Genomic DNA, 57,157 nt, shown 5'->3' on the forward strand with positions numbered 1-57,157 from the left:
GATTCAAGCTCGGCGACTGCAGCGACATCGTCCAGCCTCTTGATCTGCCATTGAAGGGATCAGGTTGTCTGGACTTTATCGGCGCCGGTCGCCAGGACGAGCATTATAGCCACAAGGTTGGCGGTCTCGACTGGAACGGTTTCTATCAACGTTTCGACGGTGAGCCGTTTATCAATGCCATTCTGAAGTGGGCTCGAAACCGCTACACCCATGTTCTAATCGACAGTCGAACGGGTGTTGCCGATACCGCCGGTATTTGCACCTCACAGCTCCCCGACGCTCTCGTCCTTTGCCTTGTCTACAACCGTCAAAGTATCGAGGGGACGGCTGCGATCGCGCGTTCGATCAAGGAGGCGCGCAAAAGTCAGAAGAAACCGGCGCTTAAAATGGAGTTTGTACCCAGCCGGGTCGAGGAACGTTCGACTGTCGAGGCGGCGCGACGTCACACCGCGCAGCGGTTCATCGACCTTATCGAGGGCGGACCGCGCAAGGTCGAGCAAAGTCTCCGGCGGGCGGAAGTGCGCAATTATCCGTGGTGCGCTTTCGAAGAGAAGCTTGCTGTCTTTGAAGAGTACCCAGATGAAAGAGGGTCTCTCCTAGATGCCATGCACGACCTGGCCCGCCGGATTACCGGCTCTACTAAAATAGGCATTCGGCCAGTCGATGCAGACGTTCTATCATCATACTGGCGCCGCGCCGCATTCGACGATCCCCGGCTGTTTGACCTGCGAGCCATCAGCGACCAACCGACTTTGGACGCCTGGAGCCAGGTCCAGTTCTGGTTGGACAATGCGGTCGCAGACGATGGTGAAAGGCCCGAATGGCTGATGTCGCTTGCCGAAGCCGCATTGAGTTTCGTCCTGCGGCGCGACAACCGGCTTTCGTTCCGAACCGGAGCAACCTTCGCCGAAACAGCGGAACAACTTGCCCGCCGCGCCTACAACGAGGAACCAACCACGTATGCGACGCGATATGCACTGATCCTTGACGATATCGCCGGCTTGCTGCAGCGCAATGGCGAGTTCGAGAAAGCCCTCGGCTTGAGCCGCAATGCTGAGCGCCTGTGGCGGGCAGAAAAATCGCCGATCGCAAAATGGCGTCACGCGCGACTGCTCGACCGTCAGGCCGCAATTCTCGACACTTTGGGCCGCGCCGACGAGGTCATCGAGACGTACAAGGAGATAGCCGAGATCTATCGCGCAATTGGGAGACGCGCTCTACCCGTTGGCAACGAGATCGAACCGGCGAGAACCCAGCGTCTGCTGGCCAGCAAGCTTCTCGAAAGAGGTGACGGAAGTGGCGCCGAGCGCGCGATCGTCGCAGCGGTCAAACTTCTTTCGCAAACCTCCACCGCCCGCGACAGGGATCTCGGCGAGATCATAGAGATCCTTATCACGCGCCTCAAGGTCGCGATGGAGATCGGGGATGAGCGTTTTGAAAAAGTTTCAGGTCAGGTATTACTGCACGCCGACCGACTTCTGCCGGCAGATGGCGGACGGGACCGCGTCCAGGATGAGCTGTTCCTGTGCCAGTCGGAATTGTATCGGCGTCGCGGCCAATTCGACGAAGCGCTTTTCCGTATTAAAAGCACCTCAGCCGATTTCCAGTCGCTCCCGAGAGTGGCGCTCCAAGAAGCAGAGATCCTTCTCGATGCCGGCCGGGAACACGAGGCAATGGAGACACTGCTGTCGAATATCCGCAGCGGCGCACCGCTGACGGAGCAAGCGCTCGGTCTTTTTCAACGGGCGATCGCAAGCTCGGAGCATGGCGATCTGTATTTCAATGAACTGTTGTCAACGCTGACCAGGAGTGATGAACAAGGCGCCTCAACCTTCGTTCCGGCCATGCGAGCGCTGACCGACAAGATGCGACATGACGGAACGGACTTCTCGCAACTTGTCCCCCTGCTGCAAACCTTCATCCGCAAGCCGATCTGACGTCATGAAACCGGGACAACTATTCGCGGAATTGTGGCAAATCGTCGAACCCTATGAGGCTGAGGCGACGCTTGCCCCATGGTCCGGACGGCACGCAGCTGAATTCGGGCGGCTCGTCGAGCTCTTGGAGGGAGCGTCAACTGCAGACGTTCCAGCATGGTAACCGACTATCTTGGCCGCCGGTTGGTGGCGTTCAGCTGTGAGGTCGACACGCCCCATGAACGTGCCTTTGTGGTGATGTGCGCCCTCGACCAGGTAGCGATGCGCATCCATCCCTCTATCAAGACGCGGCTCCCTGGCCGCTCATCGGCAGGTGGACAGATGTTGGCGGCGATGCGGGCGGAGCGGACGATGACAGGCGCCTATGCCGAGTTGTCTGGCAAAGGCTTCGTCCTTCCCAAAGGCCTGTTGATGCCGGGCAAGGAGCGGACAAAGGGATTAGAACAAAGTGGGGTTGCGCTCGCTCATCAGTTTTCCTTTCTGAGCTTCGTTCCTGACCTGCAGAAAAGTTTCAAATTGCGGCCGATGGCGCCGCCGCCAAGTCAAATCTATGTTTCGCACGACGCGGCTCAAAAAGTGGGCCTTGCGCCAATTGCCGAGGATCGTGACGACTTCGAATTTTCGGTGTCGGACCGACGCCATAAAGCGTTTCTGGACACGGTGCCGCGTTCGTCGATTACGGACGTCAGGATCGAAAACGAAGTCTCGGCTCTGTTGGATAAGGGAGCGGGCCTCGTTGTCTTGCCTGAACTCGTCGCCACCAGCTCAGCGGTTATGGGCCTTGCCGAAACGTTGCGCCGGGCGGCCCGCTTAGGTCACTCGTTGGTACTGACGGGAAGCGGCCCTTCCGAAGAGAGGTCAAAAGGGCTCGACAGGCCGTTCAATGAGGCCGTTGTCATGACGGGTGCCGGCGAAGTCCTGTTTCGTCAACGCAAGCTGAATGCGTTCAACATGGCCGCGCCCCGTATGAAGCAGTGCGCCCTACCCCGCGCAGACGGTCACGACGATGACTCGCACATGGAAGATTGCGCCACCGGAAGCGAATTGGTGCTTTGCGACATCCTCGGACTTGGGCGGGTGATGGTGCTGATTTGCGAAGATCTTGAGCAACAGACGCCGGGCGGAGACGCTGCGCTGCATGCACAACCCGACTGGATCTTGACGCCGGTCCTGGATGTGGGCCTCGTATTCGGTCGGTGGGAATACCGTCGCGCCGTTGAAATTGGTCGCAAGACCGGCTCGCGTGTTGTCGTCAGCTGTTCTGCCACCCTCGAGGTTCGCAGTCTCGGTAAGCAGAACCTCACTGAAACCGGACCGAACGCCGTCCGCACCGGCTTCTGCTTCGATGGATCGGTCGAGATGCGTGCTCTGCACCTTGAAACGGGCGGGCCAGCCTTAGGCCATCATATGCTGGTCGAATGGAACCCGAGAACCTGGAAAAAACACAAGCTGGTCGAGGAAAGCTGAACCCGCGAACGCGACGGCCTCGCTTTGGTAATGTCGTTTTGCATTTAATCGCAAGACTCCGCATCCAATAATTCAACAAGATAGCGCGGCACTTAAATTGAGATCAGGCACTTAATCTGAGATTCGCCGGTTCGATTTGGCACTTAGTGTGAGATTCACCACCTGGAAAAAGATGACCACCGATGGCCAAGCTTCATCGGAAAATGCGAAATATTACAGAACGCTATTTCGGAATCGGAGAGCGTCAAGCGCCGAAAAACCAACTGGCGAATCTCAGATTAAGTGCCATGAGCTGCCGGAACGGGCGCATTCTTACAGTTAAATGCCAAACGACAGCGGCTTGTTCGAAGATCTCAAAAGCCGCTTGAATCCCCGCGTTGGAACGACTGTCCTGAGACGCGCAGTCGCTGCGTATGTCCATTCAAAGCGGTACTATTTCGCGAGCGCCCAGCCAAACGCCATGCGTTATGATTTAGAAGGTGAGTGGTTGAGCCGGTCTCTGCAGCTGACCGAATGCTGGCGCAGGAGCGCTTTATGACCTTGAAGCGGGACAAAGGACCACCCTCGCCTGCTATCGTTGATGACAATGTCGCGGCTATAATACCAAGCAAAAATGGAATACTCCGCGCCGCCCTGCTTTCACGAAAAAGAACTCCCGGTCCGGCACCCCACTAGATTTTTCGCACCGCTGCGCGCGTCGACACGTTTGAAGTTAGGCGCGCCTAACTCGTAGCCACCCATCATGTGTACGCTTCAAGGTCGCCCGTTAGCCTGCCCCAAATCTCGCACCCTGTCTTGGTGCCCTAGCTGGCAATGATCGAGCCATGTTAAAGGATGACCGGCGAGCAGAGGTCGAATCCATGTTGCGCGCGCCACTGACACAGGCAAGTTAGGCGCGCCTAACTTCACACCGCAGAAGTGGGCCTGCCCTCACCTCTTTACGCTGCCCAGGTGCCTCTCCGATCGGTGGCGTCGAACCCCTATTCTGGCGGCGATCGGGAGTTCCAATGATCGTCGCGCATGCACCAATATGTTCAAGGCTCAGATGTCTGCATACGCCTTGTTAGACTCCCACCGAACAACCTCGACACCTCGTGTCTACGCCCATCTTGAAACACCGACCAATTCCGCATTTCTATATCACCGCCCGGATCCGGCTCGACACCGAATGCCCTGCACCCTTGAGGGACAATCACCCCGAGACGAATTTGGCGAGGCCACTCCCGGAACGGCGGGAACACGCATCAAACGGCTTAAAATTGACGCGAGATAAAAGAGGCGCGACTAAAACTCCGGGCAGCAGCTAGGCGCGTCTAACTGCTGCCCCACTGTTCACCTTCAGCTGCGCCATGACCATCGGGCCGAGCGAAAACTCTCCTCGTTCCCAGCGCCCGGTCAAATCGCGCAAGTAGCCACCAGGCGAGGTGATAAAGTTCGCCCTCTCGAGAATACAGGCGATCGCGATTGCCGCATTTTCCGGCCCCATCACATCGCAAGCATCTTGATAAGCCGATGGGCTCACACCCAACATCGATCTGACAACAACGGCAGCCAACATCAGATCACGCCAGCCTCCCACCACACCGCCTTGTCCATAGTCGCAAATCTGCGGGCACGCCTTTAGCACAACGCTCAACGGAAAGGATGTGGTCGCCAGACGCGAGGGCAAATCAACTCCACCAGACCTCGCCCCCTGCTCTTTTTCAGAGCGAGGTTCAAGTTCACGGATGGATTCGGGTTTTGAATTCTGTATGTGGCGCTCATTATGAGCATCATTGGTGCTATTAATTTCGATTTCCTCGTGAATATTCAGACGCCTAAGCACTTCAGCATAAAGCAACTGCATTTCGCTGAGCACGTTACCGACGTCTGCCTGCGACGGTGTGCGGGGGAGGCGAGCTATTAGATTGAGATAAATGTCCTCGATTGCTTGCCAATCGCCCTCCGCGCCTTCCTCGATAGCCGCGCTGATCAGTTTACGAACGTCCCTTCGGCATATTGTTAGTGTCTCCTTTGCCCTTCTGAACGCAACACGGGCAGCCACGACCTCCTGCGCCATCAAAGCAAGTTCATCAGCCCGCGCCAGAAGCGGAGACAGGTCGAAGCCGAAGGCCGTTTCGATATCGCCGTCACGATCCTTCCGCGCAAATCTCTTTCCGTTGGCGCTGTCTTTTCGCACAATCAGACCGGCGTCGACGAGGATTGCGAGATGGCGCCGAAGCGTGGCCCCAGCAATGCCGTGGGCGCGCAGTGTCAGCTGAGCATTCGAAGGAAAGACAATCATCTGTCCGTCCTGGCGCAGTTCATTGGTCGGAAGGAACGTTAGAAGCGCATCCAGGATGGCGACGCTGCGATCCTGAAGGCCAAGCGTTTCCCGGGCCTCAGCAACATCTCGGAACACTTTCCACTTTTCGACAGACTTACCAGGCTTGATCTCGTTCGCAGCCAGTTGCCGCTTCACGAGGGCAAGCGTCATCGACCGCCGCCCAAACGGCGTCGTCACATTTCCCGTATGCATCGTCTTTCACCTTTCAGAAGGCAAAAAAAATGAGCTCACCAAAATGGCGCCGAGACTCTTGACGAAGATTCATGGAAATGCGATTCTCTGTCTTGCTACAGAACAGATAAGGGCTTCCACGACGGCGACGTTGAGGGGGCTCTTTTCTTTTGCGGTTTTGACTCCGTGGCTTGTTGATCCAGCGTGCTATTTCGCTGAGCGGTGCTCGCGATACAGTTTTTCAAGCTTCTCCAGGACGAGCGCGGCAAACTCAGGCGCTTCTTTCCTGTCGATGGCGATTTCCAGTTTCCCGTCCGTGTTCAGCACTCTCGCAAGGCGCTTTCCGTCGTCGGCGGTCCACACGTCAACAGCCGCTCGAGCTGGCCGCGGTTTCAAGTGCGCGACAACAGCCTTGAAGCGTGCCTCAGAGGGGAGGGCCTTAGTTTCCGCCGATTCGAGAAACAGCTTGGCCGAATCGAGCGATCCGTCCTTGGCAAGCAGGTCTGCGAGCTCAACCCAGCTTCGGCGCCCCACACCCGGGGCGGCACCGATTGCATTGATTAGATCCCGGGGGATCCTGACCACGACAGACAGCATGTAAGATAGATCGCTCTTATAGACAGACAGGGCCGACATGATGACGTCCCTGGAAAAGCGCTGCTGCAAATTGTCGGCAAAGAGGGCTTTCTCGATATAAGTGAGATCCTCGCGCTCGTTGTTCTCCTGTCCCTGCGCCACAACGAGTTGCTCATCCGTCAAATCGCGAACGATTGCCTTGACCGGGCGTTTAAGCGCCTGAACGGCGCGAAGCCGACGGTGACCAAACGCCACTTGATAGCGGCCGGCCTGGTCCGGGTGCGGGCGGACAAGAATAGGCACCTGCTGGCCTTGCTCCTTAATCGAACTAATCAGCCCGTCGATATCGCCGGGCATGCGGTCTTGCACAAAGGAAGGCTCGACCTCGCCGGGGTCGATCTCGATCACAGTCTGGCCCTCTGCAAGTCGCCGCTCGATCTCATCTGCACGGGCCTGACGGGCCTTCTCCTCACGGATCGTGGACCCGACCTGCTTGACAAGCTTGTTGTCCGCCGAGGATTCGTCAGACTGCACAGACGTTGAAAGCAGCGGGCGGCCCTGTGTCTTTGCCGGACGCGCAGCATCGACCTGTACGAGGTTTAGAAGGTTCTTCCGGCTCATGCGGCTCTCCCCCAGGATTTCTTGATCAGGGTTTCGATTTCCTCATTGACGTTGTTCATCGCCTCGAGGGCACGGTCGTATGTGCTGCGCGTAAACTGACCTCTCTCGACCTCGTAAAGGGTCTGGTTGGTCAGTCCGGCATCAGAAACGGCCGTCGTCTTGAGCATTGGGAAATTTAAGACGTGGGAACCAAAGATCGACCGCAAATAGCCCACCATCTGGTTCTGCGGCCCATCGGCAGGCTCAAAGCGCGTAATCAGGTAGCGCATCCACGAAAAGTCGACGTTTCCCCCCGCTGTGGCCACCTCCCGAAGGAGCTCAGCCACCATCGCCAGGAACTGGTTCATCGACATAACGTCCAGCATCTGGGGATGAACCGTCACTATCACCGACGTCGCCGCGGTGAGGGCGGACAGCGTGAGATAGCCAAGCTGCGGCGGGCAGTCGATGACAACCACATCGTAGTTGCTTTCAACCTCGTCCAAAACCTGGCGAACCCGGTCGAAGAACATCACATCGCCTACTTGGCGCTTCATCAGCGCGCGCGGGGTATCGTGCTCAAATTCCATAAGCTCCAGATTTCCCGGGATCAGGTGGAGATCGGGAATGTATGTCGAACGGATGATCTCCTGGACGGGCCGGCGCTCGTCATCATATCGGATCGCGCCGTACATGGTTTCGTTGGAACCGACATCCAGTTCGGGCTGGTTGCCGAAGAGCGCCGACAGGCTCGCCTGCGGATCCAGATCGAGAGCAAGAACCCGGTACCCCCGCAATCCCAGATACTGCGCCAGGTGCGCCGCCGTTGTGGTTTTGCCGGAGCCACCCTTGAAGTTCATGACTGATATAACTTGTAGCGCTTCGCCATCGCGTCGGTGCGGAAGATACCGCCTGTCAGCGCGGCCGACACGATCGAGATGCCTGCGGATCTTGTCGATGTCTTCGACCGAATACGAACGGCGGCCGCCCGCCGTCGTGCTCACCTCAAGATCTTCGATATCGTTCGATACCTGACGAAGGTAGACCTCCTTGACACCCACGAGCTTGGCAGCTTCTGATGGCTGGAAATGCCGAATCCCTTTCTCGGCAACCGGTGGGAAAGTGCTCAGGTGATGAGCTTGAAGCTGCGCTGCAAGCGCAGAGGAGTGCCGTTCGATGAGTTCGACCAACGTCTCCTGTGCCGCCAATTTTTTCTCAGCCGTTCGCTTCATTTTTCAGCCCGATATTTCACAACAGCGCTTTGGGGCGGCCAAAACCGATTTACACCGCTGTTGCAATAAGCCCCGATTCTGGCGTGCGGGCAAGCTATTTATGGTAAACGAATTCTTAACGAACCTGCTGGTCTTAAAGGAAAATCGGCTCTCTTCACCCGCAAATTCCAAGCGAAACAAGCGTTTGACGTATTTAGGCGCACATCCGAAAGTCCTCGCAAAAAGCAGTTGAGAATACAGGCGCATGCCTCGTTTTCCTGCGTCGGAGCTTGCTTTCGGGTGGAGAACCGAGCGACTCAGTGCGGTGGCGTGTCCAGCCCACAACCTTATTCGACTTCAAAGGCGCCGCGGATAGCAATACCGACAAAACAAATGACTACGAGAACAATCGGGCCGCGCGCCCGGTCCGTCGGGTAGCGCTGTTGTAATAACTCGACGCCTGCTGCACCGAACGATGACGAGATTGCTCCATCGCCTCCGGAAGAGAAATGCCCCGATTGGCGGCTTCGGTCAAATATCCAGACCGCAATCCGTGTGCGGAAAACTCCCCACGCTCTGTCCGTCGTCGAATGATTTGAGACTTTTTGGTCTTTGGAAGAGTGGAGTTTCCGGCTCGGTTTGCGGGTTGATTTAAGCCGCTTTGGCGTGGTGGTTCAAGCGGCGCTGTTTGATGGTGTCTCGTTTGATCCTTTCGCGTTCGAGCAGGATGGTCGCGCCGCGCCCGAAGTAGACGTCGGCTGGGGCAAGATTGTCGAGGCTCTCATGGTATCGGCGATGATTGTAATGCTCGACGAAGGCTGCGATCTGGGCTTCGAGGTCCTCCTGGAAGAAGTAGTTTTCCAGCAGGATGCGGTTCTTCAACGTCTGGTGCCAGCGTTCGATCTTGCCCTGGGTCTGCGGATGGCCGGGAGCGCCGTGGACCTGCTCGATCTTGTATTTCTCCAGCCATTCGCCGAGATCGGAAGCGACGTAACACGGGCCGTTGTCGGACAGCAGGCGCGGCCGGTGTTCGACCTTGACCCTGTCGCAGCCTGAGGCGGCCAGTGCCAGGTCGAGCGTGTCGGTGACGTCGTCCACCTTCATGCTGGTGCACAGCTTCCAGGCGATGATGTAGCGGGAATAATCGTCGAGGATGGTCGACAGGTAGAACCATCCCCAGCCGATGACCTTCAGGTAGGTGAAGTCGGTTTGCCACATCTCGTTTGGGCGAGTGGTCTTGTCCTTGAACTCGTCGTTGGCCTTGATGACGATATAGGCAGGCGAGGTGATCAGGTCGTGAGCCTTGAGCAGGCGGTAGACTGAAGCCTCTGATACGAAATAGCTTTCCGTATCGGTGAACTTCACCGCCAGCTCGCGTGGCGACAGATCGGCATGATCGAGCGCCATGGTGACGATGCGATCCCGGATATCGTCGGGGATACGGTTCCAGACCCGTGACGGCGCGGATGTCCGGTCTTCCAGACCCTCGACGCCGTGGGTCTGGAAGCGGTCATACCAACGGTAGAAAGTCGGCCTTGAAATGCCGAGCTTTTCGAGGGTCTGCCTTGCGGACAAATGCGACTGTTCCACGATCCGGATGATCTCAAGCTTCTCGGTGGCGGGATATCTCATTCTTCGTCGCCCCCATCCGCGATCATGCTTTTTTTGAGCAGGCGGTTTTCCAGGGTGAGGTCAGCCAGCGCCTCCTTCAGGTCACGGCTTTCACGACGCAGCGCTTTCACCTCGTCGCTGGTGGCCGAACGGGCGGTGTCTCCGGCAAGACGCTTCTTACCAGCTTCGAGGAATTCCTTCGACCAGCTATAATACAGGCTCTCGGCGATCCCCTCGCGGCGGCAGATCGCGGCAATGCTGTCCTCGCCACGCAGCCCTTCCAGCACAATGCGGATTTTGTCCTCCGCGGAATGGTGCTTGCGCGTGGCCCGGCGGATGTCCTTGATCGTCTTCTCGGCCGTCGATGTCTGCGGCCCGGATTTCTGTCTCATCTTCGCTTCCTTTGATAGAGCTACGATGAGCCGAAAATCCTCTCTTCTCAATTAAGTCGGTTCTGTCTCATGGGCGTTGATCCGGGACAGCTTGAGGATCTGCTCTCCTATCCGCCGCGGGACCGAATGCCCTGTCTGCTTCTCTACGGCGATACCGGCATGGGAAAGACAAAAATCATCAGAAAGTTTCTTCGCAATCATCAGCCCGTCTTCGATCGTGGAACCGGGGTGACGAACATGCCGGTCGTGGCAATGCAGATGCCAGCCGAACCCGTCGAACGCGATGTCTACGGTGAGCTCCTCAATGCACTGAGTGCACCGGGCCCAAGTGGAGACGCAACTTACCGACTGAAGACTACGTGCCGAACCCTGATGCGGAGGATGGGTGTACGGATGCTGATCATCGATGAGATCCATGCCATGTTGACGGGGACATATCGGCAGCAACGAGTCTTCCTCAACGTCATTCGCTTTCTGGCGAATGATCTGAAAGTCCCGTTGATCTGCGCCGGGACCGATCTTGCCCGACAGGCGCTGTTGACGGATCCGCAGCTTGCCGAAAGGTTTGAAGCCCTTCACCTGAAGCGCTGGTCCAATACGCAGCAGCTTGCCCAATTGCTCGCAAGTCTCGGGAGCATACTGCCTCTGCGTGAGCCATCACAGCTCGGGACCGCAGCAGTGCGCCGCAAGGTGCTCGATATGACCGACGGCGTTACGGTGCGAATTTTTCGCCTCATCGAGACTGTTGCGGTCGAAGCGGTCCGGAATGGGAACGAGAGGATTATCTTGGAGAGCTTCGACGCCGACAACCTTGTCCTACCTTTGGTCGCGATGGCGCGGCGCAGTGAAACGCGCCTGCAGCGCCGTGCAATCCCGTGAGACCGGTGCGGCTGCTGGCGATCGCCCCACGGCCCTATGAGGATGAACTTCTCAGCTGTTGGCGTTGGCGTGTAGCGAGCCATTACTCCAGCTCGCCCCGGCAGATCGAGAACTGGATACGTGGTGCTTGGGACGTCTCCAAGCCGCATCTCCTCAGCGATGACATCCCGACCGAACCATCGGCGGCCCGTTTATGGGCGTTAGCCTGTCGCCTGAAGCAAGCAGATGTAGAGCGACTGTCTCTGCAGAATACCCGGCGCAGCAGGGCGTCATTTGTCAGCGAACCCGCGCACCGAGGCGTTTGTCCGACATGCCTTGACGAGGATGCCGAGGAGGGGAGGGACCACTATTGCCGACGGTCCTGGGCATGTGTCGAGGCCGTGGTCTGCCCCCGGCACAAGACTGGGCTCGAGATCAACTGCGGCGGATGTTTCCGCAGCGGGCTGTTTCAGTTTCGGTCTACGCCTGCCGGCCTCGCCAGACTGTTTTGCCGTGAATGCGATGCTGTTATCTCGGCGAGGAGGTTCCAGCGCCGCGATCAAACAGACTTGCTGCAGGTCGCCTCGCTTATCGGCGAGGCCATCGGCAAGGGCGGACCGCGGTTTGAGCGTATCGAGACGGCAAGCCGATTCCTCTGGTCGCCTCAGCCGGAAGGGATGCCCTTTATCACCGCGCTGGGCTTACCGCTGCCATATGGCCAGCGACCGTCAGTTACAGCAGGGGCGGCGGCGCTCGCCAGCCTTCCACCAGCATGGCGGGCCGTGACCATTACGGCCATAGCCGACCTCCTCTTTGAGGAGACCGCCACGGATCCTCTACTCTCTGCCTCTCTCCGTGAAGCCTTCCGCCAATTCGAGCGCGGGCCGGTCCGAGCGTATCATCAGGCGCCTCCTCAAAGGCTGGCCGCGTCTGTCCTAAATCTCCGTGCGGAAACCGAATACCGGCAGCTCGCTCGCGGCATTGTTGAAAGCGAAGGCTGGAAATCTCTGCCGTCCAAAGCGGGGCGCGCAAGAAACCGGGCAATCGGCAGGCTGATGCTCCGCGCCCTCAATGACGAATGAGGCCAAATCGATGTGCTTCGTCCAGCAGGTGGCGAACAGAGGAAGGCTGCCATTTGCGCCCACCGCGCGCCGGCCGCTCTCCCATCTGATCAAGCTGGGCGGCAATATCGCGCAGCGGCGGGCCGGGATCAGCAATGGCAATCGCCGCAACGAGCTTAATCAGGTGATCTTACGGGGCGCGACGGAGCGAGCGCGCCAAAAGCTTGGGGTCGGCCCGCTTCTCGCGGACCATCCGATGCACCGCATAGCGCAGGCGTTCCTTCATCCAGTCATGGCGGCTAGCTACGCCACGCCGTATTGTTGATCGCGACGATGGACGCGGGGAGGCGAGGGGCCTTTTTTGGTCCTGAGCCCGCTGCAACGGCGGGATCACAGGGCGCGCTTGAAACATTCACAATATACGTTATATTAGAATGTATAATGTTTCATCTGACTTCGGAGCCAGCCATGTCTATCATTAAGATTTCTGAGAAGCTGTCGGTCTCGCCGCAGCCGAGCGTCGACGACATCAGGTCCCTGAGGGACAGGGGATTTGCTATGCTCATCAACAACCGCCCGGACGCTGAGGACGCGACACAGCCGGGATCGGAGGCCGAACGCCAAGCAGCCGAACATTGCGGCCTCTCCTACTCCTTCGTTCCGGTCACGCTCGGCACTGTCACCGAAGCGGACGTGCGCGCGTTCCAGAAGGCGCTTGATGCCTCCGAAGGACCGGTTTTCGCGCACTGCAAGTCGGGCACGAGATCTCTCAGCCTGTACTTGATCGGTGAGGTTCTGGACGGGCGGATGGCTGCCGAAGAGGTCGCTGCATTCGGACGTGCCCACGGCTTTGACGTCAGTTCCGCTGCGGCTTGGCTCAAGCAGAACGCGGCAAGCCGACCGCATGTGAAGGGCTTCTTCGACAAGCGCACCTGGAGCGTCCAGTATGTGGTGTCCGATCCCGCAACCGGCAGCTGCGCCATCATCGATCCCGTTCTCGATTTCGATGAGAAGGCGGGAGCCACTGGCACCATCAATGCCGACGCGATCCTCGACTACGTCAAGGAGAATGACCTGACGGTCGAGTGGATCCTCGACACCCATCCTCACGCCGATCATTTCTCCGCAGCCCAGTATCTCAAGGAGAAGACCGGTGCCAGAACCGCAATAGGCGAACGTGTTGTCGATGTTCAGAAGCTCTGGAAGGGCATCTACAACTGGCCCGAGCTCGCCACCGACGGCGCGCAATGGGATCGGCTGTTCGCGCATGGAGAGATGTTCAAGATCGGAACCATCGACGCCAAGGTGATGTTCTCGCCAGGCCATACGCTCGCTTCGATCACCTATGTGGTCGGAGACGCAGCTTTCGTCCACGACACCCTGTTCATGCCTGACAGCGGCACGGCGCGCGCCGACTTCCCCGGTGGCGACGCCCGCATCCTTTGGAAGTCGATCCAGGACATCCTTGCTCTTCCGGACGAGACCCGCATCTTCACCGGACACGACTACCAGCCGGAAGGTCGCGCTCCGCGCTGGGAGAGTACGGTGGCCGAGCAGAAGAAGTCCAACCCGCATCTTGCCGGCGTGACCGAAGAGCAGTTCGTGGCGCTCCGGACGAAGCGCGACAAGACGCTGCCCATGCCGAAGCTTATCCTGCATGCCCTGCAGGTGAACATCCAGGGCGGTCGTCTGCCTGAACCGGAAGCGAATGGCATGCGCTACCTCAAGTTTCCGCTCGACGCATTGCAGGGAGCCGCATGGGAATGAGCACCAACTCAGAGAACGTGATGAAGGTGCAGCTCTCTCCCGCCCAGATGGCCGGCCGGGCCGGCGAGGTTGCCGATCTCCTGAAGACGTTGTCTCACCAGGCCCGGCTGTTGATCGTGTGCACGCTGGTCGAGGGCGAGTTCTCGGTCGGCGTGCTTGAGGAAAAGCTCGACATCCATCAGCCGCATCTTTCGCAGCATCTGACCGTGCTGCGAAACTCCGGCATTGTCGACACCCGGCGGGACGGAAAGCAGATCTACTACCGACTGACCGAGGAGAAGGCCGCGCAACTGGTCTCCGCCCTCTATGACATCTTCTGTGTAAAGGAAGCGACATGACCATCTATCTCCAGTCGCTGAGCGGCGGCATGCTGATCGGCGCCTCCGCGGTCATGCTCCTGCTTCTGAACGGCCGGATCGCCGGCATCAGCGGCATCGTCGGCCGCCTTGCCCAAGGTATCGGCCTGATCACCAATCTTGCGTTCGTGCTTGGCCTCGTGCTCGGGCCGCTCGTCTACCTGCTGCTCGCCGGTGGATGGCCGACCGTCGAGATTACAGCGGGCTGGCCGCTGATAATCGTCGCCGGACTGCTGGTCGGCTTTGGCTCGCGCATGGGATCCGGCTGCACTAGCGGCCACGGCGTGCTGGGGCTTGCCCGCCTTTCTCCGCGATCGATGGTTGCTGTCGCCACCTTCCTATCGACCGGGATTATCGCAGTCACCGTTCTACGAGGTATCGGATTATGAACAGAAACATCTTTCAGTTCGGCGCCGCCCTCGCCTCTGGCATCGTCTTTGGTTTCGGACTGTCGCTTTCGGGCATGCTCAATCCGGTTCGCGTCCAGGGCTTCCTCGACGTCTTCGGAAACTGGGATCCAAGCCTTGCCTTCGTCCTAGGCGGCGCCGTCGCCGTGGCCTTCATCGGAGTAAAAGTGATGAAGCGATTGCGCCGTCCCGTCTTCGACGACACCTTCCACGTGCCCACGAACCGGAAGATTGACGTGCCGCTGGTCATCGGCTCGGCCCTGTTCGGTCTCGGCTGGGGGATCGGCGGCTTCTGTCCCGGCCCGGCCGTCGCCTCTATGTCGGTCGGTATTCCACAGACGCTGCTGTTCGTGGTCGCCATGCTAATCGGCATGACATTCTACGACCGGGTTTGGAGCAGAAGGACATGAGTGACTCCATTCTACTGGCCGTCGGTTCCGGCGGGATCGTCGGCTTCATGCTCGGCCTTCTCGGTGGCGGCGGCTCGATCCTGGCGACCCCGCTCCTTCTTTACGTCGTCGGCGTCGCGCAGCCGCACGTGGCCATCGGAACCGGCGCGCTTGCAGTCTCCGTCAACGCCTTCGCCAACTTCGCGAGCCACGCCATGAAGGGGCACGTGTGGTGGCGCTGCGCCGCGGTTTTTTCGGCGCTCGGCGTCCTTGGCGCGCTGGCGGGCTCAAGCCTCGGTAAGGCGATGGACGGAGACCGGCTGATCTTCCTGTTTGGAATTCTGATGGTCGTCGTCGGCGTCCTGATGCTCAAGCCCAGGAAGCCGACGTCGGCCGAAAACCGGCCGGTCGACCTTAGGATGTGCTTTATCACAGCCGCCGTAGCGCTGGCCGCCGGAGCGGCGTCAGGCTTCTTCGGGATCGGCGGAGGCTTCCTGATCGTGCCGGCTCTGATGCTGGCGACCGGCATGCCGATGATCAACGCGATCGGCACTTCGCTCCTATCCGTCGGCGCCTTCGGATTGGCAACCGCGCTGAACTATGCCGCGTCCGGACTGGTGGACTGGTGGCTTGCCGCAGAGTTCATCGGTGGCGGCATCGCAGGCGGCCTCCTCGGCTTGACACTGGCAACGCGTCTGAGCGCCTACAAGAACATACTCAACCGACTGTTTGCGGTGCTCATCTTTGTCGTCGCAGGTTACATCTTCTACCGGAGCGTGGCATCCAGGACTGCAGGGTGATGCTGCGCCTACAATGACGCGTTCGTGCGGCGTTGCGGAGCCCAACGCGGTGACGTAGCACCATCAAGGATCCGTCAGTCCCGAAGAAGCCCGAAGCGAAATGCCTCGTCCATGAGCGCTTTTACTGACGAGGGCTGCCATTTCCGGCCGCCGCGAACCGGACGCTCTCCCATCTGATCCAACTGTCCGGCAATGTCGCGCAGTGACAAGCTCGGATCCGCGATAGCGATTGCCGCAACGAGCTTCATCTGGTGATCGTCGACCGGCCGACGGGGAGAGCGGGCCAACAATTCGGGGTCCGCGAGCTTTTCGCGAACCATCCGATGAACCGCGCGGCGCAGGCGTTCCACCGTCCAGTCATGGCCGCGGCGATTGAGAACCCGTACAACGTTGTCCCAGCTATGTTGCGGGCGGAGCTGTCGCACCATCGGCAGCCAGGTCTGCGCGGACGAGATCAGCTCGTCGAGATAGAGTTTTTCTCGTGCCTTCGACACCGCCTTGATTGCCTCTGGCCGCCGCTCTCGCAGTCCGGGGTTGCCCGGCAACTTGCCACGTGCTTTCGCGGCCTTGATACCTGCCTTGGTCCGTTCGGCGATCAGCGCCCGTTCAAGCTGTGCGACGGCGCCGAGAACCTGGAGGGAGAACATGCCCTGCGGTGTGGACGTGTCGATCGGATCGCGGATCGATCGGAAATGGACGCCGCGCTCTTCAAGATCCTCGATCACTTGCAAGAGATGACTGACCGAACGAGCGAGGCGATCCAGCCGGACGACGACGAGCACGTCGCCAGCGGCGAGCTCGCCGAGCAGTCTGGTCAGAACCGGCCGGGCCCGTGATGCGCCGGATCCGTGCTCCTGAAATATCCGCTCGCAGCCGGCCGCGCGCAACTCGTCCATCTGTGCGTCATGGACCTGATCGTCGGTGGAGACGCGTGCATAACCGATAAGACGTCTGGTGGCCGGCGACGGTTTGGCGGCTTGCCGTTTTGCCATGGTTTCTCGCCCAATTTTCCGGTGCTCTGTACAGATAATGAATGCGTGAGAAAATGAACAGTTGCAAGCGTGTTTTATCGGGCAAATGCAGCCCCGCCAGACACGAAATCCAATGTCGAACGGGCATCCGGCAGCAATCGGCGTGAAACGCACCCTGGCGGCCATCCTTGGCGGAAATGCCGGAAACTAGGGCGTTCGGGGGAGGGGAGGGGTAAGAAGCGCTGACCGAGGGAGGGATTGCAGAGAAATCCGCGCTGGCCTGAGAGAAGAGTGCCCCTCGCCGAGGCTCTTGTATCCACCGCTATTCCGCCGATCCTCGCCGAAAGCTGCCTGAAAGGCCGGAAAACCAAGCGTTTCCGCTCATTCAGGCCGACCGACATCTGATTTGCGCCGCGAAATCAATCTACCATCGATAAGGGGTACTTATCGATGGTTAGAGCCGCACCTAACAATCATACCATGTGAGGAACAGTAATATTGTACTAGAGTTCCTTTAGCAAATCATTTACCATGATTTCAATGGCTTACGATCTCGCGAGAATCAGCATGACAGCCCTGATGCCGCCGGCTTTCGACGCCGGTGTCGCGCTTACCCGTCTCGACGAGCGCATCGCCCGTTCACCGGTCGGCGCCGGCTTCCTCGAACGCCAGAATTTCGCCGACGCCTGCGCCTCGCTGTGGATCGACGGCGAGCTCGTCCATCTCGAAGACCTCGTCCTCCACGATGCCACCCGCGATATCCGCACCCCAACCCACGAACTCACCATTGCCCGCGACGTGCTGCGCACCCGCCGGCGCATTGTTGCGCAGTCGCCAGATTGGGCGTTATCGCCAGAGGGTATCAGAATTCTGCGACAAACGTCGGACATCACTGCGACCGGCGCCGAGGCGATGGAAGCGGCCGGCGTCATTCCGCCGCGGCCGCGGTGAAGTATCCGGAGGGGGAGGATGTCGAAGACGTCGAAAATGTTCCCGGTGTTGATCTTGCCGCCATCGATGCAGTGCTCGCCCGATCGGAGGCGGCGATCGAAAACGCGACGCGTCCCGGCCGCGCCGGTGGCCAAGACAAAGATCCGATGATCTATGATCTCGACTGGGACGAGGATGCCCGGCTCGACGAATGGCGCGGCGTGCTGCGGCAGGCTCAAGATATGCCAACAGTGCTGCAGGCGATCGTCGCCTCGATGCCTGGAACGAGATTTCGGTCCTTCAGCACGCACCATGGCTCGGCCGGCTGTTTGCGGCCTCGATCCTTCGCCAGGCCGACGTCACGACCGGCGCGCATCTCGCCGCCATCAATCTCGGCCTCAAAACCATTCCCGTCAATCGGCGCCGCCACCGCGACCGGGAAACCCGACTGCTCGCCATTGCCCACGGTCTTTTGGCGGCCGCCGAGATTGGCCTGAAAGAGCACGATCGGCTGACGCTCGCGCGAAAATTGTTCGAGCGGAAACTGGAAGGGCGACGGACGTCATCGAGATTGCCGGAACTGGTGGAGCTCGTCATGGCAAAGCCGCTTGTTTCAGCCGGGATGGTGGCGAAAACGCTCGAGGTCACGCCGCAGGCGGCGCGGCGGATCGTCTCGGAGCTTGGCCTGCGCGAGATGACCGGGCGGGGGAGGTTTCGGGCGTGGGGGATACTCTGAGCGCTGAAAAAGCTGCGTCCTCCGCGGATCCGCGTCCCAGGCTCGCAGGGTTCAATCCCAATATTTCAGCCGAGATGGTCGTTCACCGAGGCTTCGCAAGGCTTCTCGGGCAGTCCTCTTTCCTCTATGAAAGGGAGGGAAGGCGGAAATCCTGACCAGCCTCCGAAACCTTGATTACATATTGGCCAACTTTCGCTGCGACGTCGAAGCTGATCCGGCCACGACCTAATTTCTCTGTTATGTCCTGCCGCATCACTGCGAATACAGAATGCCGTCCGCCCAAGGTTGATCGTAGGAATCGGCGCTAGAACGGGATATCGTCGTCCAGATCTCTCGAAAAGTTTCCGCCCGTGGATCCGATCGTCGTGACGGTAACTTCGCCCTCAATGATCGCGAACGGCGATGCGCTTCCGACGACATGGTGACGTCGTGCCAGGCGCTGTGCCGTCTCCGTGAAGGGAGTGGTTCCCTCGTTACCATTGGCGATCATCAGTCCGGCCTCTGTGTAATAGGAGATCAAACGTTCAAGTGTGCTCCGCGAGATTTTGAAGCAGCCAGTCGTGTCGACTGTCGCCAACTCTCCCGCGATTGCCGACGCGATCATTATGCATGAGTCGTCGTGATCGATGTTGAAATAATACTCCCCATTCCAGTCGTTCGTGGAGACGTCGAGATTGGAGAAGAATAAGGGAAAGAAGGATATCCAGGACCCCTGGATTTTGGCGGAGCTCCCGCGCTTCTTGTCATTGCTCGAGGTCAACGGAAGTAGCGTCAGAGTAATTAGCTCATCGGCGTTCGGTAACTTGGGAAGCGGTATCTCTACGCTGAGATTTCCCAGCGCAACACGGAATTTTTCATTTTCTTTGCGGACCTCATTCAATTCCTCAAGCGTGTCGATACTTGCGACAGCGTCTCCTCGAATCCAGCCTACACGCGGCTTGGTCGCCTTCGCGTGATCTAGGGCCTCACGAACAGCCAACTTAAGATCGCCGAGTGTCGTCCAAGTCTTCCGCAGGCGCTTGTGCTCAGCCTCCTTGATGAAATCTTTCAGAAATTGCCGTCCCGCATCAGCTGGCTCGAGCTTCTCGGCCGGGATCTTTCCCGGTTCTCCGTGAAGCATCACCAGAACAGGGACACCTTTCTCCACGGCATATCGAAACTCTTTGTGGGTATAGCTGATGCCGTCTTCGGCCGGGCTGCCGTAACGTCCCGCGATGATAAGGACGTAGTAGTCACACTTGTCGATCAGGGACTTGATAAACTCGAACTGATCTTCGTCGGCGGCTGGAAAGGACTCCATTTGCACAGGAAAGTCCCCCATGCTTATGATTACATCCTGTACCGCGCGGCGCTCTTCGCGGAGATCCTGAAATGTCGAACTGATGAAGACCTGATACCGCTTGTCGTGCACGTTTGGTTCCTCTGAGGCCAACGGGGTAAAACATTAGTTGTGTCCGTCGAAAAGGTCCATGACTGCAGGTAAAGGTGGCTACGCGGCACGCAGTACTCCACAGCTTCCCCGGTGCGCTGGTCCGAACCGAACTGGAGCGAGTCGGCGGGTATCTTCAGGAAATATATCGAAGTCCCATGTTTATCAGCCCCGATACGGCGCTCGCTCTGAAAAAAATGTATCTGGCTATGACAGAATCCTGCATGTTCGGGCCATCGAAACAGCACACGATGATCGATCAGTCCTGAAGGAGAGCGGCCAAAAGTGACATGGAAACAGGTCGATATGGAATCCATGGTAGCCGGACCAATCGCGCAACCGCTCGTCGGTAAAAGTGCGTCATATCCGTTCCAAGTCTCCATCGCATGTTGGATTGATCTGCTGGGTTATGGTGGCATGATTGCAGCTGCGGATTTCAATCCGCTTCACGCCAAATCAAAGGAGGCGTTGCGGCGGCTCCGCGGTTTTCATAAAATCGTCGCAAGCCACAGTGCGCGCCATTTTCCGACGCTGGTCATGAACGATGGAGCGGTCGCCTACCGCGATCTTTCGCTGAGATCGCCTTCGGTAACGTACGATTTCCTGGTACGCTCCTGGGGCCTGTTCAGCGAAATCAAAGACTTCGAAACCGCCGCTGGACATCCTGGCGCCCGCATGGTGTTGGCTTGCGGATTTCGCATGCGCGGGAGGCGGGCGGGCATGGATGCCTCGGCTAGCCAGTTACGATCCATACTCGCCCGATTGGAGGAGGGTCGGATCAACTCGGAGCAGGCCGTTCGTGAAGCGGCATCAGTGCGACCTACCTTTGACATCATCCCACAACTCCAGGCGAACTTTGCCTTCACCAAGGCCTATGTCGCCGAGTCGTCGGGAAAGGCAGGCGGGATTGCGGGTGCAAATTTCTACGTCGATCTGGCGATTTTCGATCGACTAGATTTGGACTGGATTACGCTTGGCGAAGCGATCAATTGGTCGCATCCAAGGCTTGGACTATCTGCAGACTTTGCGTCCGTACTGGGCATCAATTGTCGAAATCGGACCCCGGTTTCTCCTGAAGGCGTTCGCGATGGTCTGCAAATCGCTGAACAACTGACCAGTGATCCCAATGTTCTTCACGCCCTGAGGCAAGCGAAGGACATATAGAAATGCGCGCGAGTGACCTGTACGCCTTGAAGGCGCACATGATTGACAACGAGAAGACTTTAGCCTATATTCCGTCAAAAGATGGAGGCTGACGTGCCCAGCATAGCAAACGAGAACAGTGAGCGTATGAGTTTGAGGGTGCCTGCCACGGCCAAGGCTAAACTTGTGCGCGCTGCGGCGCTTCGTAATACCGATCTGACGGATTTCGTGACGCAATCCGCCCTGCGAGAAGCAGAGGCTGTGATCGAGGAAGCCGAGACGATAAAAGTGTCGAAGCGCGATCATCTTCGCATTCTTGAGCTTCTGGAAAATCCGCCTAAACCTAACGCCAAGCTGCGCGCGGCGATTGCCGGTTTGCCTGGCAGCCTATGACTTTACCTGCATGGCATGAGGAACCGATCGCTAAGTCTCACGGTCGGGCAGTCTTCGATTGCGGCGACGCCCAGATGAACGAGTTCCTGCTCCGCTTTGCCCGACAAAGCCATGAACAGAATGCCTCGAAGACCTTCTGTGCTATCGACGACGCAGTGCCCGGCCGTATTCTTGGGTTCTATATAATCGCGCCTTCGGCAGTCGATCATGCGACTGTGCCTGATGCAATGACACGCGGTCTTGCCCGCCATGATGTGCCGGGCTTCAGGCTTGCTCGACTGGCTACCGACCGCACGGTTGCCGGCCAGGGACTGGGAGGCCGGCTCCTAGCCGCCGCAGCGCTCCGCTGCCTGCGACTTGCAGGTGAGGGCGGGGGACTTCTACTGATCATCGATGCCAAAAGCGAGCGAGCCGCCAACTGGTACGCTTCCTATGGTGCCGAACCTTTGAAGGACAAGCCGCTAACTCTCGTAATGCCGCTTATCTCCTTCGCGGCCGACTTGCGTGCCAAAGGTCTCCTATGATCCCTTAAGGCGCGGGAACACGATTGATTTCGCCGCATTACGAACTATCGCATCGTGATGATCATCTTGAGGATAAGCTGTACCACCAATGACCATATGGCGAGCCGGCGCCTGCGGCGGCCCGGCTAGAGAGGAAAAAGGCCGAAGCGGCCTTCGTCAGCCATTCCGGAGAAATGAATGACCCGATTGCCGAGTTCGACATCGGACGGCGGATCCATGTTCTCAACGATGATGGCTTGTCGGTCCCTGTCGAGGCCGAGAAGGTATCTGTAAAAGTTCCCATTTAGATTAGTGTCGCTGAGATCATCCTCTGCACCGTCGGGCTCGCGGTAAGATAGCAGAGGAGAGTCAAGCACAACGATCCCGGGGTGAGGCAGATCATTGTCGGCGCAATATTGCATAAGAGAAATCGTGAACGCCGACTGCGTAATGGCCCTGAGCCCTTTTCCGTAGGACGTTCTCGCTTTCCCGGACACCACAAGATCTTTGGCGGTTGTGTCGAAGTGCACATGCTCGACCGCAGGGAAACCCCATTGCCGGAGCACGCTTTCAACACGTTCCGCGAACGGGGCCGCCACGGTATTTGTCAGGCGATTGTTGGACGTGGCATCGCCTGTCCCCCCTTCGTTCTGCCGTTCCAGGTTGGCCTTGCGAGTTGTGAGATCATTCAGATTGCTAAATAGACCGAGCGCTTCGCGTACGTTCGCGCCCTTGTCCGCGAGCTCCTTGTATGTTGCGCGTTGTCTTCTAAGGTCAGGTGATACAACGGTCTCGATCTCAATTGAGAGTTCGCTCAGTGAATTCCTCATATGGGGAAGCGATTTCCGAATTGATTGCGCCTCCGCGTTCAACGCGGCAATTGTAGTCGTCAGCTCGGATTGCCGCGATTCGATTTTTTGCATCTCCGCCTCGGCTGCTGCGACGGTCACCGCTACATCGCCGTGGCAGACCGCACTGGGATCGTGATGGTCGGGCGAAGCACCGCATGTGGGGCAGACCTCCTGTTGGAGAACCGAAAAAAAGCTACCCGCCTCGCGGATACCTAAGAGGCGCTCATAGTCCGAAATGTAGTGCTCCCGTAGAAGATTGAAGCGGTCAAGCAGAGTGGCAATTTCCGTGTATCGATCGTTGGTAATCTCGAGCTTTTGGATGATGGCCCGCCTTCTGGAGGAGATCGCCTTGAATTTTTCCTCGGTGAAGGCGAGCTGTTCGGCGCGATTGTCCATCGCTCTCGTAAGCCGCTCCTCCTGATCAGACAGTTCGTCGCGTGAGCCGGATATTGTCGTGATACGTTTTTGAGCATCCGCGATCAGCTGATCGAGAAGATCGATTTGGGCCAGTCGCTTCTGGTCTTCGGCGGACGTGCTTTTGCGTGACAGGAGCGCTGTGTCATCAACGCCGGTCAACAACATCGTGAAGACGGACGTATTTGCCGTATTCGCCGTATAGTTCCCATCGGACAGGGGCGAACGCTTCTGGATGATCTCCTCCTCGTTGACGATCGCCAGCCGCGCAATGTTTCGGAAGCTCAGCGCCTGCGTTTCATCCTTAGCATTCTTTTTGATCCGCTTGTTTGAAAGGCCGATCTTGGAAAGAAGAAACGACGAGAGGTTCGTTTCATCGCGCTCGTTGTGAATTTCACCAAGGGGAGTCCCCTCAGCATCCGGGATCGACGTATGCAGACCCTCGAAGGCCTGGAACTGTCCACCGGCCATGCTTCGAAGCAACGTCGTTTCCGATCCGTCGTCGAAAGCAATCGCGAGCAGTACGCGATCATAGCCGTTCGCCTGCGGGATATCGGGAAGAGGGGCCTTGCCGCCGAGCATAAAATCTATCGCTTCGACAATATAGGACTTCCCTGTGTCGGAAGCCCCATAGACGACATTAAGGCCGGACTGAAACGAAACGACCGCCGGTTCTTTTCCCGAGCCGTGAAAGCAAAGGTGACGGATCTGGAAGCCTGAATATGTCATTATGTCGGTCCGGATGCTTCGTCTTGAAATTCAGAGACCCAGTTGGTGAGAAGATTGCGCATCAGATCGTCAAAAGCTTCATCATCGCAGTTCTGGAAGTAACCTGCGAGCCATTCGGCGCGCTCGTACAATTGTCGGAGATATGGCGTTTGAAGCGCGGTGACAAAAAACTCCGCATTGTCTCCAGCCTGGAACAGGATCCCGCTTTCATCGATAACCTGCTCGACTAGCCCTCGGGACATCATCAGCGCCACGGCAGATTGAACAGACTTTCTTCGGACCTGCGTGACGGGTGACATGATCGGCGTCGGGGGATGCAGGTCCGCTGGTCCGTCGAGGACACTCGTTCGCACGACAAGATAATCCATGGCGGTCAGCCGGTTCAGATCTACCGCCCGGGGGAAATGCGCATGCAGAACGAAGACGGCCCTCACGCCCGTTTCGAGCGACCCGTTGAAAGCCGAGACCGTAGGCTTTAACGGCGCCATGTCAGCTTCCCATCGTTCGCAAGCTGATGACAAATTCCCCGGCGGTCGGTGGGAAAAGCGCTTCTGTTCAGAGGATGAGCGTCAAGAACTAAGGACTGCGCTTTCTCGGTTACGGCGACGACGCGCGCATATCCGTCCGCGTGTTCTCCGTCGTGAGTGTCCAGCACCCCGTCCAGTATCTCGTTTTGCAACCCCTCAAACGTACCAGGCTCCACTTTCTCGCGCACGAAGACCCGCAGGGACTCCGCATGATAAAAGGCCTCACGAGATCGATGAAAATGGGATTTCAAACTTGCCCATTTATCGAGATGCGAGACCGCAACGATTGTCTCGCCTTTGTGCTCTGCATAGGCATCGAGCAACTTGCTTGTATAGGTCGCCTCCGTCTCTCCGATCTCGACAGGGACAGCGTCGGGCCTCGGACGGGAGGGCAATCCGCCACCGAAGCGGCCGATGTGATAGGGCGTTCTAGAATGGGCTTCGATGATCGTTCGGGGCTGCTCGGCCGAAAAGATCCGAAAATCGAAATCCCCGACGTAGTCGAGGAATTTTCCCTCCAGGGTGACGGGCCCGGTCGAGGTGATTTTTCCGGAGATGGTTTTGTCCCACTCCGCAATCACCCTCGCTTTCAGTTTGTCCGCATTCGAGAGCAAGAGCGACAACGATGTCGAAGCGCCTTTCGGCGCGATGAACCGACATGCCCTTGGAGCTTTGTATTCTTGTGAGAAAGAGTACCAGAGCATCTTCCCGATTTCAGGCGCGACTACGCCGAAACTCAAGGGTGACGTGTAGTGCTTGCACTGGTGATTGTCCCAGACACCGAGCAGCTGGTCGGCGTCACAGAACCCAGCAATATCGATGCCTTTATCTCCCGCACCGGTCGGTCGCATAACGCTGACATACGTGGTTTTGAGCGAATGGACCCATTCGTCAATGAACGTTTCCCATTCGCTGGCTTCATAAATCTGGATGATCTTGAGAGGGTCGATTTTTGGCCCGTTCTCGAAATCGCTTGCCAGAATGATTCTTGCTGATGGCAGGTCTTTCACCGCATTCTGTAACGACATCAGAGTTGCCTGCATTTCAGCCTTGTTCTCGAAGCAAGATGGTAGCTTGGATAAGGTGTAAGTCTTACCAGTAGCAAGGACATATGCAATCGAAAGTATATCATGCGGCGGGAGAGTATCGCTATTTTCAACCAATTTCCGCCGCCGGAAGTCAGCCAAGCGTGGCCGCGCGATGGCGGATGACCACAGACGAGGACTGGAGTCTGCAAGCCGCTGGAAAACAGCAAATATCGCCTTTTCGCGGTCAAGATAATTGAGGGGCTGTAGGTTCGTATCCTTTCAAGAGCTTAGATCTGAGTGCGAGGATCTCAGAAAATCTAGAAAAGCGCGCATTGCCTTGCTGCTTGACGTCGGCACCTATCAGCAACAGCATTCCATAGCGACCCTTTATCTCGCTACTGTCACCATCGTCTGCTGGACGCTCAGCACTCGGCAAGCCGTGATATTTACGATTGCAGTCGCGATGATCGCTGGGGCGCGTTACCCGATGTTAAATCCCGATCCTGACTTCTGAACGGGTTACGATAACAACCTCGGACTAGTAATTTCGTTTGGCGTCAACGCGGCGGTCGTTATGGAGGCAAGGGAAAGGTCCAGTTGGTGATGGTACCGCGTCCGAGCAGGTTCCTGCCAACCGAGACTTCGAAATCGTAGGCGGCTAAGAGCAAAAACTCCGGTCGATATCTGACATCGGCGGTTCTGGCGAGCATGGCGGCCTAAAAGGCGAGTGACGAAAAGCATCGCGTGAAGACGGAAAGTTCCAGACTGCCCAATGGCATTCAAAACCAATAAACCAGGCCGGCAGGGAAACTGCCGGCCTGGAAGTGTATTCAGAGGGCTTTGTCTTCGTCCATAGCCGCCGAAACTAGTTTATCCCGTTCACGCAATCCTCTGTTGAAGAGCCTTGCTACGGTGGTCGTCAGCTTCCCAATTGCTGCTGGGTCACGGTCGATGCCCTTCGCAGACGCGACTTCCTTAACAACGGCGGCACATAGGCGCGCATCTTCTCTCGAAATAGGAACTGCCATTCTCGTAGTTCCAAGATGCCCACCGCGCAGAGGCGGCGGGCCATATCTCAGCTTAGAAGTCCATGCCAGCGCCGGCCGGGATCGCCGGAGCGGCATCCTTCTTGGGCTTTTCAGCGATCATTGCTTCAGTGGTCACGAGCAGGCCAGCGACAGATGCCGCATCCTGGAGTGCCGTACGCACAACCTTGGCCGGATCGATGACGCCTTGCGCGTAGAGATCGCCATACTCGCCGGTCTGGGCGTTCCAGCCGAAAGAGAAGTCGGTCTCCTCGCGGAGCTTGCCGACGATGACGGAGCCTTCGGCGCCAGCATTTTCGGCGATCTGGCGCACCGGTGCCTCGATCGCGCGGCGCACGATCTCGATGCCGACCTTCTGGTCCTGGTTGGCGGTTGCGAGATTGTCGAGTGCCTTCACGGCACGCAACAGGGCCACGCCGCCGCCCGGCAGGATACCTTCTTCCACGGCCGCGCGGGTTGCATGCAAGGCATCGTCCACGCGATCCTTCTTTTCCTTGACCTCGACTTCCGTCGAGCCACCAACGCGGATGACGGCAACGCCGCCAGCGAGCTTCGCAAGGCGCTCCTGCAGCTTCTCGCGATCGTAGTCGGACGTCGTCTCCTCGATCTGCGCCCGTATTTGAGCGACGCGTCCGTCAATCTCGCCCTTGGAACCAATGCCATCGATGATGGTGGTGTTTTCCTTCTCGATCGCCACCTTCTTGGCACGACCGAGCATGTTGAGGGTCACGTTCTCGAGCTTGATGCCGACGTCGTCGGAGATGACCGTTCCACCCGTGAGGATGGCGATGTCTTCGAGCATTGCCTTGCGGCGGTCGCCGAAGCCCGGCGCCTTGACGGCAGCAATCTTCAGGCCGCCCCGGAGCTTGTTGACGACGAGCGTTGCGAGCGCTTCGCCTTCGACATCCTCTGCGATGATCAGAAGCGGCTTACCCGACTGGACCACGGCTTCCAGAACCGGAAGCATCGCCTGAAGGTTCGACAGTTTCTTCTCGTGGATGAGGATATAGGGGTCCTCGAACTCGACGCGCATCTTGTCCTGATTGGTTACAAAGTAGGGGCTGAGATAGCCGCGGTCGAACTGCATGCCTTCGACGACTTCGAGCTCGGTGTCGGCGGTCTTGGCTTCCTCGACGGTGATTACGCCTTCGTTGCCGACCTTTTCCATTGCTTCGGCGAGATACTTGCCGATCTCCTCGTCGCCATTGGCAGACACTGTGCCCACCTGAGCAATTTCGGCATTGCTTGTAATCTTGCGAGCGTTGGTCTTCAGTTCCTTCACGACCGCGTCGACGGCAAGATCGATACCGCGCTTCAAGTCCATCGGGTTCATGCCGGAAGCAACCGCCTTGGCCCCTTCCTTGACGATCGCCTGGGCGAGAACAGTTGCGGTGGTGGTACCGTCGCCGGCAAGATCGTTGGTCTTCGATGCCACTTCGCGCAGCATCTGGGCGCCCATGTTCTCGAACTTGTCTTCCAGTTCGATTTCCTTGGCGACTGAAACACCGTCCTTGGTAATGCGCGGCGCGCCGTAGGACTTGTCGATGACAACGTTGCGGCCTTTTGGGCCAAGCGTGACCTTCACGGCGTTGGCAAGGATATCGACACCACGCAACATGCGTTCGCGTGCATCGGTGTTGAATTTGACTTCTTTCGCAGCCATTTGTTCACTCCTTCAATAGGCAGCTTTTTGACTGATGGGCGGTAATGCGTGATTACGCTGCCCGCTTCTGCTCGGCCTGAGCTTCGATAACGCCCAAGACGTCGCTTTCCTTCATGATCAGCAGGTCTTCGCCGTTGATCTTGATTTCGGTGCCGGACCATTTGCCGAACAGAATGCGGTCGCCAGCCTTGACGTCGAGCGCCTGGGTCTGGCCAGCCTCGTTGCGCGCACCAGGCCCGACGGCGACAACTTCGCCTTCCTGCGGCTTTTCCTTGGCAGTGTCGGGGATAATGATCCCACCCTTGGTCTTTTCTTCGGATTCGACCCGGCGAACAAGAATGCGATCATGAAGCGGTCGGAACGACATGTTTTCCTCCATTGGACAAAAAAGATGACGCAAAATCCCCTACCGGACCGGGTGACCAATCCGGACGGGTGCGAACCTCATCCGAGCGTTCGCAGGCAAAATTTATTTTCGAGATTTTTCGATTTCAAGAGGGTGAATAGGAAAAATTAGCACTCGATCCATATGGCTGCTAACGTGCTGAAAAGGAACAATAAACAGCTCTGCGAATTCAGAAAACCATTGATCACTGCAAAATTTTACGTCACCTTCGCAATGTCATGAAACGGAGATGAAGCATGCAATTCTCGTCGGATTTCGAGCGTCAGCTCAATGGCTATGGACTGACCACGGCGCATATCCTCTACCGCATTCCCGATTTTGAATCGGTCCTGCAGACCTACGTCTGGCAGGACTACGATCTCGCACCTGATTTTCCGGAGATGCACAGGTTCCTGGACTTCTGGCAGGCGAAGCTAGACGGGCCTCTCCACTCCGTCCGCTACAGCCACCAGCGGCTGATCGGTCCGAACGAATGGCGCCGGGTCGAGGGCGAGTTCAAGCTTCACTAAGCTCTTGAATTTGATTTTTCCGCTTCCCAGCTCATCGACCGCCCGAGACGTGGAACTCGGTGTGCGTCGATTGTGTATGGAGTGACACCTGCATGGAAGCGAATATCAGCATCATCAAGAATGTTGGCATCGATGAACGCGAAGAGATCATCGTCGATTTTGCCAGGTGGCTTGAGACCGCCTCAAAAGAAGCGCTGGTTTACGGAGAAGGCAAGTTCGCAATGATGTCCGCCAGCATGGCAGAAGCCATGCGGGTCAATGCAGACGAACTTGCTCGCGACAATCCCGAAAAGACCGAACGTGTGCTGCAGCAGGCGAGCGCCATGATGGCTCAGTTCAAGGCTGCCTATCCCCATCGGGTTATAAGTCGATCCGTCCATTGAGGGGCGATGAGGCGGACTTGTCAGCGCGTGGATAAGGAAATGCATTTCGCCGGCAATGATGCGAGCGGATGAAGTTGAAAATCATCTGATCTAACGGGGGACGAATTTTTTCGCGCCACGGATCTTGAAACCGAAATTCTCGAAAACCAAATCGTTTGCCGCCAGCTGCTGAAGACAGAGCTGGCCTCGCTGGAAGCACCGTCTTTCGGCGCTTCTGTACCCATGTTGCTTCAAGGAGGATATGGCTATGGCAACATCTTACGACTATGCACCGCTATACCGTTCGAGCGTTGGCTTCGATCGCGTCTTCAATCTTCTCGAAAACGCCCAGCGCGCCCGCTCGATCAGCGATTGGCCGCCCTATGACATCATCAAAACGGGCGACGACAGCTACCGGATCTCGATTGCGGTCGCAGGGTTTGAACGGGATGATCTCGATATCACCTTCCAGTCCAACCTGCTAACTGTCACCGGCAAAAAGCAGGAGGCCAATACTGAGGGCTATCTGCATCGCGGCATCGCCGGACGCCCGTTCGAGCACCGGTTCGAGCTTGCCGACCATGTGCGGGTGGACGGCGCGGATTTGAGCAAGGGTCTCCTGTCCATCGAGCTTGTTCGTGAAATCCCGGAAGCCCTGAAGCCGCGGAAGATTTCCATCCAGAGCACGCCTGCCTTAACGTCGGCCGCTCCGGCTCAGATTGAAGCACAGAAGGCGGCTTGATCGTTAAGTTCATCCAGTGAGTCAGGGGCGCCATTCCCGTGGCGCCCGTCAGCATTCCGGGTTGGGAAGGAGACAGCGATGAAACCCGATATGTTTAGAGAACCAGTCACCATCCTTGTCGGTCTGGGCTTTCCGGCCGAGGTACGAAGCGCAACGGATGCGTATCGTCATCTTTGCGAATGGCCAGCGAGGTTGAGGGACCATGCCCACGCCGTCGCCTTGAAAGCCTGCGGCGCGGCGCTGCGTGGCGAGATCGAGGCCGAGACGGCCCGTGGGCTGTTTGCGGCATTTGCCGAGAAACACGATTTGCTAGCGCCGGAAACGAGTGCCATTGCCGCTTCGCGCCTGAGGCGGGATCGGGATCCGCATATCAGGTGAGGAGGTGGCCATGCACAGCGAACTTCAACGGGCTGCCAACGACGCAATGGCCATGGGACCAGCGGTTCTGATTCCAACCCATCAGCTTTGCCGGCCGATCGATGTCGTGCGCGCGGCATCCCTTTCGATCGATGATCGCCGGGCAATCCTAGCGGCCTGGGCATCCGACCTTTACGCGGTGGATTCGCAACCGTCCCTGCGGCAGCTGCCGGGAACGCCCAGTCCGGTTTCGATCGACGAGGTGCAAGCGGCGTTAAAAGAACTTGATCGCCGATCTCATTATTGAGCGGAATGCTGGGGAGCAACCCATCGTTTGGGTGCTCTCGATGTAAGCCGAGACAGTCTCAAATCCGGCAATCGAGGGTGCATCCGAGTCAAATGACCGCTTTGGTCCGGAGACGTTTCGCCGATTTGTCGTCGACAGGCTATCTCGTCCGTGGCGTGCCGAAAGCTGGCTCCACGAGAGCAGGTAGTCCTCACTGGGCCTACGGGTCCACGGGGAACCTTGCTCCCGAACTTTGACGCTCCGTTGGGCCTTATCGAGCGATGTCACTTCTGGCAATGTCTTCGGCGCCGACCGGCTGAAAACAGTGGCACCCAGATGCGTTCAGACTGCCAACATCGTGCGGATCATCGTTACCACTTCATCGGATATATAGGGCTTGGGCATAAAGGGCGAGCCTTTTGGAAGCGTCTCTGCTCCCGGGAAGCGGTGACCGGATGTCACGATGATCTTTATCGGCGGCCAGCGGTCTCGAACGAAGCCGGCGAGCCGAATGCCGTCCATCATGCCCGGCATATCCACGTCTGTGAATACGAGCGAAACTTCAGGATGTTGTTCAATGATTCTTATCGCATCGTCGGCGGAGCCTGCCTCCAACACAACAAACCCCTCATCCTCCAACTCTGCGGAGATCGACAACCGAAGAAGGGGCTCGTCCTCGACAACGAGCACGACTACAGGCTCCGTGGGCATTTGCTGCTCGCTTCTTTAGAGGATGCTCCCGAGATATAGCGCGAGCTGTTATGTCATTTGACATAGCTATGCCTCTATCCTGGAAAATCCAGTGGCGACCATCACAGTTACGATCGGTAGCGTCACTTTCATCAGCGCCCTATGGCTCACGTCTTTTTAACGATGTACCGGCGCCGGTCGAGCGAGCAGTTTTTGAACAGATAAAGCGCTATTGAAATAGTGCAGCGTGCCACACATTGACACACGCAAAGTTCCATGAGACGAGCCAGTCATGGCCAAACGTCTCACACGCAATTTCTCGCTGACCCCGGAGCTTGAGGGGTTCATTTCCGAATGCCTGTCGTCAGGTGACTACGGCAATGCCAGTGAGGTCGTTCGATCAGGGCTGCGCTTGCTTCGCGACGGTGCCAAACCTGCGGCACCACTTACAGCAGCATGGCCAATCGGAGGCGGGGCATGCGGAAAGATCATCCGCGAAAAGGACTGGTCGAAGACTGCGCTTGGGCCAACGAGCGGCTGGTCCGTCGAGCTCCGCACCACGGTTGCCAACATCGTCAATTCGCCGGTTGCGAAAGTGCTGATGTGGGGACCCGGCCATGTAATGGTGTACAACGACACCTACGCCAGGATCGCGGGAGAAAAACATCCTGATGCTCTCGGCAGCAATGTCGCGGAAGTCTGGTCAGAAATCTGGGACTGGAACCGCGAAATGATCGAGGCCGGCCTTCGCGGCGAGCTGCGTTCCTATCACGATCAAAGCATGATGCTCATCCGAGATGGGCGGTCCGAGGAATTTATCTTCGATCTCTTCTACACGCCTGTTTATGAGGCCGACGGTAAAATCGGCGGCGTGATGTGCACGGTCGTCGACAACAGCGACCGCGTCGCGATGGAAAAGCGGGTCAATGACAGCGAAGGCCAACTCCGCCGCGTGACCGATGCTGTGCCGATGCTGATATCATATGTCGACCGTCAGCATGTTTATCGCTTCGCAAATCATGCCTACGAGGCGTGGTTCGGGATGAAGGCGGATGACATGATCGGTAAACACATCGCCGCAGTAATTGGTCAGGGGCCATACGAAAACCGGCGGCCTGACATTGATCGCGCATTGGCTGGTGAAGTCGTGACAGGCGAGGCCGACATGCCGGTGAAGGGCGGCGCGCCGCGTCGTCTCGAAATTCGTTACGTACCGCATGTCGAAGCGGACGGATCAGTCCCGGGCGTCTACATCCTTGGCATAGATATCGAAGATCGTGCTGTGCGCGAAGCCGAGCTCGAAATGAGCAATAGCCGCTTTCGCACGGCTATGAACGCGGTGCATGGCGTTCTCTGGACGAACAGCGCGGATGGCAGAATGGTCGGCGAGCAGCCGGGCTGGGCAGCACTCACCGGTCAGACGTTCGATCAATATCAAGGTTTCGGTTGGGCGCTAGCCGTGCATCCGGATGACATGGATGCCTCAGTCGCGACCTGGAACGCGGCTGTCGAAGCCAAATCCATGTATCTGCATGAGCACCGCGTCCGCCGACACGATGGCGCCTGGCGCCAGTTCGCTATCCGCGCATTGCCGATCATCAGTTCCAAGGGCGATATCGTCGAATGGGTGGGCGTGCATACTGACATTACGCACCAGCGTGCAGCCGAGGCGGCGTTGCGCGATCAAGCGGAAGCGCTTGCGCGCCAGGTTCGTCACCGGGAGCGGGCCGAAGAGCAGCTCAAGCAGCTGAATGAAAATCTTGAGGCGCGGGTGATCTCCGAAATCGCCGAGCGCCGCCAGGCGGAAGTGAAGCTGGCGCAAGCTCAAAAGATGGAAACAGTCGGGAAACTGACCGGCGGCGTCGCGCATGACTTTAACAACCTACTCCAGGTGGTCAGCGGCAATCTGCAACTCCTATCGAAGGAGGTCGCCGGGAACCAACGCGCCGAGGCTAAAATCGCGAACGCCATGGCCGGCGTCTCGCGAGGTTCAAAACTCGCCAGCCAACTGCTTGCCTTCGGGCGACGCCAAGCACTCGAACCCAAAGTTGTCAATATCAGCCGTTTCGTCCGTGACATGGATGACATGATCCGCCGCGCGATCGGTGAAGCCATCGAGGTCGAGACGGTTGTTGGAGGAGGACTTTGGAATACCTTCATCGATCCTACACAGATCGAAAATGCTCTCCTTAACCTCGCGATCAACGCACGCGATGCCATGGAAGGGCGAGGCAAGCTCACCATCGAGCTGTCAAACGCGCATCTCGACGATACCTATGCGCGCACACATGACGAGGTCACCTCCGGTCAATACGTGATGATGGCGGTGACCGATACCGGTTCCGGCATGACGCCGGAGATCATCGATAAGGTGTTTGAGCCATTCTTTTCCACGAAGGCGGAAGGCAAGGGCTCCGGTCTTGGGCTGTCAATGGTTTACGGCTTTGTCAAACAGTCGGGCGGCCATGTGAAAATTTACTCGGAAGTCGGCCACGGCACGACGATCAAGCTCTATCTGCCGCGCGCAATGGAAGCGGAAGATATCGAGGTTACCGTCGACAATGGGCCGATCGTCGGGGGCACGGAAACTGTTCTCGTCGTAGAGGATGACGCGCAAGTCCGCGAAACCGTCATTGCGATGCTGAGCGACCTTGGATATCGCACGCTGAAGGCGGTCGATGCATCGAGCGCGCTGACGGTGATCGACAGCGGCATTCCGATCGATATCCTGTTCACCGACGTCGTGATGCCAGGTACGCTGAAGAGCCCCGAACTTGCCCGCAAGGCGAAAGAACGGCTGCCGAACATCGCCGTGCTGTTTACGTCTGGCTACACCGAGAACTCGATCGTTCACGGAGGCAGGCTGGATGCAGGGGTCGAGCTGTTGTCGAAGCCCTATACCCGTGAGGCGCTGGCTCGAAAATTCCGGCATGTTCTGGCCAATCAAGCTCAGCGCGAAAATCCAAAGTCAACGATCCTCCCACCAGAAGCACTGCCAAAGCTGAACACGCCGGTGATGTCCGCCGAGAGCGCAGCGGCGGCGACTGCGGAAAAAGTCGGACGCGTGACGGTATTGCTGGTCGAGGACGATGTGCTCATCCGCATCAATACCGCCGAGATGCTGCAGGATGCCGGACTGATTGTCGTGGAAGCGGGAAGCGCGGAGGAAGCCAAGGCGGCGCTGCAGACGATGCCAGTCGATATCCTCATGACCGACCTCAATCTCCCGGGCGCATCAGGATTAGAGCTGGCGGCTGAGGCCAGGGCTCTTAACCCGTCAACGACGATCATATTCGCCACCGGGGACCCGTCTGCGGTCCGTCGTGAGGCAGGTGCAATCGTGTTGGCGAAACCCTACAACGCCGCGAAACTCGCTGATGCCCTAGCCAGTACCGGGGCATATCGGTTTGCAGAAGGAAACCCGGCACGCAGCGGCGCCGGCGAAGCGGAAGAAGTATAGGTGCAGCGAGCGCTCCCGAGCCTGAAAACGACCTTGTGGTGGGACTTGCTTGCGGCGCCGTGACGTTGGCCGCCCATACTGGTAGTAAAAGTAATGCGCGGATGAAAACCACGGGGCGATGAATTGGACTTCATGAAAATGCCGAAGTCGCTCGAAGAACTGCTCAACGAGCTGGTGTCCTGGCTGCTGTTTTATCCGATAACCATGTGGCGCTCGGTCTCAAGGCCACTCAACATGATGCGCTACGCCGATACCTAACTCGCCGACAGGCCGGAAGACAAGTACGAAGATACTCTGAGCCCGCCACTGTTCCTGCTGATCACGCTTCTGCTTTCCCAGGGCCTGTCCGGATTGCTTCCATCAGTCTTTGATCCCGCCGAGGCTGCCAGGCAGCTCGGGTCCGGATCAAACCTTCTCATCGCAAGAGGGGTGATCTTTGGCGTCTACCCGCTTTCGATGTCGGTCACGTTGCTTCGATGGAAGCAGGTCGGAATTACCCGAGACACGCTTCGACCGCCGTTCTTCAGCCAGTGCTATGTGGCAGCACCCTTCGCGTTCCCCTTTCTGCTCGGCATTGATTTCTTCAGCATGCCACTGGAAATGGGAATTCTGCCCGGCGTTATCGCTGTCGCAGTCGCCTTGGTGTGGTACGCACAGGCGCAGATCCGCTGGTTCACGCGAGATCTGGAGATCAGCGCAATCAAAGCGACGATTACCTTCATCGGGGCGTTCATGATCGCTACGGTCGCCGCGCTGTCGGTTGCCGTGATGATCAATCTCGATGCGCAAAGTTTTGTTCCCGGGGCAATTTGATTTGTCGGACTTGCCAAACGTGCAGGAAAGATGAATGCGGGTATTGTGGTGCAGCCTCGGAACGGGTCTCAGCGCTTGTCGGCATGCAATCCGACAAGCTCGTCCGTTGTCAGCATGCTTGGTTGTGCCAGAATGAATGCAACTAAAGAATGTAAGTAAAAGTATTTCAAAACTAATCGTTGACGCGGCGCGTTTGTTCCCCTATTGATACGACATCGATCTTTTGCTTGCCGAGCTTTGTTCACCGCGCGATTGGCACCGTGCTCTAAGCGAACTTCTCTTTCAAAAATAGTCGGTTTTTACCTGCGTGGCATCCGCTCCGCAATTCCTCACTCTATGCTTTGAAAGGGTTCATCATGACCACTGGCACAGTAAAATGGTTCAATTCCACCAAGGGCTTCGGTTTTATCCAGCCTGACAACGGCGGCGCTGACGCCTTCGTTCACATTTCTGCCGTTGAGCGCGCCGGAATGCGCGAACTCATCGAAGGCCAGAAAATCGGCTTTGAACTCGAGCGCGACATGAAGTCGGGCAAGATGTCGGCCACCAATCTTCAGGCTGCCTAAGGATATCCGCTTCCCTTTGACCACGGATGTACTGGCACTGCCGGGAGCGATTATCAGTGTGGGGCCAGGCATTACGCCTGGCCTTTTTCGTTTTGGCCTCATGGCCAACATCGAGGAAATTCATGACAGAGACATACAGTAAATCCCGCCGGCAGGCCGAGGCGGCTTTCGGCAATCTCCAGACTGAGTTCTTTGCCAAGAACAATGCGGCGGAAGAGCTCCAATCCGTGGCCCAGGCACGTGATGCCAAAACTGTCAGGCTGCGCGAAGCGCGGCTGGCCAAGGAGCAAGCCGACCGGATCTCCGCAACATCGGCGCTGCTCGCCAAACGATCCAAGGCCAGCTGATCATCCCGAATACCCACATCAGGATAAAAATTTGAAACACGCCAGAGACAACGAACTCACCGACCGACGCTCCGCTGCTGCGGACGCAAAGGCAGCTCTTCTCACAGCCTACCGCGCAGCAAAGACCGCGGCAGAGCCATCCCAAGCCGCAAGACAGGCGGAACGCATCTCACTTGTTGAAGCCCGAGAAGCGCGCCGTGCGGAACGGGAACGACTGAAAGTCGAGGAGCGTACCCGCCTTGACACTCTTGCTGCCCAAGAGCAGGCAGCCATCGCGGCAGCAGCGACAGCCGAGATCGAGGCGCGACGGTCGGCGGAAAATGCCCGGATATCGCGCGTCATCGAAGACGAGGCCGCCCGCAAGGCTGAACGCGACAGGCGCTACGCTGCCCGCAAAGCCCGGCAGGCTTAAAATCCAAGTGCCCATCTTCTCGGAGATGCGGCCGTGGAACAGATTAGGGCGTGATATAAAGTCGCGCTCGAACTTACTCATTCCTTGGGAGCCTTTGATGGCACCGGACACGAACGAGCTGCAGGCAATCAATACCGCCTGGCAGATAGCGATCCAGGAAATCCTGCGCATGGTCATTCGTGACATGTACCATGGCGCTGGCGAAGAGGCCTTCAGCGCCCATATCAAGCGGATCGAAGAAGCGGCTGTCGACAGCATCCAGACCGACTTGAGGCTTCGCGGCACCAGCGAATGGACGGAAATGCTGGTCAAGGAACGGGCCAGCATTTTCGTGACGACACTGTTGACGTCTTTTACCTACGACGGTGCCTGACAGCAGTAGACGCTGATCGAAGCGCTCGTCTGCATCTCAGGCGCGCCTCGCTCAAACTTTTTGATGGTTTGGGAGGTTGATCTGTCAGGCACCTGCCTAAATCACTCCAACGTCACAGTGAAAGCCGAGCAGTCGGGCATGGATGAACACAGCGCAGAACGCCTCGCAGCCATCGTCGAGTCTTCTTTCGACGCGATCATCAGTAAAGATCTTTCAGGCACGATCGTCAGCTGGAACAAGGCGGCCGAACGCATGTTCGGCTATCCGGAGACTGAGGTGGTCGGACAGCCGATCTATCTTATCATCCCCGACGACAAACGGGATGAGGAGGCGGATATCCTGCGCCGGCTGAAGCTGGGGGAGCGGATCGAGCCGTTCCAGACGACCCGACGCCATCGAGACGGGCAGATTGTCCCGATTTCGATCACTATTTCTCCAATCAAAAGCGGGGCCGGTAGACTCATTGGTGCATCGAGCATCGCCCGGGATATCTCGGAGACACGCGAAAGCGATCGCCGGCTTCGCCTTTTGATGCGGGAAATCAATCATCGCGTCAAAAATCAGTATGCTGTCGTGCTTGCCGTTATCAGGCAAACGGCGACACGCTCCCGCTCAATCGAGGAATTCGAGAAGCGGGTTCGCGAACGGGTCATGGCGCTCTCTCATTCTCACGATCTTCTGTCGCAGGTCGAATGGGCCGGCGTCAGCCTTGCTGATCTCGTCTCGCATCAACTCCAGCCATTTGAAGTTTTCCAACCAGTCCAGGCCCTCGGCCCGAAGTTGATACTCGACGCCAATGCCGTCCTCAATCTCGGTATGGCCTTCCACGAACTGATCATGAATGCGATGCGCTTCGGCGTGACCGATAACGGCGGCATTTCCGTGACGTGGGGCCTGACGCACGGCGACAACGGGGACACTTTCGAACTCCTCTGGTCCGAGCCCGCGGTTGCTTATGCTGATATACTCGCACAGGAGGAAGGCTTTGGCGCTCTCGTTCTATCGCGGCTGGTGCCGTCCGCTCTGTCCGGTCAAGCGAAATGGACTTTCACGGAGGGGCGCATCGTCTGGAAGCTGACGGCACCACTTGCACGCATCCAGATCGGGCTTGGCTCTGCCGTTTCGTTATGACGAAATCGGACCAAGGGCCTTCTTCGCAAGATTGTGCGTTGGTTCGTTGACCAAGAGCATCGGAGAGATCCGCGCGTCTCATTGGCCTGCTGCCGGTTTTTCGGACACCGAGTTAGGCTAATCCTACCTTGATTTCAAATTCCATCGGGCTGAGATAGCCCAGTATCGAATGCCGTCGCTTCGGATTGTAGAAGCGTTCAACGTAGTCGAACACGTCTGCCTTAGCATCATCCCTGGTCCTATAGACCTTGCGAGCTGTCCTTTCCGTTTTGAGTGATGAGAAGCAGCTTTCCATCGCGGCATTGTCCCAAACGTTGCCGGATCGGCTCATCGAGCATGTGATGCCGTGATCGGCCATGAGACGCTGGAACTGCTCGCTGGTGTACTGGCTACCCTGGTCCGAATGGTGGAGAAGCGCATCTGGCTTGCCTCTGCGCCAGATGGCCATGATCAGCGCATCTGTGACGAGCTGGGCCGTCATGTTGGCGCTCATTGACCAGCCAACGACACGGCGCGAGAACAGGTCGATGACGACAGCCTGTGTTTCGGCGTGGAATATTGGCTCTGACGCACATTTGCTGCTGTGCAGGTCTACGACGCACCGATCAACCGCGCCTGCAGGAGATCGAGTTTTGCTCTTCCGTACATCTGGCGCTTAATGAGCTTTAAGCGTGTGATCTGTCCTTCCGTTTGCCCATTTGACCACGGTGATATGATTGCATTCCTGACGGCGTCGAGGTCTTTTTCGACGCCGCCGGCAAACGATCCGACCAAGCTGTCCTTAGCGGCTTCCAACCACTCGTCGAGCTTCCGCGCTGTCTTCGAGCGGATCATGGACTGGAAATCACCAATGGCCGTACGGGCGACCACAAGGTCCGGGACGTTCACTTCGATCGCCGCCACCAGGATCGCTTCGGATTTTGCAAGGTCGTCGCGCGCGGTGGTCATGAGCCGTGCGATAACCCGTGCGGACGGCGTTCTGGCGAGCCCGCTCTGATTGGCCTTTTCCGCAAGACGTCGGCGTTGAGCCCATTGCGATACGACACCACTCTGTCCCACAAAGCCCTTCGTCTTCATCTCACGCCAGAGTGCCGAAGCGTTCCGTGCCCCTTCTTCCCAGCGGCTGTTGAGCCAAGGCGACCAGCTATCCAGAGAACTTGGCCGCGTTCGGAACACGTCGAGACGCTGCCCCCTTAAAATGTCGCGAACGAGCTTCCGGCTATGGCCGGTTTGCCGCACAATCTGCCGAATTGATGTTCCCTTTTTCGACAGCTCCCGAACCGCCTCGTTCGTTTCCTGGCGGCGTAGATACCCCTCATACTGCAGCTTCTCGGCGTAGGTCAGAAGCTTTGGATCAACGACACTGCTGCCGACCGCCTGCCTGATCTGTCGCATCGACTTGCCGACAGCGTCGAGGAAGGCCCGGCTGGAATTCTCCATTAGGTGCCAGCGATCAGCAACCTGCTCAGCATTGGGCAATGCCTTCGCAATAGCCTCACCATAGCCGCCGCCCCGATCGCGAGCGACGGTGGAGATCGACTGATGCCCGGCAAGCCACGCTCGAGACGTATCCAACGCTCGATCCTGTAGCAGGGTGACGGGCTTCCGCCGCTCCAGATCGCAGACGATCGTTCCATAGGTTTGGCCCCGCCGGAAAGCAAAATCATCAATGCCGATGACGGTGAGTTCATCATCCTGGTCGGCAACACGGCGGCGAACCACCCGCAGCAGTGTGTCATTGCTCACTGGTACCATCAGACGATTGGCAAAGGCCGCCGCCGGTCTGCCACCGAGCGCCAAACCAAGATGGTGAACAATGGTCTCCAGCCGCTGGGTGCGCCGACCGTAACGTGCGAGCACGCCACTATCGAACTGTTCGCAGAAGATACGCCGACCGCACAGAACGGCATCGCACCAGAACCGACGCGTCACGATCGCCAGCTCAACTCGACGACCGCCAAACGGCAGGTCAGCGGGCCGACGCAGATATCGGCTTTGAACTCGTCGGCTCTGTCGACCACAGGCTGGACACGTTCCGGAGAGGGCGCGCGATCGCAGCCGAACTTGCACACGCTCTTCGATAATCGTCACATCATCAACTGCAAAACCGGACGGAGCGAGGCTCGCCCGTTGAAATCGTTGCTGCATAGCTGATCCTCCGATGAACCAGCAGAAGCATCATCCTCAACAGCAGCAAATGTGAGTCAGAGCCCAATTTTGACCCCCCACCTGTTTCGTCTGACCATCCGTCTTTTGCTGACGGATGGAGGGGGAGTTGAAGCGAGTGGATACGATTGCGCGTGTTCGTCGAGCCTTCCATGTTCAGGGCTGGTCGGTGAAGAAGATCGTTCGGGAGCTGCATGTGTCCCGCAACACGGTGCGCAAGATTCTGCATTCCGATGATACTGACTTTTCCTACGAGCGAGAACGCCAGCCGCTACCGAAGACCGGGGCTTGGAAAGCCGAGATCGAGCGCTTCCTGGCCGCGAACGAAGGCAAGCCACCTCGCGAGCGACTGACGCTGATCCGGATTTACGAAGAGCTTCGGGCACTGGGTTACGACGGTAGTTACGATGCGATCCGCCGCTATGCGAAGGGATGGTCAAAGGACCGGGGTGCCGTGACGGCCGAGGCCTACGTGCCGCTCTATTATGCGCCCGGCGAGGCTTATCAGTTCGACTGGAGCCATGAGATCGTTCTGATCCAGGGCGTGACGACGACGGTGAAGGTTGCGCATGTCCGGCTCTGCCACAGCCGGATGATGTTCGCGCGGGCCTATATGCGTGAAAGCCAGGAGATGGTCTTCGACGCCCACGACAAGGCCTTCGACTTCTTCCGTGGCACCTGCACGCGCGGCATCTATGACAATCTAAGGACGCCTCCCGGGCGAGGTGAACATTTGGCGGCACTCGGCATTGGATGCGTGAATCTATCCGGCCTATCGCTGGAGCTATCACGCTCCTGGCCTTGATGGAGTCCGCTACTTCTGTCCTTATAACATGATCGACCTTTTTGGCCTTGTCGTAGATCAGGATCCGAAGCTGCGGTCCGTGCCGTTACGCCATCAGTTCTTACCTCGCATTCATCATCGCCTTATAGGCAATGATTGGCAAATAACTATTGTGCGGCATAGCGCTCCTGTCGCGTGAGCAAGGCCCATGCTACCCGTGCGGTCTTGTTGGCAAGCGCCACGATTGCTTTATTAAATCCCCGGCGAGCGACTAGCTCTTTCAGCCACTGCGATCGGCGATCGTCGTGACTGGCAAGTCGGCTGATGACTGCGCGTGCACCATGGATCATCTGGCGACGTAGATAATGGTTCGCTCGGCGGCCAATTCCACCAAGCCGTGGTTTGCCGCCAGTCGAGTATTGTCGCGGGACCAGTCCGATCCAAGCCGCCAGCTCTCGTCCGGATTTGAAGTGACGTCCGTCCTCAACGCTAGCAACCAGTGCCGTTGCAATGATTGGACCGACGCCTGGCAGTTCGGACAAGTGGCGGCAATCTTCTCGCTCGCGGCAAATCTCGGTAATCTTCCTGTCGAGCCTGGCAACTCGGTCATTCACATCGGTGAGTTGGTCGAGGAGTTCGAGGAATAGCTCGCGCCCGAGATCGGAGAGAGCCGCATTCTCGATAGCCGAGGGTGCCTGGGATGCAAAGCGCCACGGTCCTTGCGGCAAAACGATTCCATATTCGGCGAGAAGGCCTCGAGCGTGGTTGATCAGCGACGTACGCTGTACGATCAGACGCTCTCTAATTCTATGCAGCGACTGAAGGTCTTGCTGTGCGGTGGACTTCACCGGTACGAACCGCATGGTTGGACGTGTCGCAGCTTCATAAATTGCCGCAGCATCTACGGCGTCGTTTTTGGAGCCGCGAACGAAGGGCTTCACAAAGCGAGGGTTGATGAGCAGCACCTCTCGCGCATTATCTTTGAATTCCCGCCCCCAGTGATGCGCACTGGCGCACGCTTCCATAGCAATAGTCTTTGGAGCGAGTGCGTTAACAGTCTCGGCCAACTTCGATCTGCTGACCTTGCGCGACAAAATAGCGCCATCTGCACCAATGCTGTGCAGATGAAACGACGACTTTCCGAGATCGATCGCGAGCAATTCGAATGTCATGACTTCCTCCTTTGGTTGGCCTTTCATTCTGAAGGTTCGGAGGGAGGCGTCCATCCCATAACATGAAGACGGCGGTGGAGGCTGTCTTTATCGGCAAGGAACGGCTCTACAATCGCCGTTTCCTGCAGATGTGCAGCCATTATCTCGTCCACCCCGTAGCCTGCACGCCAGCATCCAGCTGGGAGAAGGGACAGGTCGAGAACCAGGTCGGCCTTGTGCGCGAGCAGTTTTTTACGCCGCGTCTCAGAGTCAAAAGCCTGGAGGAACTGAATGTCTGGCTGCTCGATAAATGCGTTGCCTATGCCAAGGCTCATAGCCAACCCGAACAGACGGCGCAGACAGTTTGGCAGATGTTCGAAGCCGAACGCAGCAGCCTCGTGCGCTACGTTGGCCCATTCGATGGCTTCCACAGCGTTCCGGCCTCGGTGTCGAAGACCTGCACCGTCCGCTTCGACAACAGCAAATACTCGGTCCTGTCGACTGCCGTTGGTCGCCCCGTCGAGCTTCATGCCTATGCGAACCGGATCGTCATCAAGCAGGATGGGGTGACGGTCGCGGAACATCAGCGCAGCTTTGGCCGCGGCGATACCGTCTATGATCCCTGGCATTACATCCTTGTCCTCGCTCGCAAACCCGGTGCCTTGCGCAACGGTGCTCCTTTCCGGGAATGGGTTTTGCCAGCCGCGATGGAGAAGGTTCGCAAGCGGTTGAAGAGCGTCGATGACGGTGACCGACAGATGGTCACCATACTCGGATGCGTGCCCGCCGATGGTCTTGCTGCGGTCGAGGCAGCTTGCCAGGAGGCGCTTGAGCACGGTGTCAGGAGGCCCCCGGCATGACCTCAGACCAAGCCAAGTAACATGGGTTTCAAGAACTGGCTCCGCATGCGCTGTAATGGGACTATCACTTCTGGTTTAGAAACTCCTTAGCTGCGGCGTGTAGGTCAGGGTGTGCCCATTGGTCGCACGTGCCTGCGGAACAAGTGAACCATACGTCTAGCGCCTCGCTATCATGTGGGTGGTCTATCTGAGCATGTCTATTGTACTGACAGACCACGAGATTGTTATAAAACCGATCGGTCCGGAAAAAAGTGAGGGAGACCTGGGTGGGATCTATTAAACAACCCGTTTCCTCCAGTACCTCGCGCGCGCCAGCCTCCTGCCAGGTCTCCCCGCGCATTTGATATCCGCCTGGAAGACCCAGGAGACCGTACCCCGGATCCCGAGCACGGCGGATCACAAGCAGCTGCCGTTGTTCGTTGTAAACGAGGACGAAGACCGTCGTTAGGGCGTTATCGTAAGTTTTCATGTTCGCTTTCATGGGATTGCTAGTCAGTCGGACACTCCGGCGGCAACCTTTGTACCATTTGCGAGCGCGTGGTCACATTTCTTGGCTGAAGCACTTCGACGCTGAACGGAATACAAGCAAATCCGCACCGCCCCCCCCAGATACCCAGAGAGTAAATGTCGCCCCGAGGGTAAAACCGATTCGCTCGCGCCTGCGTATACCGGGTATCAGCAACTACGGACAATGTTGCTCAACTGTTAATCGGTAGAGGGATGCGATAATCATGTTCGACCATCTCGACGCGTCGATTTTTGCCAGGGCGCAGTTCGCTTTCACGGTTTCATTTCACATTATCTTCCCAGCCTTCTCTATTGGGCTTGCTAGTTATCTCGCTGTTTTAGAGGGTCTTTGGCTTTGGAAGAAAGAGCAAGTCTATCTGGAACTTTTCAATTTCTGGAAAACAATATTTGCGGTCGCGTTTGGTATGGGCGTCGTCTCCGGCATCGTTATGTCTTACCAGTTCGGAACCAATTGGAGCGTATTTTCCGACAAGGCCGGCCCCGTGATCGGCCCACTCATGGGCTATGAGGTGTTGACCGCGTTTTTTCTCGAGGCGGGCTTCCTGGGTGTCATGTTGTTTGGGCTAGATCGGGTCGGCCCGAAGCTCCACTTCGTTGCAACCTGCATGGTCGCCGTCGGGACCCTCATATCTGCGACCTGGATATTGGCCGTTAACTCATGGATGCAGACACCTGCAGGCTTTGGTTTAAACGATGTTGGGCAATTCATTCCGCTTGACTGGTGGGCCATTATTTTCAACCCATCGTTTCCCTACCGTTTCGTACATATGGTCTTGGCCGCGTATCTTACCACCGCGTTTGTCGTCGGTGCCGTCGGCGCTTGGCATCTTTTGAAAAACACGGCGCCCCGACGTTCCCGAACGATGTTCTCGATGGCCATGTGGATGGCGACAATCGTGGCTCCAATCCAGATCGTTGCAGGAGATGCACACGGGCTTAACACGCTCGAGCACCAGCCTGCCAAGGTGATGGCGATGGAGGGCCACTACGATAGCCATCCAGGCGGTGCGCCTCTGATCCTGTTTGGCATCCCAAATCCATCGGAAAAGCGTATCGATTACAAAGTCGAAATTCCAAAGATGTCGAGCCTCATCCTCAAGCATGATCTCAACGCCCCGTTAGCCGGCCTCGACACGATACCCGAAGAACGCCAGCCCCCAGTCGCCGTTCTATTCTGGTCGTTTCGTGTGATGGTCGCGATCGGATTTGCCATGCTCGGCATGGGCGCTTGGAGTTTATGGTGCCGTTGGCGCGATACGATGGGGACCAACCAATGGCTCCATCGGGCAGCTGTTGGAATGGGCCCCGCAGGCTTCGTCGCCGTGCTGTCAGGCTGGCTCACAACAGAGGTTGGACGTCAGCCATTCACGGTCTACGGTCATTTGTTGACGGCAGATTCAATGTCTCCCATTCAGGCCCCTGCTGTTGCGGCATCGCTTCTCGCATTCGTCGTGGTCTATTTCGTGGTCTTTGGCGCCGGTACGTTCTACATTCTGCGTCTGATGAAGCGTCTGCCGCGCGACCCAACGCCGGTGCTTGAAGAGGGACCACTTCGGACAACCGGTATCACGCCTGGTCCGATGGCTGGAACCCATGGGAGTGCGCATCATGGAAATTGATCTGCCGATCGTTTGGGCGGGCATTATCGCCTTCGCGGTTATCGCTTATGTACTCTTGGACGGCTTTGATCTCGGCGTCGGCATACTATTTCCGCTTTTTACAGAAAAGAGAGATAGGGATGTCATGATGAATTCCGTGGCGCCTGTTTGGGATGGCAACGAAACATGGCTGGTGCTTGGGGGAGGCGGTCTGTTGGCTGTTTTTCCTTTGGCCTACGCGACGATCCTGCCCGCTTTGTATGCGCCGATCATCGCCATGCTGCTCGGTCTTGTCTTCCGAGGTGTTGCCTTCGAATACAGATGGCGAACCCAGCGCGGCGAGTTTCTCTGGGACTGGGCTTTCGCCGGTGGTTCTATTCTCGCCGGCTTCTCGCAAGGTGTGGCTCTCGGGGCGCTGGTGCAAGGTGTTCCGGTTGCAAACCGCTCATATGCTGGCGCATGGTGGGACTGGCTAACACCGTTTTCGGTCACAACCGGCATTGCGCTTGTCACTGGATATGGCCTGCTCGGAGCTACCTGGCTTGTCATGAAGACACGCGGTACCCTGAACGAAAAATCGCGAATTATTGCGACACGTGCGTGCATCGGCCTCATCGTCGCTATGGGTCTTATAAGTATCTGGACACCATTCTTAAACGCCGTTTATTTCGACCGCTGGTTCAGTTCTCCGACAGTAATTTTTAGCGTTATAGTGCCGCTTTTGGTCGCCTCGTGTTTTGCGGTACTGCTCCACGGGATAAGAAAAAAGCGTGATGCGCAGCCTTTCATTGCTGCGCTGGGGTTGTTTGTTCTCGGCTATATAGGCATCGCGATCAGCTTTTATCCGTTTATTGTACCGGGCTCGGTCACGATATGGGACGCTGCGGCACCAGATAGCAGCCTCGCATTTCTACTTGTAGGAGCGGTCGTGTTGGTACCGATGATCCTGTTTTATACAGGATATGCCTACTGGGTTTTCCGTGGAAAGGTGGATCCTGAAGAGGGGTATCATTGATGAAGGAGACGAGTCTGCCGCGAAAATTGCTTTGGTTCGTTACTCTTTGGGGAGCTGGCGTATTCACGGTCAGTCTAGTTGCCATTTTTATCAAAGCGTGGCTGACTTTGTAGACTGGAAAGTAAGCTATTTTCGCCCGGATCGATATACAATTTCTCAGGGCAACTTTGTACTGCTGGGAACGGGATAAAGATGTTTCGAGATCTAAACGAATATAGGCCTCGTCGCCCTGAACCGCCGGACAGGAAGCCGCAGCAGCTCACGCGAAAGCAGGAAAACGTTATTTTCACAGTGATATTCTTCAACGTCGTTATGGCACTCTTTGGACCTTTTTGCGGCTCATCCGTAATCGAAGCCGTGATCTCAGTTTTCGGACGTTTTTAGTTCGGTCGCTGCTCAACCCACATCTGAGCGGCATTCGCCGATATTCGCAAGGCTTGTTTTCTAAGCTGGCGAACACCGGATAGTTAAACCGAGTCACGCGTCGTCAAGCGGGCCGGACTTTACTGCGACGGTGTTCCGACGACCGTCACCGGAACGCCCTTGTAGGAAGGCGTGCCCGACTGGTGGTCGAAGTGGCGGAGCGACATCACGGCGTTCATCTCCGGATAGTAGCCGGCGATCGATCCCTGCGGGATGTCGTAGGCCACGGCCGTAAAGCCGCTGACGACATGATCCTCGGGATCATCAGAAATCAGCCCGCGGATATCGATACGGTCGCCATCCTTCAGGCCGCGGCGTGCGAGGTCGCCGGCATTCATTAAGATCACGTCGCGCCGACCGAAGACACCGCGGTAGCGATCGTCGAGGCCATAGACCGTCGTGTTGTACTGATCGTGGCTGCGGATCGTCGTGAGCACGAGTGCCTGCTTGCCCTCCAATGCCGGGTCTTCCGCGAGGCCGGGCGCCAGCAGGAAATTCGCCTTGCCGCTTTCGGTGTTCCAGCGGCGAAAAGAGGCGGCGACATCGAGGCGGAAGCCACCGAGCTTGCGCACCCGCGTGTTGAAATCGGCAAAGTCGGGAAAAACGACCTCGATCTTGTCGCGGATGCGGTCGTAATCGCCGATCAGGCCGTCCCAGTCGATGCTGTGACGACCACCGAGTGTCGCCTTGGCGATCCCGGCGATGATCGCGGGCTCGGAGCGGAGCAGCTCACCGGGCGGATTGAGGAAGCCGCGCGATGCATGCACCATCGACATCGAATCCTCGACAGTCACCGCCTGCGGCCCGGAGGCCTGTGTGTCGAGGTCGGTGCGGCCGAAACAGGGGAGAATGATCGAGGTCTTTGCCTTGAGAAGCTGCGAACGGTTCAGCTTGGTGGCGATATGGACCGCGAGATCAAGCTTGCGCATGCCTTCGAACGTGGCGTGGTGATCCGACATGGCGACCGCCAGGTTGCCGCCGAGGCAGATCAGCGCCTTCGACTGGCCGGCGATGATCGCTTCGATCGCTTCGATGGCGTTATGGCCCTTGTCTGATTTCGGCCGGAAGCCAAAGGCGCGCTCCATGCCGTCGATCAGCGCCTTGTTGGGAATTTCGGTGATGCCGACCGTGCGGTCGCCCTGGACGTTGGAATGGCCGCGGATCGGCGCGATGCCGGCGCCCTGGCGGCCCAGATTGCCGCGCAGCATCAGCAGGTTGGCAATCTGCTGAACGTTCTGCGTTCCGCGGGCGTGCTGGGTGATGCCCATGCCATAGCATATGATGACATTCTTCGCTTTGACGTAGACGGCGGCGGCTCTCTCGATCGCCTCTCTCGAGAGACCGCTTGCCGCGGTGATCTCATCCCAGCTGGTTGAAGCGATGTCGGCGCGCAGTGCATCGAAGCCTGCGGTATGCTCGCTGATGAAGGCCCTGTCGAGCACCCCGGAACCGCCGGCATCGATATCCCGCTGATCCGTCTCAAATATCGCCTTCATCATGCCCTTGAGCGCACCAAGGTCACCGCCAACGCGGAGCTGGTGATAGGCCGAGGCGATCGGTGTCGAGGACATCGTCACCATCTCGATCGGGTCCTGCGGGGCAGCGAAGCGCTCGAGCGCCCGCTCCTTCAGTGGATTGAAGACGACGATCGGCACGCCACGGCGCGAGGCCTCGTGCAGGGTCGTCATCATGCGTGGATGATTGGTGCCGGGGTTGTGCCCGAAGGAAAAGATCGCATCCGCATGGTGGAAATCTTGAAGCGTCACCGTTCCCTTGCCGACGCCGATCGATTTAGGCAAGCCGACGCTGGTTGCCTCGTGGCACATGTTGGAACAGTCGGGGAAATTGTTGGTCCCGTAGCCGCGGACGAAGAGCTGGTAAAGGAAGGCAGCCTCGTTTGACGCCCGCCCGGAGGTGTAGAATTCGGCTTCGTCCGGGTCGGCAAGCTTGTTGAGTTCGGCGGCGATCTGTGTAAACGCGTCGTCCCAGGCTATAGGCTCGAAATGGTCACTGGCAGGATTATATCTGAGCGGCGATGTCAGCCGCCCGGCATCCTCGAGCTGGTGGTCCGTCCAGCTCCAGAGTTCGGCGACGCTGTGCTGTTCGAAGAAGGCGGTGTCCGTCCGCTTCGCCGTGGATTCCCAGGTGATCGCCTTGGCGCCGTTCTCGCAGAATTCGAAGGACGATGTGTGTTTCGGGTCGGGCCAGGCGCAGCCGGGACAGTCGAAGCCCTCGGGCTGGTTGGCCTTGAGCAGCGTCCGGCTGCCCTGGGCAACGATCTGCTGATGCGCCAGCGTCTTGGCCACTGCCTTCAACGCATCCCAGCCACCAGCGGGGTGATCGTAGCGCTCGATCCCTTCTGGACGCTGATCTTTCATGGATATGCTCCCGGTTCGTGTTAAAACTCAAGTGCGACCTGCCAGACTATGGCTACGATACGGCAGCCACGCGCTTTTGGGTACCATGCAAGTTCTTTTGACATCCAACAATCATCGTGATGGTCCCCTAATTGTTCAGGTTCAAAAGGCTGGACACGGTGAAAATGTCTTTGTCACCACGGCCGCAGAGATTGACGATGATGATCTTTTCCGGCGTCATGAGTGGCGCTCTCTTCATAACCTCGGCGATTGCATGAGACGGCTCCAGCGCCGGAATGATGCCTTCTACGACTGAGAGAAACTGGAATGCCTCCAGCGCTTCGAGATCGGTTGCGGATGCGTAACTGACACGTCCGCTTTCCTTGAGCCAGGAATGCTCAGGCCCAACGCCCGGATAATCAAGGCCGGCGGAAATTGAGTGTCCCTCGTTTATTTGCCCGTCTTCATCTTGCAAAAGATACGTTCGGTTTCCGTGCAGAACGCCAGGCTGACCCTTCGTCAGCGATGCGCAATGTTCGAATGTATCAAGCCCTTTGCCGGCAGGCTCAACGCCTAACATGGAGACGCCAGGATCGGCGAGGAACGGGTGGAACAAGCCGATCGCATTTGAACCGCCGCCGACAGCCGCGACCAAGAGATCTGGCAGGCGCCCCTCTCGCTCCAAAATCTGCGCACGCGCCTCTCTGCCGATCACGGATTGCAAGGTTCTCACCATTTCCGGATAGGGATGAGGCCCCGCTGCGGTTCCGATCAGATAGTAGGTGTCGTCGACGTTCGAGACCCAATCGCGCAACGCCTCGTTCATCGCATCCTTGAGGGTGCAGTTGCCCGAGGTCACGGATCGTACCTCGGCGCCCAGTAGCCTCATTCTGAAGACGTTGGGCGCCTGTCGCTCGATGTCTGTCGCGCCCATGTATATAACGCATTGGAGACCGAAGCGGGCAGCCATCGTGGCGGTGGCGACACCGTGCTGGCCCGCGCCTGTCTCGGCGATGATGCGGCGCTTGCCCATCCGCAGGGCAATCAGAATCTGGCCGAGACAGTTGTTGATCTTATGCGAACCCGTGTGATTAAGCTCGTCCCGCTTCATGTAAACACGCGCGCCGCCAAGGCGCTCACTCAAGCGTTCAGCGAAATAAAGCGGACTGGGTCGGCCGACATAAGTTCGCGACATTTCGTCAAGCTGATCCCAGAAAGATTGGTCGGTCTTCGCTGCCTGCCAATTCTCGGTCACTGCGATCAGCAGTGGCATGAGCGTCTCCGCCACGAAGCGCCCACCAAACTTTCCGAAAAAACCGTTTTCGTCAGGCAAGGCGTTGGCGTTTACTGACATCGGATACATACTCTCACTCCTGGAATATCGTTCAATATGGAGTTGCCGGAATTCGGATCTCGCAAAAGGTAGGCTTGCAGCTCAACAATAACGCCCAAGCATTTGCTTCAGCGACAGTTTAGCACGCATATTGACCATCAGAAGCGAAGTACCACTGATCTTCCGCTGGATGAACAGTTTGTCCGGCGACGGCAGTTGCCAGCTGGAGCGATCTGATAGCAGCGAGGTGGCCCTATCCCGGATCAATCCCACGAACTTTCGATCGGCAAAATCAAAAATGCCATCGCCGCTCTTTTGCAGCTGAGCGACAACGATCTCGATAATCTCGTTAACTTCATGCGGGTGCTGGGTGGCTTGTGACGCGGAAACAAACCCCATAGTCATCAATGCATCACGAATGGAAGTCACGTCTTCGGTAAGCGTAGCGCGCAGCAGCCTCCGATAGTCAGCGGCACTTTCGGCTTCGATGACACGGGTCGCACCGAAGTCGAGTAGCGCAATACGTCCGGTCTCTTTTTGCCAACGATAGTTTGCGAAGTTCGGATCCGTCTGCATCAGGCCAAACTCCAACAGTTCTCGCAGCACGAGATCGAGTAGCGCGCCCATCGCCTCGTTTCGTATCGTCTGCGGAGCCGCAATCAGCGTCTCAATCGGCGCGGCCTCGAGGAAATCCATAGGAAGTACGGTCGGGTGCAGCAATCCATCCGCAGGTTTTGGTACGATGAAACGGCCGTCGCCTCTAAGCAGATCTTGATAGCGAACCATCATGTTCGCCTCACGCAGATAGTCGGCCTCGTCATGCAACTGACGCTTTGCCTCGGCGAGATACGGCGCGATATCGAGGGCGGACGGAAGCAGGCCTGACATCCTCAAAAGGGTAGCGACATTGTCAATGTCGGCATCGATGCTTTTGGCAACACCGGGGTACTGAACTTTGACGGCCAATTCCCGCCCCGAGGCGAGTTGTGCACGATGAACCTGGCCTATCGAGGCGGCTGCAATCGGCGTCATGTCGAAGCGGTTGAAACGGCGCCTCCACCCGGGACCCCAAGCCGACTCCAAGGTCTTTTCAAGTTGATGCTGTGGCATGAAATGCGCTCGATCGCGCAATTCGGCGAGTATCGCGGAGAGTTCGCTGGGTAGGATATCGCCGGCATCAAGCGATATCATCTGCCCCAGCTTCATCGCAGCACCTCGAAGCCGCGACAATTGCTCTGTAACCCGTCGTGCATTTCCGGGGGTCAGGATGAGATCGGAAAGATGCGGCCGCTCGCCGCGTGCCAGTCTTCCAAGACCCTCTCCCACGAAACCCGCCGCAACGCCGCCGGCCAGTTTTCCAAGAGCCGCAAGTCTGGTTAGGCGACTTTCGGGAACAGCGCGAAACCGATCCGTCATCGAAATATCCTTTGCAAATGTGGTCTGATCCGCAGGAAGCCGCGATACCCAGCTTCGAATATCGGAAAGGCAGGCGGCCAACCTGCCAGAAGCCCGATTGGGCGCAGCAGTGGTATAGCCCGCCACATAGCGGCGAACGCGGCGGCACCTGACAAAAGACGTCCGTCTTCCTCGGCATGAAATCGCGACAAAATTTCCGCTCGGTCTATCGGGCAAGATGTTGAAGCGTCGCATGCATCGACAAACAATATCGCCTTCCGCCGATGATCGAGCCACCGCATGAGTGCGATCTCGCGCCGGCAAAGCGGGCAGTTGCTGTCAAACCAGACAACGAGTTGCCTTGTCATCGCATGGTACCCGTTGCATTGATCAGACATGGAATTTTCTGTCTAAGGGCATAGAAGCCCTTATTGCAAAAAGGCCATGCCTCCTGATCCCAGCTTCGCAAGTGTTCTGCCAATTGCATTCCGTAGCCGGGAGCCTTTTGCCCCAACATATCGAGCCTTTGAGCTGTTGGACCAACAGACGCGAAGCCTGTGACGATCTGACTACAGCCCAGTGCTTTAGCAGCTCTGAGGCCTTCCTCCTCCGGCGATACGAGGACTGCAGCCCGCGGCCATGTGTTGGTTGCTCGTTTCAGCGCGTCATTCAACGCTAGACGATCTGTTTCGTACTCGGCCGACAGAACCGAAATCGCTTTGATGTCCATCTCACCCAACGCAGGCAGTCCTTCAAGCGAGAGGTCCTCAATTGTGATCAAAATCATCGCCGGCTGGGATGGATCCGGATCCCGAAAATCTCGAAGCGGAGAGGGGGGTGGTACGACGATGCCGTCAGTCGGGATGACCGCCCTCCGGGCAAGACCCGTGGGAGAGAACCGGCCGTTGGTCATGGCGCGTATGCGGTCAGCATCGGCAAGATAGGCTTTGCCTTTCGTGTGCAGTCCCGCGACCCAGCGCCAAGACAAGGTATTTGATGCCGGGTCGGAGTCAACGAGATGGCTGGACATGAAGGCGGCGCCCAGTTCCCAGCGCAAACCAAGTGTAAATGTCCAGATCGAGGCGAACTGCATCCTGGCCCAATTATGGAGATAACCGGTGTCTTTCAACTCCGCGACCCAGGCGTCGAAGCAGTCAATTTCGCTGAGACCAGCGCAGGCGTTTTCGTACATCTGGGACAAATCATGATCGACCTCAAGCTGCTCACGGGCTTTGTCCAACTCATCCAGATAGCCGGTCCACACCGCAGGTCGCTGCTCGAGCCAACCCTTCCAATATGTCCGCCAGAAAATCTCACTGATGAATTTTTCAGCTTGGACAATCCCGTGCCGCGCGACGACCGCCGCGACCACCTCGGCTTCACAGACGACCCGACGCCGAAGTGCTGCCGACAGCCGCGAAACATGCACATGCTGACCGTTGCCCCGATCGAAGTTTCGCAAACGGGCGTATTGCGAGCCCGCTGCGGGCAGGAATTCCTCCAGCCGTTGCAGCGCGTAATCGCGGGTTACGGGAAACTCTGTTTGTTTAGGAGGCGTTTCTTTCACGAGCATGGTTGTCTCAGATTTCGAATCAAAACTGTTACGCTGCCGGGCGGGGCACGGTTCAAATCTCAGGTGATTTGCCGCGAACACTCGCTTACCCCGGTACAGGAAGACAAACTGATCAAATTTTGGCTGCTTTCGAACGCCGGCAGCGATCCGAACAGAACTTTACATCGCCCCAGTTTTTTGCCCACTTTCGTCGCCAAGCGAAAGGCAACCCGCAGGCGAGACAGATTTTCATCGGCAGATCGGATTTCTTGACCATCTTCGGCACGTCGAAGCGCTCCTTGGTGGGTTTCTCGGAGGGATCAAACGCGCTGTCGATCACCGAGCTTTTCCAAAAACGCTGCTGCGCTTCGGCGGTAATCGTGCTTTTTGTCGTCATCCATCCGCCGCCAGGTGGAAAAGACCTGCGCGAGACGATGGTTCTTTGACAGCGCCGCTGCGTTACGATCCATGAAGTCCCAATAAAGCGCGTTGAAAGGACAGGCGTCATCGCCGGTTTTTTGGGAGACCTTGTATCGGCAGCCGTCGCAGTAATCAGACATCCGGGAAATGTATGCACCACTGGCCGCATATGGCTTGGATGCCATGAAGCCACCATCGGCGTACTGGCTCATGCCGATGACGTTGGGTAACTCGACCCATTCGAAGGCGTCCGCATAAACGGAGAGATACCATTCATGCACCTCATAGGGGTTGAGCCCCGCGAGCATCGAAAAGTTTCCGACCACCATCAGGCGCTGGATATGATGGGCGTAAGCATTGGTAATAGTCTTTTTGATCACATCCGAAACACAGGCCATGTCGGTGTCGCCGGTCCAGAAGAAGTCTGGGAGCGGTCGCTCAGCCCCGAAAACGTTGCTCTTTTCGTAACCGGGCATCTTCGACCAGTAGATACCGCGGATAAACTCGCGCCAGCCGATGATCTGCCGAATAAAACCTTCCACGGCGTTGAGTGGGGCGTCGCCCTCGATATAGGCTTGCTCCGCCTGACGGCAAAGTGTCAGAGGATCGAGCAGACCGATATTGATGTAGAACGATAAGAGCGCGTGATTGAGAAAGGGATCGCCGCTCAACATCGCATCCTGTGTTTCACCAAAATTCGGCAAAAAATCTTTAACGAACGCCTGCGCCGCCTCTTCGGCATCGGCGCGCGTTACTGCAAATGAAAAATTTGCGGTCGAGCCCATGTTTTTCGGAAAAGTTCTCGCAACGAGCTCAAGCACCTCTGTGGTCGTATTATCTGGGGCGAAGGCTGGATGCCGAAGCCGAAGAAGCTCGGGTCTCGCGGGCTTGCGGTTTTCGGCGTCGAAATTCCATCGTCCGCCCTCTGGGTCGTTCCCGTTCATAAGAAGTCCGGTCCGGCGGCGCATGTCCCTGTAGAAATATTCCATGGTCAGGGACCGCCGGTCACGTGCCCAATCCTGGAAATCGGCCTTCGAACAGAGGAAGCGGCCATCTGCTCGCATTTCGACCGGAACACCGAGCAATCCCTGCCATTTTCCCATCGCCTCGAGAACCCGCCACTCGGCGGCCTCGGTGGCTATGATCCGTTCAGGCAGCATAATCTTAGCAGCTCGCATGACCTCGCCGGTGAATGAACCGGAATTCTCAGGGTCGTCGAGCTTGGTGTAGCGGACATCGAAACCTCGATCGCGGAGTTCTGCCGCGAAGTGGCGCATCGCGGAGAAGATCAGCGCGATCTTCAGTTTATGATGATGAACGTATGACGCTTCTTCCAAGACTTCGCACATCACGATGACGTCGTGGTTCGGGTCAGCGCCATCGAGACTAGACAGTGAGAGCGATAGCTGGTCGCCGAGCACGAAGATCAGGTTGCGAACACGTTTCAACGAAGCCTCCTGCAAAGTCCCATCAGATCCTGGTCATCACCAAAGCAACTGTGAAGCGCGCTACCAAACGATTGAGCTTCCGTCATAGGCGAAGAACCCGCCAGTATTCGCCGGCTGGAGCCCGTCGAGCACTTGCAGGACTGATCGCGCGGCGTCGTCCGGCTTCGACCTTTCGTGGTTTGAGGAAAATGGATCCGACAGGGAGGTGGCAACACTACCTGGATGTATGGCGACGACCACCGATGCGGGATTTGCCCTGGACACTTCGATCGCGGCCGTATGGACGATCTGGTTAAGCGCAGCCTTGGAGGATCGATACGAGATCCAGCCGCCGAGCTGATTGTCGCCGATCGATCCAACGCGCGCCGAAAGGAAAGCGAAGATCACCCGCTTCTTTCTGTCGAGCAATGGAACGAAATACTTTAGTAGCAATGCCGGTCCAATGGCATTGACGGCGAACTGGTTCATCATCGCGTTTTGTGAGATTTGGCGGATCGACTTCTCCGGCCCGACACCGTCTATGGTGAGAGCACCCGTCGCGCAGACAATGAAGTCGAACGACATTGCTTGAAAGCAATCGGCTGCACGACGGACGGATTCCTCGTCAGTGATGTCAAGCTGATCATCACGGCGCGAAAGCTGAACCGTGTTTGAACAATTGGGATCGGCTTCCAAGCAATCGGCGATCGCATGGCCGATGCCGCCACTGGCCCCGATCACCAGGGCCGAGTATCCGGGGTCTAACGATGTCAGCAGCTTACCCGCCATTTAACGTACTCCCTGCAGATCGGATGGATCCAGCTCGGACAATCAGCCGCGAGCCAGCATCATGAAGCGCGACTGATCCTGTGCAGAGCCTTCAAATTGGCCCATGAATGTCGTCGTTATCGTTTTGGCACCCTGCTTTTGAATGCCGCGCATCGCCATGCACATATGCTCTGCTTCAATCATGACGGCCACGCCTTTTGGTCGCAGGCTCTCGTCGAGAGCTTTCGCGATCTGCGACGTCATTGTTTCCTGCGTCTGCAACCGTCGAGCAAAAAGGTCGACCAGCCTCGCCATTTTGGAAAGTCCCAGCACGCCGTCTTCCGGGAAATAGGCGATGTGGGCAACACCATGGAACGGCACCATATGATGCTCACAATGCGAGTGAAATGCGATATCCTTGACGATTACCATGTCGCTGTAACCGGCGACATCTGAGAACGTTCTTGCCAGGACGTCTTCGGGCGCTGCGTCATAGCCGGCGAAAAGTTCCCGATACGCTTTGGCGACGCGCTTCGGGGTGTCGAGGAGGCCCTCTCGGGTCGGATCGTCCCCAGCCCAGCGGATCAACGTCCGCACGGCGGCCTCCGCTTCTTCCTGGGTAGGTGTGTCCGCG

At 57.5% G+C, this 57,157-nt stretch carries 51 protein-coding genes and 7 pseudogenes (2 of these 58 only partly in view); 31 read left to right on the top strand and 27 right to left on the bottom strand.

Annotated elements, in window-relative coordinates; translation table 11 throughout:
• Both BSK43_RS01420 and BSK43_RS01425 read left to right on the top strand, forming a co-directional pair.
• Positions 1 to 1,937, top strand: the 3' portion of a protein-coding gene (locus BSK43_RS01420) for a hypothetical protein (RefSeq protein ID WP_068391584.1). 259 nt of this gene lie to the left of the window's left edge; 1,937 of the gene's 2,196 nt are visible here — the last part of the coding sequence; its start codon lies beyond the left edge, outside the window; its stop codon occupies positions 1,935 to 1,937.
• A gap of 156 nt (positions 1,938 to 2,093) precedes the next feature.
• A complete protein-coding gene (locus tag BSK43_RS01425) occupies positions 2,094 to 3,404 on the top strand; it encodes a hypothetical protein (RefSeq protein ID WP_077472856.1) in 1,311 nt (436 codons plus the stop codon).
• A gap of 1,303 nt (positions 3,405 to 4,707) precedes the next feature.
• On the opposite strand, the gene repC is transcribed toward BSK43_RS01425, so the two are convergent.
• The 3 genes from repC to repA form a co-directional block, all read right to left on the bottom strand.
• Complete coding sequence (gene repC / locus BSK43_RS01435; RefSeq protein WP_047636052.1) at positions 4,708 to 5,922, bottom strand: plasmid replication protein RepC; 1,215 nt, start codon at positions 5,920 to 5,922, stop codon at positions 4,708 to 4,710.
• 186 nt (positions 5,923 to 6,108) lie between these two features.
• On the bottom strand, positions 6,109 to 7,098 hold the full coding sequence (gene repB / locus BSK43_RS01440; protein WP_047636053.1) for a plasmid partitioning protein RepB: 990 nt from the start codon (positions 7,096 to 7,098) through the stop codon (positions 6,109 to 6,111).
• Entirely contained in the window at positions 7,095 to 8,309 is a 1,215-nt protein-coding gene (gene repA / locus BSK43_RS01445; RefSeq protein WP_047636054.1) for a plasmid partitioning protein RepA, read from the bottom strand. The genes repB and repA overlap by 4 nt, the downstream gene beginning before the upstream one ends.
• Between repA and BSK43_RS34980 the strand changes: the two genes are divergently transcribed.
• Positions 8,254 to 8,541, top strand: coding sequence for a hypothetical protein (locus tag BSK43_RS34980; RefSeq protein WP_168600371.1), 288 nt, complete (start codon positions 8,254 to 8,256; stop codon positions 8,539 to 8,541). The genes repA and BSK43_RS34980 overlap by 56 nt on opposite strands.
• Positions 8,542 to 8,685: 144 nt before the next feature.
• On the opposite strand, the pseudogene BSK43_RS35510 reads toward BSK43_RS34980, so the two are convergent.
• Positions 8,686 to 8,859, bottom strand: a pseudogene (locus BSK43_RS35510) (integrase); the annotation flags it as partial.
• A gap of 80 nt (positions 8,860 to 8,939) precedes the next feature.
• A protein-coding gene (locus tag BSK43_RS01455) for an IS3 family transposase (RefSeq protein WP_136686651.1) occupies positions 8,940 to 10,291 on the bottom strand; the annotation gives its coding sequence in 2 pieces (ribosomal slippage) (positions 8,940 to 9,955 and positions 9,955 to 10,291; 1,353 coding nt in all).
• Between the two features lie 69 nt (positions 10,292 to 10,360).
• On the opposite strand from BSK43_RS01455, the gene BSK43_RS01460 reads away from it, so the two are divergent.
• Together BSK43_RS01460 and BSK43_RS35515 are read left to right on the top strand one after the other, a co-directional pair.
• Positions 10,361 to 11,170: a TniB family NTP-binding protein gene (locus tag BSK43_RS01460; protein ID WP_246662470.1), complete on the top strand. Its 810-nt coding sequence runs from the start codon at positions 10,361 to 10,363 to the stop codon at positions 11,168 to 11,170.
• Between the two features lie 548 nt (positions 11,171 to 11,718).
• A complete protein-coding gene (locus BSK43_RS35515; protein ID WP_236774530.1) occupies positions 11,719 to 12,231 on the top strand; it encodes a hypothetical protein in 513 nt (170 codons plus the stop codon).
• Here BSK43_RS35515 and BSK43_RS35520 read toward each other — a convergent pair.
• Positions 12,218 to 12,505 (bottom strand): annotated as a pseudogene (locus BSK43_RS35520) (recombinase family protein); the annotation flags it as partial. The gene BSK43_RS35515 and the pseudogene BSK43_RS35520 sit on opposite strands and share 14 nt — an antisense overlap.
• Before the next feature lie 173 nt (positions 12,506 to 12,678).
• Between BSK43_RS35520 and blh the strand changes: the two are divergent.
• The 5 genes from blh to BSK43_RS01495 are packed head-to-tail and all read left to right on the top strand — an operon-like array spanning position 12,679 to position 15,929.
• Positions 12,679 to 13,977, top strand: coding sequence for a bifunctional sulfur transferase/dioxygenase Blh (gene blh, locus BSK43_RS01475; RefSeq protein ID WP_047636078.1), 1,299 nt, complete (start codon positions 12,679 to 12,681; stop codon positions 13,975 to 13,977).
• Positions 13,968 to 14,315, top strand: a complete 348-nt coding sequence (bigR, locus tag BSK43_RS01480) for a sulfite-sensing transcriptional repressor BigR (RefSeq protein WP_112636353.1) — start codon at positions 13,968 to 13,970, stop codon at positions 14,313 to 14,315. Before blh ends, bigR begins: the two co-directional genes overlap by 10 nt.
• Positions 14,312 to 14,722, top strand: coding sequence for a YeeE/YedE family protein (locus tag BSK43_RS01485; RefSeq protein WP_047636066.1), 411 nt, complete (start codon positions 14,312 to 14,314; stop codon positions 14,720 to 14,722). The genes bigR and BSK43_RS01485 overlap by 4 nt, the downstream gene beginning before the upstream one ends.
• A complete protein-coding gene (locus BSK43_RS01490) occupies positions 14,719 to 15,150 on the top strand; it encodes a YeeE/YedE family protein (RefSeq protein ID WP_047636067.1) in 432 nt (143 codons plus the stop codon). Before BSK43_RS01485 ends, BSK43_RS01490 begins: the two co-directional genes overlap by 4 nt.
• Entirely contained in the window at positions 15,147 to 15,929 is a 783-nt protein-coding gene (locus BSK43_RS01495; protein ID WP_183079491.1) for a sulfite exporter TauE/SafE family protein, read from the top strand. Before BSK43_RS01490 ends, BSK43_RS01495 begins: the two co-directional genes overlap by 4 nt.
• Before the next feature lie 74 nt (positions 15,930 to 16,003).
• Here the strand turns inward: BSK43_RS01495 and BSK43_RS01500 are convergent, their stop codons facing one another.
• On the bottom strand, positions 16,004 to 16,921 hold the full coding sequence (locus tag BSK43_RS01500; RefSeq protein WP_047636069.1) for a recombinase family protein: 918 nt from the start codon (positions 16,919 to 16,921) through the stop codon (positions 16,004 to 16,006).
• Positions 16,922 to 17,431: 510 nt separating this feature from the next.
• Between BSK43_RS01500 and BSK43_RS01505 the strand changes: the two are divergent.
• Positions 17,432 to 18,566 (top strand): annotated as a pseudogene (locus BSK43_RS01505) (RHE_PE00001 family protein).
• A 304-nt stretch (positions 18,567 to 18,870) separates the two neighbouring features.
• Here the strand turns inward: BSK43_RS01505 and BSK43_RS01510 are convergent.
• Positions 18,871 to 19,977: a DUF4062 domain-containing protein gene (locus tag BSK43_RS01510; RefSeq protein WP_052227964.1), complete on the bottom strand. Its 1,107-nt coding sequence runs from the start codon at positions 19,975 to 19,977 to the stop codon at positions 18,871 to 18,873.
• 303 nt (positions 19,978 to 20,280) lie between these two features.
• Between BSK43_RS01510 and BSK43_RS01515 the strand changes: the two genes are divergently transcribed.
• From BSK43_RS01515 to BSK43_RS01525, 3 genes are all read left to right on the top strand, one after another.
• The gene (locus BSK43_RS01515) at positions 20,281 to 21,159 is read left to right on the top strand and encodes a hypothetical protein (RefSeq protein WP_244509909.1); all 879 of its coding nucleotides are present in this window, start codon (positions 20,281 to 20,283) and stop codon (positions 21,157 to 21,159) included.
• A gap of 93 nt (positions 21,160 to 21,252) precedes the next feature.
• A complete protein-coding gene (locus tag BSK43_RS01520) occupies positions 21,253 to 21,531 on the top strand; it encodes a DUF1778 domain-containing protein (protein WP_015633362.1) in 279 nt (92 codons plus the stop codon).
• Positions 21,528 to 22,055, top strand: coding sequence for a GNAT family N-acetyltransferase (locus BSK43_RS01525; RefSeq protein WP_077472899.1), 528 nt, complete (start codon positions 21,528 to 21,530; stop codon positions 22,053 to 22,055). The genes BSK43_RS01520 and BSK43_RS01525 overlap by 4 nt, the downstream gene beginning before the upstream one ends.
• Positions 22,056 to 22,180: 125 nt before the next feature.
• Here BSK43_RS01525 and BSK43_RS01530 read toward each other — a convergent pair whose 3' ends face one another.
• From BSK43_RS01530 to groES, 5 genes are all read right to left on the bottom strand, one after another.
• Positions 22,181 to 24,028 carry an AAA family ATPase gene (locus BSK43_RS01530; RefSeq protein WP_047636071.1) on the bottom strand — a complete coding sequence of 616 codons (1,848 nt, stop codon included), beginning with the start codon at positions 24,026 to 24,028 and terminating at the stop codon, positions 22,181 to 22,183.
• Positions 24,028 to 24,516: an ABC-three component system middle component 2 gene (locus BSK43_RS01535; protein WP_068391577.1), complete on the bottom strand. Its 489-nt coding sequence runs from the start codon at positions 24,514 to 24,516 to the stop codon at positions 24,028 to 24,030. The genes BSK43_RS01530 and BSK43_RS01535 overlap by 1 nt, the downstream gene beginning before the upstream one ends.
• A complete protein-coding gene (locus tag BSK43_RS01540) occupies positions 24,504 to 25,718 on the bottom strand; it encodes an ABC-three component system protein (protein WP_246662471.1) in 1,215 nt (404 codons plus the stop codon). The genes BSK43_RS01535 and BSK43_RS01540 overlap by 13 nt, the downstream gene beginning before the upstream one ends.
• Before the next feature lie 945 nt (positions 25,719 to 26,663).
• Entirely contained in the window at positions 26,664 to 28,292 is a 1,629-nt protein-coding gene (groL, locus tag BSK43_RS01550) for a chaperonin GroEL (protein WP_068391566.1), read from the bottom strand.
• Positions 28,293 to 28,344: 52 nt separating this feature from the next.
• Complete coding sequence (groES, locus tag BSK43_RS01555) at positions 28,345 to 28,659, bottom strand: co-chaperone GroES (protein WP_068391602.1); 315 nt, start codon at positions 28,657 to 28,659, stop codon at positions 28,345 to 28,347.
• 275 nt (positions 28,660 to 28,934) lie between these two features.
• Here groES and BSK43_RS01560 point away from each other — a divergent pair, with 275 nt between their 5' ends.
• From BSK43_RS01560 to BSK43_RS01580, 5 genes are all read left to right on the top strand, one after another.
• The gene (locus tag BSK43_RS01560) at positions 28,935 to 29,207 is read left to right on the top strand and encodes an usg protein (protein ID WP_068391563.1); all 273 of its coding nucleotides are present in this window, start codon (positions 28,935 to 28,937) and stop codon (positions 29,205 to 29,207) included.
• Positions 29,208 to 29,299: 92 nt separating this feature from the next.
• Positions 29,300 to 29,590 carry a hypothetical protein gene (locus BSK43_RS01565; RefSeq protein WP_068391561.1) on the top strand — a complete coding sequence of 97 codons (291 nt, stop codon included), beginning with the start codon at positions 29,300 to 29,302 and terminating at the stop codon, positions 29,588 to 29,590.
• Between the two features lie 247 nt (positions 29,591 to 29,837).
• A complete protein-coding gene (locus tag BSK43_RS01570; protein WP_068391558.1) occupies positions 29,838 to 30,311 on the top strand; it encodes an Hsp20 family protein in 474 nt (157 codons plus the stop codon).
• A gap of 78 nt (positions 30,312 to 30,389) precedes the next feature.
• Positions 30,390 to 30,689, top strand: a complete 300-nt coding sequence (locus BSK43_RS01575) for a DUF982 domain-containing protein (protein WP_068391555.1) — start codon at positions 30,390 to 30,392, stop codon at positions 30,687 to 30,689.
• Positions 30,690 to 30,699: 10 nt separating this feature from the next.
• Positions 30,700 to 30,975, top strand: a complete 276-nt coding sequence (locus tag BSK43_RS01580) for a hypothetical protein (protein WP_068391552.1) — start codon at positions 30,700 to 30,702, stop codon at positions 30,973 to 30,975.
• A gap of 321 nt (positions 30,976 to 31,296) precedes the next feature.
• Here the strand turns inward: BSK43_RS01580 and BSK43_RS01585 are convergent, their stop codons facing one another.
• Positions 31,297 to 31,665 (bottom strand): response regulator, encoded by a 369-nt coding sequence (locus tag BSK43_RS01585; protein ID WP_068391549.1) that lies wholly within the window; start codon positions 31,663 to 31,665, stop codon positions 31,297 to 31,299.
• Positions 31,666 to 31,936: 271 nt separating this feature from the next.
• Here BSK43_RS01585 and BSK43_RS01590 point away from each other — a divergent pair, with 271 nt between their 5' ends.
• From BSK43_RS01590 to BSK43_RS01620, 8 genes are all read left to right on the top strand, one after another.
• Positions 31,937 to 35,104, top strand: a complete 3,168-nt coding sequence (locus BSK43_RS01590) for a type II toxin-antitoxin system ParD family antitoxin (RefSeq protein WP_068391546.1) — start codon at positions 31,937 to 31,939, stop codon at positions 35,102 to 35,104.
• A 132-nt stretch (positions 35,105 to 35,236) separates the two neighbouring features.
• Positions 35,237 to 35,362 (top strand): hypothetical protein, encoded by a 126-nt coding sequence (locus BSK43_RS35945; protein WP_275507236.1) that lies wholly within the window; start codon positions 35,237 to 35,239, stop codon positions 35,360 to 35,362.
• 171 nt (positions 35,363 to 35,533) lie between these two features.
• Complete coding sequence (locus tag BSK43_RS35525; RefSeq protein ID WP_244509905.1) at positions 35,534 to 35,917, top strand: hypothetical protein; 384 nt, start codon at positions 35,534 to 35,536, stop codon at positions 35,915 to 35,917.
• A gap of 356 nt (positions 35,918 to 36,273) precedes the next feature.
• A complete protein-coding gene (locus BSK43_RS01600) occupies positions 36,274 to 36,483 on the top strand; it encodes a cold-shock protein (protein ID WP_068391543.1) in 210 nt (69 codons plus the stop codon).
• 122 nt (positions 36,484 to 36,605) lie between these two features.
• The gene (locus tag BSK43_RS01605) at positions 36,606 to 36,830 is read left to right on the top strand and encodes a hypothetical protein (RefSeq protein WP_068391540.1); all 225 of its coding nucleotides are present in this window, start codon (positions 36,606 to 36,608) and stop codon (positions 36,828 to 36,830) included.
• 31 nt (positions 36,831 to 36,861) lie between these two features.
• Positions 36,862 to 37,242 carry a DUF6481 family protein gene (locus BSK43_RS01610; RefSeq protein WP_077472900.1) on the top strand — a complete coding sequence of 127 codons (381 nt, stop codon included), beginning with the start codon at positions 36,862 to 36,864 and terminating at the stop codon, positions 37,240 to 37,242.
• Between the two features lie 97 nt (positions 37,243 to 37,339).
• Positions 37,340 to 37,615 carry a hypothetical protein gene (locus tag BSK43_RS01615; RefSeq protein WP_068391535.1) on the top strand — a complete coding sequence of 92 codons (276 nt, stop codon included), beginning with the start codon at positions 37,340 to 37,342 and terminating at the stop codon, positions 37,613 to 37,615.
• 138 nt (positions 37,616 to 37,753) lie between these two features.
• Entirely contained in the window at positions 37,754 to 38,746 is a 993-nt protein-coding gene (locus BSK43_RS01620) for a PAS domain S-box protein (protein WP_068391599.1), read from the top strand.
• Between the two features lie 112 nt (positions 38,747 to 38,858).
• Here BSK43_RS01620 and BSK43_RS01625 read toward each other — a convergent pair.
• Both BSK43_RS01625 and BSK43_RS01630 read right to left on the bottom strand, forming a co-directional pair.
• Positions 38,859 to 39,278, bottom strand: a pseudogene (locus BSK43_RS01625) (IS3 family transposase); the annotation flags it as partial.
• A gap of 59 nt (positions 39,279 to 39,337) precedes the next feature.
• Positions 39,338 to 40,894: an ISL3 family transposase gene (locus BSK43_RS01630; protein ID WP_077473006.1), complete on the bottom strand. Its 1,557-nt coding sequence runs from the start codon at positions 40,892 to 40,894 to the stop codon at positions 39,338 to 39,340.
• A 127-nt stretch (positions 40,895 to 41,021) separates the two neighbouring features.
• Between BSK43_RS01630 and istA the strand changes: the two are divergent.
• A pseudogene (istA, locus tag BSK43_RS01635) lies at positions 41,022 to 41,624 on the top strand (IS21 family transposase); the annotation flags it as partial.
• A 193-nt stretch (positions 41,625 to 41,817) separates the two neighbouring features.
• Here istA and BSK43_RS01640 read toward each other — a convergent pair.
• A pseudogene (locus BSK43_RS01640) lies at positions 41,818 to 42,793 on the bottom strand (IS110 family transposase).
• Between the two features lie 134 nt (positions 42,794 to 42,927).
• On the opposite strand from BSK43_RS01640, the pseudogene BSK43_RS01645 reads away from it, so the two are divergent.
• A pseudogene (locus BSK43_RS01645) lies at positions 42,928 to 43,689 on the top strand (IS21 family transposase); the annotation flags it as partial.
• 82 nt (positions 43,690 to 43,771) lie between these two features.
• On the opposite strand, the gene BSK43_RS01650 reads toward BSK43_RS01645, so the two are convergent.
• A complete protein-coding gene (locus tag BSK43_RS01650) occupies positions 43,772 to 44,188 on the bottom strand; it encodes an NUDIX domain-containing protein (protein ID WP_068396624.1) in 417 nt (138 codons plus the stop codon).
• Positions 44,189 to 44,438: 250 nt separating this feature from the next.
• Here BSK43_RS01650 and BSK43_RS01655 point away from each other — a divergent pair, with 250 nt between their 5' ends.
• Both BSK43_RS01655 and cydB read left to right on the top strand, forming a co-directional pair.
• The gene (locus BSK43_RS01655; RefSeq protein WP_047636783.1) at positions 44,439 to 45,854 is read left to right on the top strand and encodes a cytochrome ubiquinol oxidase subunit I; all 1,416 of its coding nucleotides are present in this window, start codon (positions 44,439 to 44,441) and stop codon (positions 45,852 to 45,854) included.
• Complete coding sequence (cydB, locus tag BSK43_RS01660; protein WP_047636782.1) at positions 45,844 to 46,848, top strand: cytochrome d ubiquinol oxidase subunit II; 1,005 nt, start codon at positions 45,844 to 45,846, stop codon at positions 46,846 to 46,848. The genes BSK43_RS01655 and cydB overlap by 11 nt, the downstream gene beginning before the upstream one ends.
• A gap of 503 nt (positions 46,849 to 47,351) precedes the next feature.
• On the opposite strand, the gene BSK43_RS01665 is transcribed toward cydB, so the two are convergent.
• The 9 genes from BSK43_RS01665 to folE all read right to left on the bottom strand — a co-directional run.
• Entirely contained in the window at positions 47,352 to 49,649 is a 2,298-nt protein-coding gene (locus tag BSK43_RS01665; RefSeq protein WP_047636780.1) for an FdhF/YdeP family oxidoreductase, read from the bottom strand.
• Positions 49,650 to 49,776: 127 nt separating this feature from the next.
• Positions 49,777 to 50,991, bottom strand: a complete 1,215-nt coding sequence (gene trpB / locus BSK43_RS01670; RefSeq protein ID WP_047636779.1) for a tryptophan synthase subunit beta — start codon at positions 50,989 to 50,991, stop codon at positions 49,777 to 49,779.
• 72 nt (positions 50,992 to 51,063) lie between these two features.
• Positions 51,064 to 52,377 (bottom strand): AarF/ABC1/UbiB kinase family protein, encoded by a 1,314-nt coding sequence (locus BSK43_RS01675; RefSeq protein ID WP_047636778.1) that lies wholly within the window; start codon positions 52,375 to 52,377, stop codon positions 51,064 to 51,066.
• Positions 52,374 to 52,754: a DUF393 domain-containing protein gene (locus BSK43_RS01680; protein ID WP_348641735.1), complete on the bottom strand. Its 381-nt coding sequence runs from the start codon at positions 52,752 to 52,754 to the stop codon at positions 52,374 to 52,376. Before BSK43_RS01680 ends, BSK43_RS01675 begins: the two co-directional genes overlap by 4 nt.
• Positions 52,721 to 53,929, bottom strand: coding sequence for an FAD-binding domain-containing protein (locus tag BSK43_RS01685; protein WP_047636777.1), 1,209 nt, complete (start codon positions 53,927 to 53,929; stop codon positions 52,721 to 52,723). The genes BSK43_RS01680 and BSK43_RS01685 overlap by 34 nt, the downstream gene beginning before the upstream one ends.
• Before the next feature lie 112 nt (positions 53,930 to 54,041).
• The gene (locus BSK43_RS01690; protein WP_047636776.1) at positions 54,042 to 54,248 is read right to left on the bottom strand and encodes a DUF2256 domain-containing protein; all 207 of its coding nucleotides are present in this window, start codon (positions 54,246 to 54,248) and stop codon (positions 54,042 to 54,044) included.
• Positions 54,229 to 55,776 (bottom strand): cryptochrome/photolyase family protein, encoded by a 1,548-nt coding sequence (locus tag BSK43_RS01695; RefSeq protein ID WP_047636775.1) that lies wholly within the window; start codon positions 55,774 to 55,776, stop codon positions 54,229 to 54,231. The genes BSK43_RS01690 and BSK43_RS01695 overlap by 20 nt, the downstream gene beginning before the upstream one ends.
• Positions 55,777 to 55,836: 60 nt before the next feature.
• Positions 55,837 to 56,544: an SDR family NAD(P)-dependent oxidoreductase gene (locus BSK43_RS01700; protein ID WP_120296845.1), complete on the bottom strand. Its 708-nt coding sequence runs from the start codon at positions 56,542 to 56,544 to the stop codon at positions 55,837 to 55,839.
• Between the two features lie 42 nt (positions 56,545 to 56,586).
• Positions 56,587 to 57,157, bottom strand: the 3' portion of a protein-coding gene (gene folE, locus BSK43_RS01705) for a GTP cyclohydrolase I FolE (RefSeq protein WP_047636791.1). It continues 38 nt past the right edge of the window; the window shows 571 of its 609 coding nt (coding positions 39-609); its start codon lies beyond the right edge, outside the window; it ends in the stop codon at positions 56,587 to 56,589.

The organism is Rhizobium sp. P44RR-XXIV (genome assembly GCF_001999485.2).
Lineage (GTDB): Bacteria > Pseudomonadota > Alphaproteobacteria > Rhizobiales > Rhizobiaceae > Rhizobium.

Excerpts from the sequence above, each read along its gene's own strand:
- BSK43_RS01655 (WP_047636783.1), top strand. The coding sequence starts at position 44,439 with ATGTTCGACCATCTCGACGCGTCGATTTTTGCCAGGGCGCAGTTCGCT.
- BSK43_RS01680 (WP_348641735.1), bottom strand. The coding sequence starts at position 52,754 with ATGTCTGATCAATGCAACGGGTACCATGCGATGACAAGGCAACTCGTT.
- BSK43_RS01460 (WP_246662470.1), top strand. The coding sequence starts at position 10,361 with ATGGGCGTTGATCCGGGACAGCTTGAGGATCTGCTCTCCTATCCGCCG.
- BSK43_RS01485 (WP_047636066.1), top strand. The coding sequence starts at position 14,312 with ATGACCATCTATCTCCAGTCGCTGAGCGGCGGCATGCTGATCGGCGCC.
- BSK43_RS01565 (WP_068391561.1), top strand. The coding sequence starts at position 29,300 with ATGGAAGCGAATATCAGCATCATCAAGAATGTTGGCATCGATGAACGC.
- BSK43_RS01605 (WP_068391540.1), top strand. The coding sequence starts at position 36,606 with ATGACAGAGACATACAGTAAATCCCGCCGGCAGGCCGAGGCGGCTTTC.
- repA (WP_047636054.1), bottom strand. The coding sequence starts at position 8,309 with ATGAAGCGAACGGCTGAGAAAAAATTGGCGGCACAGGAGACGTTGGTC.
- BSK43_RS01560 (WP_068391563.1), top strand. The coding sequence starts at position 28,935 with ATGCAATTCTCGTCGGATTTCGAGCGTCAGCTCAATGGCTATGGACTG.
- trpB (WP_047636779.1), bottom strand. The coding sequence starts at position 50,991 with ATGTATCCGATGTCAGTAAACGCCAACGCCTTGCCTGACGAAAACGGT.
- BSK43_RS01665 (WP_047636780.1), bottom strand. The coding sequence starts at position 49,649 with ATGAAAGATCAGCGTCCAGAAGGGATCGAGCGCTACGATCACCCCGCT.
- blh (WP_047636078.1), top strand. The coding sequence starts at position 12,679 with ATGTCTATCATTAAGATTTCTGAGAAGCTGTCGGTCTCGCCGCAGCCG.
- BSK43_RS01535 (WP_068391577.1), bottom strand. The coding sequence starts at position 24,516 with ATGGCGCCGTTAAAGCCTACGGTCTCGGCTTTCAACGGGTCGCTCGAA.
- BSK43_RS01575 (WP_068391555.1), top strand. The coding sequence starts at position 30,390 with ATGAAACCCGATATGTTTAGAGAACCAGTCACCATCCTTGTCGGTCTG.
- BSK43_RS01580 (WP_068391552.1), top strand. The coding sequence starts at position 30,700 with ATGCACAGCGAACTTCAACGGGCTGCCAACGACGCAATGGCCATGGGA.
- groES (WP_068391602.1), bottom strand. The coding sequence starts at position 28,659 with ATGTCGTTCCGACCGCTTCATGATCGCATTCTTGTTCGCCGGGTCGAA.
- BSK43_RS01700 (WP_120296845.1), bottom strand. The coding sequence starts at position 56,544 with ATGGCGGGTAAGCTGCTGACATCGTTAGACCCCGGATACTCGGCCCTG.
- BSK43_RS01585 (WP_068391549.1), bottom strand. The coding sequence starts at position 31,665 with ATGCCCACGGAGCCTGTAGTCGTGCTCGTTGTCGAGGACGAGCCCCTT.
- BSK43_RS01525 (WP_077472899.1), top strand. The coding sequence starts at position 21,528 with ATGACTTTACCTGCATGGCATGAGGAACCGATCGCTAAGTCTCACGGT.
- repB (WP_047636053.1), bottom strand. The coding sequence starts at position 7,098 with ATGAGCCGGAAGAACCTTCTAAACCTCGTACAGGTCGATGCTGCGCGT.
- BSK43_RS01675 (WP_047636778.1), bottom strand. The coding sequence starts at position 52,377 with ATGACGGATCGGTTTCGCGCTGTTCCCGAAAGTCGCCTAACCAGACTT.
- repC (WP_047636052.1), bottom strand. The coding sequence starts at position 5,922 with ATGCATACGGGAAATGTGACGACGCCGTTTGGGCGGCGGTCGATGACG.
- BSK43_RS34980 (WP_168600371.1), top strand. The coding sequence starts at position 8,254 with ATGAGTTCGACCAACGTCTCCTGTGCCGCCAATTTTTTCTCAGCCGTT.
- BSK43_RS01500 (WP_047636069.1), bottom strand. The coding sequence starts at position 16,921 with ATGGCAAAACGGCAAGCCGCCAAACCGTCGCCGGCCACCAGACGTCTT.
- BSK43_RS01630 (WP_077473006.1), bottom strand. The coding sequence starts at position 40,894 with ATGCAGCAACGATTTCAACGGGCGAGCCTCGCTCCGTCCGGTTTTGCA.
- BSK43_RS01425 (WP_077472856.1), top strand. The coding sequence starts at position 2,094 with ATGGTAACCGACTATCTTGGCCGCCGGTTGGTGGCGTTCAGCTGTGAG.
- BSK43_RS01530 (WP_047636071.1), bottom strand. The coding sequence starts at position 24,028 with ATGACATATTCAGGCTTCCAGATCCGTCACCTTTGCTTTCACGGCTCG.
- BSK43_RS01490 (WP_047636067.1), top strand. The coding sequence starts at position 14,719 with ATGAACAGAAACATCTTTCAGTTCGGCGCCGCCCTCGCCTCTGGCATC.
- BSK43_RS01650 (WP_068396624.1), bottom strand. The coding sequence starts at position 44,188 with ATGAAAGCGAACATGAAAACTTACGATAACGCCCTAACGACGGTCTTC.
- BSK43_RS01570 (WP_068391558.1), top strand. The coding sequence starts at position 29,838 with ATGGCAACATCTTACGACTATGCACCGCTATACCGTTCGAGCGTTGGC.
- BSK43_RS35945 (WP_275507236.1), top strand. The coding sequence starts at position 35,237 with ATGAAAATGCCGAAGTCGCTCGAAGAACTGCTCAACGAGCTGGTGTCC.
- BSK43_RS01620 (WP_068391599.1), top strand. The coding sequence starts at position 37,754 with ATGGATGAACACAGCGCAGAACGCCTCGCAGCCATCGTCGAGTCTTCT.
- bigR (WP_112636353.1), top strand. The coding sequence starts at position 13,968 with ATGGGAATGAGCACCAACTCAGAGAACGTGATGAAGGTGCAGCTCTCT.
- BSK43_RS01615 (WP_068391535.1), top strand. The coding sequence starts at position 37,340 with ATGGCACCGGACACGAACGAGCTGCAGGCAATCAATACCGCCTGGCAG.
- groL (WP_068391566.1), bottom strand. The coding sequence starts at position 28,292 with ATGGCTGCGAAAGAAGTCAAATTCAACACCGATGCACGCGAACGCATG.
- BSK43_RS01600 (WP_068391543.1), top strand. The coding sequence starts at position 36,274 with ATGACCACTGGCACAGTAAAATGGTTCAATTCCACCAAGGGCTTCGGT.
- BSK43_RS01495 (WP_183079491.1), top strand. The coding sequence starts at position 15,147 with ATGAGTGACTCCATTCTACTGGCCGTCGGTTCCGGCGGGATCGTCGGC.
- cydB (WP_047636782.1), top strand. The coding sequence starts at position 45,844 with ATGGAAATTGATCTGCCGATCGTTTGGGCGGGCATTATCGCCTTCGCG.
- BSK43_RS01685 (WP_047636777.1), bottom strand. The coding sequence starts at position 53,929 with ATGCTCGTGAAAGAAACGCCTCCTAAACAAACAGAGTTTCCCGTAACC.
- BSK43_RS01590 (WP_068391546.1), top strand. The coding sequence starts at position 31,937 with ATGGCCAAACGTCTCACACGCAATTTCTCGCTGACCCCGGAGCTTGAG.